This is a genomic window from Bradyrhizobium lablabi, assembly GCF_018129385.1.
Lineage (GTDB): Bacteria > Pseudomonadota > Alphaproteobacteria > Rhizobiales > Xanthobacteraceae > Bradyrhizobium > Bradyrhizobium lablabi_C.
The window spans coordinates 1-57,671 of record NZ_JAFCLN010000002.1 but is presented as its reverse complement, the minus strand read 5'-3'; the positions used below and the strand labels follow the sequence as shown (position 1 = coordinate 57,671).

Sequence of the window (57,671 nt, the reverse complement as noted above, 5' to 3'; positions counted from 1 at the left end):
AAGGATCTCTACGACCTGCCGAAGGAAGAGCTGAAGTCGATCCCGACCGTCTGCGGTTCGCTCCGCGAGGCACTGGAAAACCTCGACAAGGACCGTGCGTTCCTCAAGAACGGCGGCGTGTTCGACGACGACTTCATCGACAGCTATATCGAGCTGAAGATGACCGAAGTCGCCCGCTTCGAGATGACCCCGCACCCGATCGAATTCGACATGTACTATTCGCAGTAACGCGGGCGGCGGACGTTTCCGCCCCGCGCTACGGCTTCGCTAACGAAAGGCGCCCTCGATCGGGGCGCCTTTTGCTTTTGCAGGCAAGGATCACACGCCGAAAATCTTCGTGTACCTCTTCTTGATCTCTTCGCTCTGCGCCTGCACGGCGGCGGGATCGGCCTTGAGCAGTTTCAGGTCGGCGAGCGGAATGTGCGCTCCCTTCTCTTTCACCTGCGCGTGGAAAGAGCGATGGGCGAAGACATCCACCAGCATCTGCTGGGTCTCGGCGCTGAAGAAGAAATGCTGGAACAGCTTTGCCGCATTCGGATTGGGCGCGCCACGGAAGATGCCTGAAGGCACGATGATCAGCGGCGCGCCTTCGGTCGGATAGACGACCTCGACCGGTTTCCCCTGGTCCTTCAGCAGCACCAGATTGTAGTCGTTGCCGTCGGCCATCACCGCCCGCTCGCCGAGCAGGATCTTCTTCGGCGGATCGGCCGCGGACTGCACCTGCATGACCTTCTGCTGCGCGAGCTTTTCAAAATACGACCAGCCGAGATCACGGGACAGCACGAAGGTCGCGGTGAGGATCGCCCCGCTATAGCCGGGATGGCCCTTCACGATCTTGCCCTGCCACTTCGGATCAAGCAGATCGGCGTAGCTCTTTGGCGCATCCTCGCGCTTGACGAGACCGGTGTTGTAGCCGATCGCCTCGACCCAGGCGCAGGCCGTCGCATGCGTGCCGTCAGGATCGACCTGGTCGGACGGAAAATGTTTCGCGACCTCCTCTGGAACATAGGCCTCCAGCCAGCCGCTCTTCTTCCAGTCGAGGTAATGTGCGGGATCGGTGGAGTTGGCGATATCCACCGCCTTGATGCCGCTGCCCTGCTCCTGCGCGATGCGCTGGAAGATCCGCTCGGCCCCGGAGCGCTCGACCCGCACGGCAATGCCGGGATATTTAGCCTCGAAATTTCGCGCCAGGCGCTCGGCGACATTCAGCTCGAGGGCGCTGTAAAAGGAGAGCTTGCCTTCCTTCGTCGCGGCTTCGACCAGGGCGGGCGTGACGGCCGAAGCCGGCGGTGCGGCGGCCCGCAACGGTTCGGCGAAGAAGGCCGCCGCGGCTGACGCCGCAGAGGCCTTCAAGAGGTCACGCCGCGAATATCGACTGACTTGCATGGCTCGCTCCTGTTTCCCGCGAGGGACGATAGCAGAAGTCCACGCTGCGGGCAGGACCTCCGCCAGAAGCTAGCTCTGCGCCGGTCTGGGAGGATTCTCGGCCAGAAAGCGCTCGACGTCCTGCTGCGCCGAGTAAGGCAGCGGAATCGGATCGCCCATGTGGTCGACCGGCCGGTCGAGCGCGAGCCGGACCATGCGCGCGAGCTCTGCCTTGCGATAGGGTTTGGCCAGCATCAACACGTCATCGTCAAGACTTCCGGTGGAGCCGAACGCGCCGAACGTGTTGCCAGAGGTGTAGAGCACACGCAGCGGCCGCCGCAGCGCGGCGACCTTGGCGGCCAACTGGCGTCCGTTCAGCGCGCCGGGCATGGTGATGTCGGTGAACAGAAGATCGAACCGCGTTCCGGCATTGACCAGCTCGAGGGCTTGCGCCGCATTGGCGGCGGCGATCACCTTGTAGCCGAGGCTCTCAAGGCGCTGCGTGACATGGCCCCGCACCACGTCTTCGTCCTCCACACACAAGATTGTTTCCGGACCGCCGCGCACGGCCGCCTCGTGCATTGCCGTCGCAGCGTCCGGCACTTGCGCAGGCGCGGCATCCGCCTTCGGAAGATAGATGCGAAAACCGGCGCCCTTGCCTTCCTCGCTGTCGACGACGATGCTGCCGCCGGACTGCTTGACGAATCCGAATACCATGCTGAGACCGAGCCCGGAGCCCGCGCCGAACTGCTTGGTCGAGAAGAACGGTTCAAAAATCCTGTCGCGGATTGCAGCCGGGATTCCGCTGCCGATATCGGTGACCTCGATCACGACGTAGTCGCCCGGTGCAAGTCCGCTCGTCGATGTGCAGGGATCGGCCTGGCTAAAATTGCCGGTCGTGAAGACCAGCGTGCCGCCATCGGGCATCGCATCGCGCGCGTTGATCGCCAGATTGACCAGCGCCGAGCTCAATTGGCTGCGATCAACGAATGCTGGCCAGGCCGTTTCGGCCAACCGGGTCTCGATCACGATTTGCCGCCCGAGCGTCGGCGTGAGCAGCCGGACCGTCTCGGCGACCAGCACGTTGATGTTGGTTTCGACCGGAGACAGCGGCTGCTTTCTGGCGAACGCCAGCAGGTTGGCTGTGAGCTGCGATGCCCGGTCGGCCGCATCGTCGATCATCCCCGCGATGGCGGCGAGATTCGGATCGTCCTTGACGCCCTCGGCAAGGATTTCGATCGTGCCCGTAATCACCGTCAGCATGTTGTTGAAGTCGTGAGCAATGCCCCCGGTCAACTGTCCGACGGACTCCATCTTCTGGGCGTGGAAGAGTTGCGCTTCCGCCGCACGCTTGGCAGTGATGTCCCTGATGAATGCATTGATGATGTAGCCATCAGCGCGCCGAAGCGCCGTCAGCGATATCTCGGCGAAGAATTCATGGCCGTCCTTGTGCCGGAGCGCGGTTTCGTACCGGCCGCCGGAGGTCTCGCCGGAGGCCTCGCGAAGGAACTGATCCACCCATTGCTGATGCGTGACGCGCTGCGCTTCCGGAAAGACGAGTTGCGCCACGCTCACGCCAACCGCTTCCGCCCGCGTCCAGCCCATCAGGGCTTCGGCGTGCGGACTCCAGTTCAGAACGACACACCGTTCGTCGGTCTGCACGAATGCATCGAGCGCGCTTTCGATGATGGACTGCGCCATTTGCTTGTCGTCGATGAGCGCCTGAAAGGTCCGCGCCTGCTCGGCCTGATCGCGAACACCAGGCGCGTTCGCGGCGGCAACAGTGCGGCCGTCGATATATTTGGCGGCGACGAAGGTGAAAGCGATCGCAAGAAGCGCAGCGGTGGCGCCGCCGGCGAGCGCCGCGCTGCCAATCGTGCTTCCGATCGCCTGGGGCGTCGCAGCAAAATAGAACGCAAAGCCCGTCACGATGCAGCAGGTCAGCACGACCACCAAGACCATCGCCAGCGCTAAGCGGGTTGATCGCGTCATCGACTTCACGGGTCTGGATATCTGACTAGCAGCCGCCCGATCGGATCGGCTTTATTCCCGTACCGCCGTGCTTAGCCGACTTCCGGCTGACAATCCCCCGAATTCCGCCCCGTAGTATCCCGGAGCAACACGGGCCCCCGGCCCGACGTTTAGCTTGCGCGCTTCTCGACCAGCGCCTGGCCAAATGCCTCGAACAGCGCGCGGTTGATGGGATTGCGCTGCGGATCGTATTCCGCATGCCATTGCACGCCGAGCGCAAAGCCGGGCGCGTCCGCGATGCGGATCGCCTCGATGGTGCCGTCTTCAGCAATACCCTCGATCAGCACACGTTTGCCCGGCTCCAAAATGCCCTGCCCGTGCAACGAATTCACGCGAATGGTCTCGCAGCCCAGTATTTTTGCAAACATGCCACCCGGCGTGAGCCGGACCTCGTGACGGTCGGCAAAGATCACCCTCGGGTCGGGATGGATGTCGCCGTTCTCCAACCGCGGCATACGGTGGTTCATCCGCCCCGGCAATTCGCGGATCTCCGGGTGCAGCGACCCGCCGAACGCAACGTTCATCTCCTGGAGGCCGCGGCAGATGCCGAACAGCGGCACGCCGCGCGCAACGCACGCTTCCGACACGGCCAGCGCAACGTCGTCGCGATGGATGTCGTAGGGCTCGTGCTTTTCGCAGGGGTCGACGTTGAACCGCATGGGGTGCACGTTGGCACGCGCCCCGGTCAGCACCACGCCATCGACGACATCCAAGAGGGCACCGACATCCGTGATTTCCGGAATGGACGGAAACATCAGCGGAATGGCGCCTGAAACCTCGGCGACGGCTCGCAGATTGCGCTCGCCAACACCCTGAATGTGAAATCGATTCTCGATGTGATGCGAATTGCCGATGATACCGACGACCGGCCGTCTCATGTGATCAATGTCTCGAAGAATGTTTTTCTCGTTGAGCCTCGATTCCGGAGACGATCATGCCCTCGGTTCCGTGCCGGATCAATATGTTACAGACGGGCGCGACCCTGCCCTGCTATTTCCGCGTAAAGGCCTCGCGGGCCTCCTGAGGCCCTTCTCCCGGCAATCCAGCCGCCCTCAGGGCCGCCAGCGCCCCGTCCGGCCGCTCGAGCCACGAAAGCCTGGCCGCGATCCCCCGCGTCACCGGCTCACCGAGCGGGCCGCCGAAATCGATCGGCCAGAAGCCATTGGGCACCACTTCGGCCGTGATGCCGCGCAGGCGATAGCCCTTCCCGAGCGCGGCCTCCGGAGCGTCCGGCGGCACGGTGCGCGCGGTTGCCGGGTCGGCCGGATCGGCGAACGTGACCAGTGCCGGAATCAGCGCACCCTTCACCGGCACGATCCCGGTCTGCTTGCTCATGTCGTTGAAATTCACCCGTCGGCCGGCGGCGGCGCCATAGGCGCGCAATGCCACGTAATTCGTCGCGTCGAGATCGATCTTGCCGTCCTCGACATGCGCCAGCAGCGCGACGAGATTCTTGCCGGCCCCGAGATCAACGGACACGGCGTCGCCCGAGGTGCTGGTGCGGCCCTTGCGGCTGTAGCCCCGATCCGGCGTAACGGCCAGGATTCCCGAGCCGGATTTGACGCCTTCCGGCGTCTCGACCTCCACGGTCATGCGGTATTTGTGGCCGGGACGGTTGATCCTGATCTGGTCGCCGACTACCAGCGCCGCCAGCAGCGCCAGCGGCCCGATCCATTTGAAATTCATCAGCCTCGCCTTCTCGTGCCGACCCGCTTGGCATACCCTGCCGGCTAGCGTCAAACCGGCGCGTTTCTGACCGCTTGATCCCGGCCGCGTTTTGTCGAATGAGTGCTTCCGGAAAACGCGGGGTTGAGGGGGATCAACGTGACAGATTCGACCGGCGATCGTCTTCAGGCGCGCAACGACTTGGCATGGTCGATATCGGTCGGCGGATGCGGCATCGTGCTGTTCGTCGCGCTGTTGGCATTGGCCTGGTATTTTGCGGCGACCCTGTTCCTGATTTTCGCAGGCATGCTGCTAGGCGTGGCGCTCAATGCCATGACCGGGCTGCTCGGACGCGTGGTGCCGCTGCCGCAATCGGTGCGGCTCGCCATCGTCTGCCTCGCGCTTGTCGCCATCTTGTCAGGCATCCTGTTCCTCGGCGGCACCACCATTGCCCAGCAGGCGACGATCCTGAGCAACACGATCAAATCTCAGCTCACGACCGTCAAAACCTTCCTCGACAGCCATGGCGTCGACACCAGCTTCTTCGATCTCAACTCCTTCAGTGCAACGCAATCCGGCTCGGAGACATCGACAACACCGTCAGCTTCGCTACCGCACAATCTGCCGAGCGCCAGTGCGATCGCCTCCAGCGGCGGCGCGATCCTCGGCCAGACCTTCAAGGTGCTGCTCGGCACCGTGAGCGTGGTCGGCAATTTCTTCATCGTGCTGTTTCTGGGACTGGCCTTTGCGGTGCAGCCCGGCGTCTATCGCGAGGGCCTGTTGTTCATGGCCCCTGCGAAGCATCGTGCGCGGACCACCATCATCATCGACCGCATCGGCTACACGCTCGAGCGCTGGCTGATCGCGCAGATCATCACCATGGCGGCGGTTTTCTTCGTTACCTGGATCGGCCTTGCCATCATCGGCATTCCCAGCTCGTTCATCCTCGGCATTCAGGCGGGCCTGCTCGCCTTCATCCCGACCGTCGGCGCGATCCTCGGCGGCCTGATCGTGGTGCTGGCGAGCCTCGCCTCAGGCTGGATCGCCGGCCTGAGCGCCTTCATCCTCTTCCTCGGCGTGCACGCGTTGGAAAGCTACATCCTCACGCCGCTCATCCAGCGCCAGGCGCTCGACATTCCGCCTGCGACGCTATTTGCATTCCAGATCCTGCTCGGTGTGGTCTTCGGCATCTGGGGCCTGGCGCTGGCGCTACCGTTGATGGCGATCGCAAAGGTGATCATCACCCACTTCAAGACGGAAAGCAGTTTGCATCCCGCTGCGGCCTGATCGGTCAGGTCGCCACCACCGTCTCGGTATGCTCGACTTCGGGCGGTGCCGCGAAATATTCGCCCACCAGAGCGCGCCAAGCCGTGAAATCCTCAGAACCGCGGAAGTCCACGGTGTGATTTTCCAGCGTTTCCCATTGCGCCATCAACCGGTAGCGTGACGGCTTTTCGATCGATTTGTGCAACTCGAAACCCTTGCCGCCCTTGGCACGCAGAAACAGCGGCTTGGCCTTGGCGACTGCTGCCTCAAAATCCTTCTCGGTGCCGGGCTTGACGTCGATCTGGGCGATTTCGGTGATCATATCGGGATGCGCCTCTGTTTGGGGGACGCCAAATCTCTAGCAGAGCGCCTTGCAAAAGAAAAAGGCGCCCGGTGGCGCCCTCCATTCCCGATTTTTCACGTTCGTGTCAGTTCAGCAGCAGCACCGTGGCCGCCACCGCCAGCGCGCAGCCGACAAATATCACCGTCGGCCAGCCTCCCCGTCGGGCGTAACGGCCCTGCGCACGGCGCTCGGAGATCAGCGCCATCTCGTATTCATCCGAGGAGGAAAACAGGCAGGCAAACCCGCCGCGCGCCGATATCGCGTCGGCTTCCAGTGCCGTCAGGGCAGCTTGCGGGCTTCGTCGGCGCAATGAGTCCATACCGCAGATGATATGGAGCGAATGGTAAACGAGAGGTTTACCCTAAACGCTGACCGGCTTCTGGCGTTCGGAGGCCGAGAGCCCCGCGCTCTTGCGCCGCCAGTGTTCCAGCGACAGCGGCATCTCCTCCGCCGCCTCCACGCGATTACGGCCATTGCGTTTGGCCTGGTAAAGCACGGTGTCGGCCGCGGCCAACAGCACCTCCAGTTCGGTGCCGGCCGGTCCCCCGGCGACGCCGATACTGACTGTCGTGTCCACCTTGCAATCGTCGACGACGATGTCGGACGCTTCAAAGGCTTCGCGGATGCGTTCGGCCACCAGCACGCCCTCTTCCAGCGAACAGGACAGAAGGGCCGCGAACTCCTCGCCGCCGATTCGGCCCGAGAGGTCGGAAAAGCGCAAATTGCTGGCGATAACGGTCGCGAACAATTTCAGGATCTCGTCGCCCGCGGGATGGCCCCAGCGGTCGTTGATCCCCTTGAAATGATCAATGTCGAAGATCATCACGCTGACCGGCCGCCCGGCCTTGGCCTCGCGCTCGATCACGCGCGCGCAGGCTTCGGAAAAGCCGCGGCGATTGAACAGGCCGGTCAGCGGATCGGTCGAAGCCGCGTTCCTGTGCATGGCCACCGTGCGGTCCGACACCAGCATGAAGATCACGAACACGGTGCCGATCGCATAAAGCACGAGTTCGACCGCGAACACGGTCACCCAGATGCTATGGGCAAAATTCTCGTCGTGGGCGCGCAGGAGATCGCCCAGCAGGATCGGCAGCATCAGCACGCAGCCGTGCATGACCGGGACCGCGACAGTCGGCCAGCGCCTTTGCATCGAGCGGCGGCGTTCGTTCCACAATTCGCCGGCCGTCAGCGCGGCATAGACGGCAACGATGGTCGCGCCGATGGTCAGCCGCAGGGCGGCCTCGCTCGGCAGCAGCGTCGTCATGGTGGCAAGCCAGAAGATCGCCCCCAGCACCACGCCGGGCCAATTGGCCTTGCGGCCGTGAAACACGCGCGAGGCGTTCCAGACCATGCCGCAGGAGAGGAAGGCGATGGTGGTCAGCGCCAGCGACATCGGGCCGCCGAGCCTGGTTCCGGCGATCGTCCACAGCGCGACCGAACCCGATCCGATCAGATATGCGCTGCCCCACCATTTCAGCGCCGAGATGTTTTCCTGCCTGCCGAAGAACACCAGCATCGCGCCAAGCATGGCCGTGATCATGGCCGCGACGACGTAAAGCGTGGAGGTATCGAATGACATGGACGCTACCGAAGCATTGTGATGCGTAACGCCGCCCAAAAATGCGGCGTTCGTCTCACAGGCTAGAAGGTTCCCGTTGGCAATCCGTTGTCGATCACAGCCAAGTTTTCACGAAAAACTGCGTCAATTGATCTGCAAACCCGCAACAAAAAAGCGCCGGCAAATGCCGGCGCTTTTCAAGGCGGAAATTCCCGCGGATTTTAGCGAAGCGGTTAGCGCTTCGAGAACTGGAACGAACGGCGGGCCTTGGCGCGGCCGTACTTCTTGCGCTCGACGGTGCGGGAGTCGCGGGTCAGGAACCCGCCTTTCTTGAGCACGCCGCGCAGCTCCGGCTCGAAATTGGTCAGCGCCTTGGAAAGGCCATGACGCACGGCACCCGCTTGGCCCGACAGGCCGCCGCCGGTGACGGTGCAAATCACGTCATACTGGCCGGCGCGGGCGGCCGCGACCAGCGGCTGCTGGATCATCATGCGCAGCACCGGACGGGCGAAGTAGACTTCGACGTCGCGGGTGTTGACGGAGATCTTGCCGCTGCCCGGCTTGACCCAGACGCGGGCAACCGCGTCCTTGCGCTTGCCGGTGGCGTAGGCGCGGCCCTGCTTGTCGACCTTCTTGGTGTATTTCGGCGCGTCGGGAGCGGCCGGCTTGAGCTGCGAGAGCTGGTCGAGGGACTGCATGGTGTCGGACATCTTATGCGGCCCTCATGTTCTTGCGGTTCATCGAAGCGATATCGACCTTCTCGGGGTTCTGCGCCTCATGCGGATGCTCGGCGCCGGGATAGACGCGCAGATTGCCCATCTGCACGCGGCCGAGCGGACCGCGCGGGATCATGCGCTCGATGGCCTTTTCCACCACGCGCTCGGGGAAACGTCCCTCGAGGATCTGCTTCGCCGAGCGCTCCTTGATGCCGCCGATGAAGCCGGTGTGCTTGTAGTACACCTTCTGATCGCGCTTGCGGCCAGTGAGCACGACATGCGCGGCGTTGACGATGATGACGTTGTCACCGCAATCGACATGCGGTGTGTAGGTCGGAAGGTGCTTGCCCCGCAGGCGCATGGCAACGAGGGTGGCGAGGCGGCCGACGACCAGACCCTTGGCGTCGATCACGACCCACTTCTTCTGCACCTCGGCAGGCTTTGCCGAAAAGGTTTTCATGTGAGCGATCCGTGAAAATGGAAATCGGCGCAAAAGGCGCGCCGAACTGGGTGGCTTTCTAGAGAACGCAGGCGCAGGCGTCAACGACCATCGCAAGAAATAAATCAAATAAAAACAATAGCTTATAAATATGGTGTGATATTACCTCACAAAACCTTATTTAGTTGGAATGGAATAAGTCGCCGTTACGTGCGCGATCGGGTCGGGAGAATCCCCTGACAACAGCGTCACCTCGCCCACTGCGAGCCGCTTGCCGAGCTTGAGGAGCTTTGCTTCCGCCAGCACATCCTGGCCCGGCGCGCCCTTGCGCAGGAAATTGATGTTGAGATTGGTGGTCACAGCAAGGCCCACCGGGCCGATCGCCGACAGCACCACCACATACATCGCGCAGTCGGCGAGCGCCATCAGCGTCGGCCCCGACACGGTGCCGCCAGGGCGCAGCATGCGTTCGCTGAAAGGCTCGCGCACCAGACAGGTCTTGCCGTCAGCCCGCTCGATCTTGACGGTGCTGCCGGCGCCAAAGACCTGCGGGAATTCCCGCCGCAGGAACTGCTCGAGCTCCGGCACGCTCATTTTCGCAACTGCCATGTGCTTCCTGCCCTCGATTCAGCGTGTCTGTTACATTAAGTTCACGGCTGCTCAAGCCGGAAGAATCCTCGATGCCCCAGACCGCCCGCGCCGCGCAGCCGCAAACGTCCATTCTCCTCCGCGAGAATGTCGGCAGCATTGCCATGCTGACGCTCAACCGCCCGGCGGCGCGCAACAGCCTGTCGGAGGGAATGATCGCCGAGCTCCACGCCGCATTGGATGAAATCCGCGACGACAAGAGCGTGCGCGGCGTCGTCATCGCGGCCAATGGACCGGCCTTCTCCGCCGGCCATGACATGAAGGAATTGACCGCGCGCCGCAGCGATGCCGATCGCGGCCGCGCCTATTTTGCGGAAATCATGAATGCCTGTAGCGCGATGATGCAGGCGATCGTGCGCCTGCCGAAGCCCGTGGTGGCCTCCGTGCAGGGCATCGCCACCGCCGCCGGCTGCCAGCTCGTCGCAAGCTGCGATCTCGCGGTCGCTTCGGAAGCTGCGAGCTTTGCCACGCCCGGCGTCGATATCGGGCTGTTCTGCTCGACGCCAATGGTGGCGCTGTCGCGCAATGTGCCGCGCAAGCAAGCGATGGAGATGCTGCTCACGGGCGAGCCGATCTCGGCGGAAACCGCGCACGGCATCGGCCTCGTCAACCGCGTGGTCCCCGCAGGTACCGAGCGCGAGGCCGCGATTGCGCTCGCGCAAAAGGTTGCGCTGAAGTCGGCCTATACGGTCAAGCTCGGCAAGGAGGCGTTCTATCGCCAGGCCGAAATGAGCCTAGCCGACGCCTACCGCTACGCGGCCGAAGTGATGACCGAGAACATGATGGCGCGCGACGCCGAGGAAGGCATCGGCGCCTTCATCGAAAAGCGCGAGCCGAAATGGCAGGATAAGTGATCCTCATCCTGAGGAGCCGCGCCAGCGGCGTCTCGAAGGATGCAGGCCCGTCTGTGGCCTCATGGTTCGAGACGCGCGAAGACGCGCTCCTCACCATGAGGGTCGAGAAAGATCAGAGATGAACCACGACAGTTACGACGACAACTACATCCGCGGCATCCTCAACGGCGTGAAATCGATCGCGATGGTGGGCGCCTCGCCCGTCAATGTGCGGCCGAGCTATTTTGCCTTCAAGTATCTGGCGCAGCGCGGCTACGACATGATCCCGGTCAATCCCGGCCATGTCGGCAAGGAGCTGCTCGGCAAGCCGTTCGTGGCCTCGCTCTCCGACATCGGCCGCCCCGTCGACATGATCGACATCTTTCGCAATTCCAGCCACATCATGCCGGTGGTCGAGGAAGCCTTGAGACTGCCGCAGCCGCCGAAGGTGATCTGGATGCAGCTCGGCGCGCGCGACGATGCCGCAGCTGAAAAGGCCGAGGCCGCCGGCATCAAGGTCGTGATGAACCGCTGCCCGAAAATCGAGTACGGCCGGCTGTCGTCGGAAATTTCCTGGATGGGCGTCAACTCGCGCACCCTCAGCTCCAAGCGCGCACCGATTCCGGTGCAGGGCCAGCGCCTGTCGCTCAATCGCATGAGCGTCGGCGGCGGCAACACGGCTGCGTCTGACCGTGCCGCGAAGAACAAGAGCGAGCTGAGCTGACGCGATTGTGAAACATTTTATCGTGCCGCGCGGCAAAGCGAAGCATGGCCGTTTCGAAGCCGCGCGGAATTTCCGAGCCGCCTTGACGGCAGCCGCCTCCCCCATCAGCATGCCGCGCGATTTGCATCCAGCCCCAACAACAGGACGGACAGAATGACCGAACGTCTCCCGGGATTTTCGACCCTCGCGGTGCATGCGGGCGCGCAGCCCGATCCCACCACCGGCGCGCGGGCGACGCCGATCTACCAGACCACGTCATTCGTGTTCAACGACGCCGACCATGCCGCGTCCCTGTTCGGCCTGCAGGCGTTCGGCAACATCTATACGCGCATCGGCAACCCGACCAACGCGGTGCTGGAAGAGCGCGTCGCCGCGCTCGAAGGCGGCACTGCGGCGCTGGCGGTCGCCTCCGGACACGCCGCGCAGGTGGTCGTGCTACAGCAGCTCATGATGCCCGGCGACGAAGTGCTGGCGGCGCGAAAGCTTTATGGCGGCTCGATCAACCAGTTCACCCACGCCTTCAAGAGTTTTGGCTGGAACGTGGCCTGGGCCGACCCCGACGATGTCTCAAGCTTTGAGCGCGCGGTGACGCCGCACACCAAGGCGATCTTCATCGAATCCATCGCCAACCCCGCGGGCAGCATCACCGACATCGAGGCCATCGCCGCGGTGGCGCGCAAGGCCGGCGTGCCGCTGATCGTCGACAACACGCTGGCGACGCCCTATCTGATCCGCCCGATCGACCACGGCGCCGACATCGTCGTGCATTCGCTGACGAAGTTTCTGGGCGGGCACGGCAACTCGCTCGGCGGCATCATCGTCGATGCCGGCACCTTCGACTGGTCGAAGGATAACAAATATCCGATGCTGAGCGAGCCGCGTCCGGAATATCACGGCATCCGGATCCAGGAGACGTTTGGCAACTTCGCCTTCGCGATCGCCTGCCGCGTGCTGGGCCTGCGCGACCTCGGGCCGGCGCTGTCGCCGTTCAACGCCTTCATGATCCTGACGGGCATCGAGACGCTGCCGCTGCGCATGCAAAGGCATTGCGAGAATGCGAAGGCGGTTGCGGAATTCCTCGCCGGCCATCCCGCCGTTGCCGCCGTGAATTACTCCGGCCTGCCGGGCGACAAGTACAATCAGCTCGCACGCAAATATGCTCCGAAGGGCGCAGGCGCGGTGTTCACCTTCAGCCTGAAGGGCGGCTATGACGCCGGCGTCAATCTGGTGTCGAACCTGAAGCTGTTCTCGCATCTGGCCAATGTCGGCGACACCCGTTCGCTGGTAATCCATCCGGCCTCGACCACCCACAGCCAGCTCGACGATGCCGCCAAGGTCAAATCCGGCGCCGCGCCCGACGTGGTGCGGCTGTCGATCGGCATCGAGGACAAGGAAGATCTGATCGCGGATCTCGAGCAGGCGCTGAGTGCGTGACCTCATGGTGAGGAGCGCGCCCTTTGCGCGCGTCTCGAACCATGAAAGCCCCGGGTGCGGCCATCCTTCGAGACGGCCGCTTTCGCGGCCTCCTCAGGATGAGGACTTATGAATTTCCGTTAACACTCCCGCGGCCGAAAGCTGGCATTCTGCTCTTTAGCTAGATTCGGAGCCGAAGATGCTGCGCTGGACCGTGCCGCTGATTGCCGCTGGTGCCGTTGTCGTCACGCCAGTGCTTGCCGCCGACGGCCCGCCTCCGCCCAAGCGCAAGACCTATAACGCGGCCCGCCAGTTGCCGCCGGGTCTGCCGCGCGCGAATTACAAATATCGCACCACGGTGGCGCCGGCCTATAAGTACCCGGTCGTGATCGAGGCCGATCCGGATGCGCTGATCTCGCCGGCCTATGGTCCGGGCAGCTATGTCGAAAACCTGCCGGGCACGCCGCTGCTGCCGGGCTCCACCACGATCCCCGGCTATTATGGCCGCGCCTTCTCCTATGATTATCAGGGCCCCTATTACGGCGGCCCGTATGTCGACTATTGGTGGCGCCTGCCCTATGCCTGCGGCGTCTACGGCTACTGCTAGCCGGGCTGCCCGATCGGAATAGCCGAATCTTTCGCCCGCGGCTGCGCCTGTCGCATGGCAAAACGCTCGGCCTGTAGCACCGCCAGCGTCAGCACCACGATCGCGACGGCTTGATGCGCCAGCGCCAGATCGATCGGCACCTGGTTGAGCAGCGTGAGGATGCCGAGCGTTGCCTGCACAATGATGGCAGCCACCATCCACCACGCACCGCCAATCACGGCCGACGCGGCCCGCGCCCTCGTCGCGTCAATCGCATGCCACAGCGCCAGCGCCAGCAGCGCATAAGCGGTCATGCGGTGCTCGAACTGCACCGTCAGCGTATTGTCGAACAGGTTGCGCCACCACGGCTCCTCGAAGAACAGCCGCGCGGTTGACGGAATGAAGGCGCCGTCGATCTCGGGCCAGGTGTTGTACACCCGCCCTGCACGCAAGCCCGCGACCAGCGCGCCGAAATAGATTTGCAGGAACGTCAGCGCCAGCAGCGCCACGCTCGTGATCTTCAGCCGCAACGGCGCAATGATTGGCGGGCGCTCGCTCATCCGCCGCAGCGTCCAGACGATCGCGGAGAAAATGATCAGCGCCAGCAACAGGTGCACGGCGAGGCGATATTGCGACACCTCGGTTCGCTGCGACAGGCCCGAGGCCACCATCCACCAGCCGATTGCGCCCTGCAATGCGCCAAGGCCGAAGATCAACCACAGCCGCCGCTTCAGTTCCGCATTGAACGCGCCGCGCCACAGGAACCAGAGGAACGGCAACAGATACGCCATGCCGATGAAGCGGCCGAGCAGGCGGTGGCTCCACTCCCACCAGAAGATGGTCTTGAATTCGCCAAGGCTCATGCCCGCATTGAGCTCGCGATATTGCGGGATTTTCTTGTAGCCCTCAAAAGCCTCGTGCCACTGCGCATCGGTCAATGGCGGGAGCGTGCCGGTGACCGGCTTCCACTCCACGATCGACAGCCCGGATTCCGTCAGCCGCGTGGCGCCGCCGACCAGCACCATCAGCGCGATCAGCGCGGCGACCGCCAGCAGCCACCACCGCACGGCGCGGCTGGCCGACATGGACTGTGCTGAAATACCGGTCATCAAAGGGGCATGTGCTTGATTGAATTGGCGCGCCCCTTATAGTCCGCCCCCTCCCGCGCGCAAGGCGCGTTCCCCTCACGAAATCAGCATTTTCCGTCATGACCATCCGCACCCGGAAATTCCTTGGAACCATCGCCCTGCTGGTGCTGGTCATCGTGTGGTCGCTGACCGGCATGGCGGTGGCGCAGATGCCGTGGCTGGCGGGTTCCGGCATCGCGCAAGCGATCTTCTACGTCGTGGCCGGCCTCGGCTGGGTGCTGCCGGCGATGCCGATCGTTAGCTGGATGTCAAAGCCTGACGCGTAAGCTGGCTGCTCCGCGTCGGCGCCACCGGCGCAAAGGTGAAGCCGGAGAGGATCACCCGCATCATCCGCAGCGAGCGCTGGCGCCCGTCCCAGTCGATACGGGGCAGCGCGTGCAGATTGGTGCGGCCGAGCGGCTCGATCACGCCCGACAGCCCCGAGACTGCGCTGGCAAATCCCGCCTCGTCTGCCATCACCACGTGCTGCCGCCGCCAGGCCTCGCGATCGCCGAACGGGTAGGCAAAATGCCGGACCTCACGGTGGAACGCGGCTTCCGTCACCGCCTTGCCCATCGCGATCTCGCGCTGCGCGTCGGCATCGCGCAGGCTCGACAGCGCGGGGTAGTTCACCGTCGCGCTGCCGATCGTGCAGTTCGGATCGGATGCCAGCTTGCCCAGATCGTCCCAGTCCATCGATGCCTCGTGCGAGAGCGCCTCCATGTCGACAGAATAGCGCTTGCAGAGATCCTTGATCGCAAAGGCCTGATCGGCGGGCGGCAGCGAACGCAGCCATTCGGAGAGCAGTTCAAACAGCTCGTACTTGGCCTGCGTTTGATAGATCATGAAGTGCCGCTCCTGCCGGTCCATCACCAGGCTGATGCGGCTTTCGCGTCCGATCATCTGTTCGAGCGCTAGCCACCAGGCCTGCCCGAGCCCATCCGGAAACGCGGTCGGCAGATAGACGGTATAGGGGACGCCGTACTTCTCGAGGATCGGATGAGCGTTGGTGATGAAGTCCTTGTAACCGCCATCAAACGTGATCGCTGCAAATCGCTCGCGCGAAGGTGGCGACACAGCCCGTTGGCACACTTCGTCCATCGAAACGATGTCGTATTTCCAGCGCTTCAGCGCGCGGATGGTCCGATCGAGAAATCTCGGTGTGATTTCCTGCGCCTGATGCGGCTGGAAGCCGCCCAGCCGCCGCGGCCGCACGCGATGGAACCGCAGCACGACACCCGCCCCGCCGGTTTGGCGCTGCTTCAGCCTCGCATAGAAGCTGAAGTAGGCGAGTTCCATCTGCGCCCGCTTCACGAACCGGTTCTCTGACGCCAAGATCCCACCCCAAAACACGCCCCGCGGCGGCGGCATTGTTATTACTCTTTGTTGACGTTTCCCTGCGAAGGTCGCGCCAACGCCAAAAATGTAAACAATTTCCTAGCAGGTGTCGCGATGACCATGGCTGCCGCGATCGAGAGCCGGACGGCGCAGGCAAACACGTGGTCCAAGCCGAACCGCATCGCCACCGTCGACATCCTGGCCGATCTCGGCCAGGCGCAAGCGATCTGGCGCCAACTGGAAGAGCAGCAGCAATCCCACACCCCGTATCAGCGCTTTGACTTCCTTGCCGCCTGGCAGCGCGAGGTCGGCCAGCGCGAAGGCCTTTCGCCCCTTATCGTCGTCGCTACCGATGCCGAACGCCGTCCGCTGCTGCTGCTTCCGCTCGCGCTCGGCCGCAAGCACGGCGTCAGGGTCGCAAGTTTCATGGGCGGCAAGCATTCGACCTTCAACATGGCGCTGTGGGACGGCGAGTTTGCGGAAAGCGCCGGTCTCTCCGACATGGAGGCCTTGATCGCTGATATCGCCGCGCGCGGCGAGGCCGACGTGCTGGCGCTGTACCAGCAGCCGACCCGCTGGCGCGACCAGCCCAACCCGATGGCGCTGCTACCGCATCAGCCTTCCGCCAATGACTGCCCGTTGCTTGCCATGGAACCGGGCGCGGCTCCCGCAGCCCTGATCTCCAACTCGTTCCGGCGGCGGCTGAAGGGCAAGGAACGCAAGCTGCAATCCCTGCCCGGCTTCCGCTCTTACGTCGCCGGAACCGAAGCCGACGTCGCGCGGCTGCTCGACTGGTTCTTCCGCATCAAGCCGCAGCGTATGGCGGAACAGAAGCTGCCCAACGTGTTCGCCGATCCCGGCGTGGAGGATTTCGTCCGCACGGCCTGCACAACGCCGATCAAGGCCGGCGGCCGTGCCATCGATATCCATGCGCTGGAGTGCGACGAAGAGGTGATCGCGATTTTTGCGGGCGTCGCCGACGGCCACCGCTTTTCGATGATGTTCAACACCTACACCATGTCGGCGAACGCAAAATACAGCCCCGGCCTGATCCTGATGCGTGACATCATCGACCACTACGCCGGCAAGGGTTATCGTGCGCTCGATCTCGGCATCGGCTCCGACGATTACAAGCGGCTGTTCTGCAAGGGCAACGAGCCGATCTTTGACAGCTTCTTGCCGCTCAGCGCCCGCGGCAAGATGGCGGCGACCGCGATGTCCGCACTCAACCGCGCCAAGCGGATGGTGAAGCAGAACCCGGCGCTGTTCGAGATGGCGCACAAGCTGCGCAGCGCGCTGCGGTAAAATTATCTCTCGCATGTGACCTGCGTGAAGACCTGACATGCCCATCAGGGCATGGCGGATGCGGTGCATTGGGTTAGAAGTATCTGCCCCGGAGGAACCGCCGTGCCCCATCCCGCCATTGCCAAGGATAATGTTGCCGTCATCACCGGAGGCGCGTCCGGCATCGGACTTGCCGCTGCGATGCGCTTTGCCGCTGATGGCATGAAGGTTTGCATTGCCGATATCGGCGCCGACCGCCTCAAAGAAGCTGAAACAAAACTGTCATCCGCCTCGCCCGCCGGCGGCGCGAATGTCATGACATCTGCGGTCGATGTCAGCCGCGCGGACGAACTGGTGGCCCTGGAAAGCGCTGTGCAAAAGCGGTTCGGCGGCACCGATATCCTCATGAACAATGCCGGCATTTCGCCCGGCGCAAAAATGTTCGGTCCGCTGGAGAACTGGCAGCGCCTGCTCGCGGTCAATCTCTGGGGCGTGATCCACGGCTCGCAGGTTTTTGCCCCGCACATGATCGAGCGCGGCAGACCGGGCCTCATCATCAACACCGGCTCCAAGCAGGGCATCACGACCCCGCCGGGCGAGCCCGCCTATAATGTCAGCAAGGCCGGCGTGAAGGCATTCACCGAGGCGCTACAGTACGAGCTGCGCAACACCGAGGGCTGCCGGATCAGCGCGCACCTGCTGATCCCCGGCCATGTCTTCACCGGCCTGACCGCGCGCGGCCGTACCGAAAAGCCGCCCGGCGCCTGGACGGCTGAGCAGACCGTCGACTTCATGATCGAACGGCTGGAAGCCGGCGACTTCTACATCCTGTGCCCGGACAACGACGTGCCGCGCAGCCTGGATGAGCGGCGGATCCTGTGGGCGGCCGGCGACATCGTCGAGAACCGCCCTGCGCTCTCACGCTGGCATCCGGATTATGCGGATGCGTTTGCGGCGTTTACTAAGGGCGCCAGTTGATATGGTGCCGGTGACGGCGCGGGCGCGCTTGCGTTTTCAGATTCGATTTTCAAACAGCCACACCTTGACCACCTCGACGAAACCGCGTTCCGAAGAGTGGTATTAGCTCTCCTGTTTGTTGTCGGGCGCGGTGTTGATTTATGACGAGAGCTAGGAGTTCTCGCGAACCATCTGCGGCTGAACTGCCGTTCTCAGTGGCGGCACACCCTTGGTGCTTGCAACCACTGGCGTCTCGTCCGATAGGCCCTCGATCACCTCGCTGCGACCGTTATCGGTGAGACCCGTCTTGATGGCGAGGCGTGTGATCCGGTTGTCAGTGATGGTGTACACGAAATTGCCGTCACGATCCGAACCTACAGCCGTGGCGGGCACGGTAAGCGCATCGGGGTGCCGGTTCATCTCCAGTGAGACCTCCGCATAGGTGCCCGGATAAAGCCGTTCCGCGGGGTTGGGCAAATCGATCTCTGTACGCATGTTGCGGGTCTCGGGATCGAGACGCAGAGAGAAACGGGTTACCTTGCCGATGAACGGCTTACCGCCGAAGCCAGCCGGCTTGACGATGGCCGGATCGCCGACGTGAACGTGAGGTACCTCATTCTCCGGAACGTCGCAGAACACGCGGATCGTGTCGATCCGCTGCACCGTGAAGAGTGACCCTGCGGACGGCGTCGTCCGCGTGGCCGTTGCGGCCTGGACCAAATCGCCCCGGTTCACCTGACGCCGCGCCACTACGCCATCGAAGGGCGCCACGATCTGCGTATACGTGAGCAGCGCCTTGATCCTCTCCACGGACGCGGCGGCGACGTCGATTTCGTTGGCCGCGAGGGCGCGGTTTGCTTCTGCAACGCCGAGATCCGCCTTGGCGATATCAGCGTTGGCATGCACCTGATCGAGCGTCTGACTACTGATGAAATTCCGTCCCTCGCCTAGCTGATCCCGGTCCTTTGCCAGGGCGGTCTGAAGGAACAGGTTCGCCTTGGCGTGGTCAACTTGGCTGCGCGCGCTCTCTAGTGAACTTTTTCTGGATGCGAGCTGGGCCTCGGCTTCGGCAAGCTGCTGCTTGAGTTCGGGGACGTCGATCACCGCAAGCACCTGACCCGCCTTCACGTGATCGCCGATATCGACGCGAACATCCGACAGGTATCCGGAGACATTGGCGAAGAGATCCGTTTGCTCAAAGGCTTCGAGGCTGGCGTTGGTTTGGAGACGGTGAGCCACCGTAACGCGGCGCGGACGCACAACCTCGACCCGCGAGGAGGTATCCGCCGTTGTTGATTTCACTGGCGATGGCGATGCCGCCAGTTGCTGCTCGGCAACGATACCCGCCGCACCGACGCCGACCACGACTACCAAGACCTTTATGCCGGTTCGACTCGTAAAACTCATTGTGTTCGCCTTTTTGAATCCGTCTCGCCGTTTTTGCTCATTCCGCCGCCTGAGCATGCCCAGCGCGTCCGTCGCCACGATCCGACACCGAGGCGAGCCGCGGCTCCGGCTCGAAATAGCGGCTGTGCGGGTCGTCGGGATCGAGCGACGCGGAGATCCGGGCATGCCGCGACTGGAGTATGGCCAGGATCGCCGGCAGGATGATGAGCGTGGCGCATGTTGCGCCGAGGAGACCGCCGATCACCGCCCGCCCGAGCGGTGCGCTTTGCTCTCCGCCTTCGCCAAGGCCTAGCGCCATCGGCATCATCCCGGCCAGCATCGCAAAACTGGTCATCAGGATCGGACGCAGACGGCTCCGTGCGCCTTCTATTGCTGCCTCCCATGGTTGGCGGCCCGCGACCCGGCTGCGCTCGGCGAAAGTCACGAGCAGGATGGCGTTTGCCACGGCCACGCCGATCGCCATGATCGCGCCCATGAAGGACTGAATGTTGAGCGTGGTCCGGGTGAGCCAAAGCATGAGTACGACCCCGGCGACGACGGCCGGAATCGTCAACCCCACCGCCAGGGAAAGCCGGAACGATTGGAAATTGGCGGTCAGCAGCAGAAGAATGACAAACACCGCCATCAAGAGTCCCAGACGCAGGCCTCCGAACATTTCCACCATTGGCTGGACTTGCCCGCGCATGATCACGTTCACCCGATCGGGTGGCTTTCCCGTATCGTTGATCGCCTGCTGCACACGGGCTGCCGTGCGTCCGAGATCCTCGCCCGAGATGTTTGCACTCAGCGTCAGCATGCGCTGCATGTTGTAGCGGTCATATTCGCCGAGCGCCGTGTCGTCGGTGACGCCGGCCACGTTGCGCAGGTCGATCTGTCCGCCCGACCGGCGAGCGATGGGGAGGTTTTTCACCTCCTCCGGTGAATTCATCCGGTGCTCGGGGATCTCGACTTGCACCTGATAACCAATGCCGCTCTTGGGATCAGGCCAGTAATTCGCGGAAGTGTAGCGACTGGATGACGTGCCGGCGACGACCGATTTAGCCACATCATCCGCCGTCACCCCCAGTACGCCCGCTCGCTCGCGATCTACGTTGACCTTCAGGGTCGGGTAATCGAGTTCCTGCTCGAATCCCAGGTCTCGCAGCGTCGGCACCTCTGCCAATTTGGCTCGGAGCTTGTCGGCGTATTGGCGGCTATCGGCAAGGTTCGGCCCACTCACCGCCACTTCGATGGGGGTCGGCGCGCCGAAGCTCATCACGCGGCTGACGATGTCGCTTGGCTCGAATGAGAAGCGTATACCCGGCAGTTCCCGGGACAATTTCTGACGCAGCCGCTCCTTCAAATCCTCGATGCGCATTCCGGCATTGTGCTTGAGCTGCACCTGTAACACCGCTTCCTCGGAGCCGGAACTCCAGAGGTAAATGGTATTGATGGGATAATTAGGCGGCTGCGTGCCGACAAAACCGAGGCTGATGTCCACATTATCAGGCCCGACCTCGCGCTTGATCACGTCGAGTGTCTGCAGCGCGATCCGCTCGGTGCGCTCGATGCGCGTTCCCGCCGGAGCCCGGAGATGCAATTGGAGCTGGCCGGTATCCACGATCGGAAAAATCTCGGTGCCGAGCGAACTGCCGACCACGAGAATGATTGCGCCGCTGATCATGAGATAGGAAAGCACGACGATGCGTCGCCGTCTCATGATGACGCGCAGGAACCGATCGTACCTGGCACGCAGCTGATCGAAAAACGTTTCTTGCGGCTTTTGGTGTGCGTCGAGATTGCGCAATAGCCAGACCGACAATATCGGCACAAAGGTACTGGAAAGCAGATACGACCCCACCATCGCGAATCCGACTGCCAAGGCCAGAGGTACGAACAGGTTGTGCGCAGCGCCGGTCATGAAGAAGGCGGGAATGAACACCGCCAGGACGCAGAGCATCGCCACGAATCGAGGCAGCGTCGTCTCGGCCGTGGCCTCGCTGGCGGCACGAGGAAGGCTGCGGCCGTCGGCAAGGCGAGTATGGATGTTCTCGATGGTGACTGTCGCCTCGTCGACCAGGATGCCGACAGCCAACGCCAACCCGCCCAAGGTCATGATGTTGATGGTCTGGCCCGATACCCAGAGCGCCGTCACCGAGGCGAGAATCGCAAGCGGAATGTTCAAGACCACAACGAGCGAACTGCGCCAATCCCGCAGAAACAGCAGCACCATGAGGCCGGTGAACACCGCGCCGAGAGCGCCTTCGATAAACAGGCCCTGAATGGCGCGCGTCACGTAGGGGGACTGGTCGAACTGGTAACTGACCTCAACATCATCGGGCAGCACGGACTGGAAGCGTGGCAGGTTGGCTTTGACGGCCTGGACGACCGCGAGCGTGGAAGCGTCCGCTCGTTTGGTGACTGGGATGTAGACCGTGCGGCGTCCATTCACCAGCGCGTAGCCGGTCTGGATGTCGGCGCCGTCTTCGACCGATCCGACGTCGCGTATGAAGATCGTCTGCGTTCCGTGCGAGCGGATGGGAATGTTGTTCAGGCCCTTGATATCCCCGACGACGGAGTTGACCGGCACCATTGGCATGAGGTCGCCGATGCGGACATTACCCGAAGGGCTGACCGTGTTGCCTCTACCTAAAGCCTGCACCACCTCGTCGGGAGACATATTGTAGGAGCGCAGCTTGTCAGGATTCAAGCTAACGAGGATGGTGCGCTGGCTCGAGCCAAAGGGCGGCGGCGCCGACACGCCTGGCAAGGTCGCGAACAAGGGGCGCACCTTGAACAGCGCGGCGTCCTGAAGCTCCGCGACGGTTTTCGTCTTGCTGGAGAAGACGAGGTCGCCGACCGGAACGCTGCCACCGTCGAATCGCATCACGAAAGGCGGCACGGTTCCGGCTGGCATGAAGGAGCGGGCGCGGTCGACGTAACCGACCGTCTCGGCCGTGGCCTGCGCCATGTTGGTGCCGGGATGGAATTGGAGCTTGATCAGCCCTACACCCTGGATCGATTTGCTTTCGACATGCTCGATGCCGGTGATGTAGAGGAAGTGGTATTCATAATAGTTGACGATGAACCCTTCCATCTGAGCCGGATCCATGCCGCCGTACGGCTGAGCCACGTACAGGACCGGCACACCGAGGTCCGGGAAGATATCCCGCGACATGCGATCGACCGCCAGAAGTCCTACCAATGCAACGGCTACGACCATCGCCAAAAGCGAGATCGGGCGTCGCAATGCAAACGACACCAGGTTCATCAGGCCGCCCTAGCCGGTTTCACCGCGCCAAGCGCGTCCGAGCGGAACCAGCGGAAGCTGGCGGGACATTTCGGAGAGGTGTGGTTCACATGTCCGTCCAAATGCTCAGCTTCCGAGGTCCAACGATCTCGGGCATGAGCAGAACTTGGACGGCGAACCGTCTTGGAATGCCGGGGGTCTGCGGGCCCCGACGCCAGATGACGACCCAGCATTGCAATCAACTGCGGTCGTCTCAAGTAAATTAAGTTTCACGTTTGCCAAACCCGATCCGCACGAATTTGTGAAGCGCGCGCTCGAAAACTCATTTGAGTGAACCTGGCAAGGAAGCCCGCTTGCAATGGCCGATCGCATGTGTTGCGCCGGCCGAAATTGCCGGTGAGTTCATCACCGGAGCGCGTGTTCATAAATCGAGTTGTGGCTGAAGCATCGCAGCCGAGACGGCGGCAATGCCGCCAAATTTGCCCGACGTGACAACGAACGTCATCCACCTGACCGGATCGCTCAACCCCGATCACCAGACCGTCCGTGAAGTCATGAAGTAAGCGAATAGCCTAGCGACCGGGCGATCGCACGACCGCGACCCGTCAGGGTATTTTCCGCAACGAAATCGTTGTTCCGGTACGGAAGTACGCAAACAAACGCCCGGCGGAACGGATGGGATTATCAGGAGCAAATCCAGATAATCGCTACCGCCAGCGGCAAGCCTATGCCAAGAGCGGCGGCAATCGTGGATGTGAATGCGAAGAGCAAATCTTCTTCGGCCTGCACTTTGTCGAGTTCTGGCATGGCTTACTCCACCAATTGGAGAGCCAGGAGCCGTCACCGGGACGGGTGATAAACGAGCTCGTTGGCCCACGCACACTGTGTTCAGCAGCCCCGCCCAACGGGTGCCTGAAGATGGTTAACAAAGCATTAACGGCGATCCCGATGCTCATCGGGTTTTTACCGCCGCGCAGAACTGTTCCGTGACCGCTGCTGTTTCCTCGGCGGCGTTCCAGCCGTTCGTCTCGGCGTTTTCCTTAGCCAACTTTTGCTCGTTCTGAAGCATCTTTTTGATGAGCGCGTACGGCTTCCAGTCGGCCCTGGACAGCTTGACGGGGGGCGCACCGCAGACGTTGTGGGCAATCGCTTTCTGCACGCTGGTGCTGACGTCGCTCATGTGGGCCTCGACCACGGCGGTGAAGCGCGCCTTGGCGTATTGGCTGTTGGCTGCGATGAAGTCCTTGCAGAAGGTGACCCGTTGCCCCCCGTCGCGGGCCTTGATGTAGGCCGTCTGCGCTTCGTAATGGACGCGGTACGCGAGTTTGTTGGCGTTCGCGTCGGATTTCACCGCTTCGAGCACGGCGCGGTGGTCACCCAAAGTGGCGTCATTGACCCTGATGTCACATGCCTTGGCAAGGGAGACGACCGGGATATAGGCCCGCACCTTGGCTTCCAAGGCATCGTTGGCGTGCGCAACTGGTGCGAACAGGCTGGCGCCGACAGCGAAAGCAGCGAGACAGCGTATCATTGTGGCATGCTCCAGATCACCGAACAGCGGGCGGCGGCGGAGTCGGGATCGCGGCTGGCCGCGCACACGAGCGCGCGACCCAGCCGCGAAGCGTCCAGCCCGGAAAAACGGGTTGAGCAACTTACTGTGCGAATTCCTTGGGCGACTGTCGAGCGGCGGCATTGATCTGGATCACGCCGTCCGGTCGCCGCTATCTATTCCGCGCCGCAACCTGCCGTCGGGGATTACCCCGGCCCGAACGCACCGGTCAGGAATCAGCGGTGGTCCGCACCATTCAGGCGGCGACCACGCGCGGTCCGACCTCGACCGTATCAGACGGCTGGCAGGCCTTGCTCAGCATCGTTACTTCTGCGAAGCCGACGGCTTCGAGCTGTTCGCACATCTGCGTGCGAGCGCCCGCTTCCATCCCGGCATCGGGCACCACCACCGCGCGGGCATGCGCGGTGAGCAGTTCAGCCGGCAAGTCGGAGGCAGTGCCGGCGTCCAGCAGAACATGGTCATAGACCCGCAGCAGCGCATCGATGGCGAGCGTCACCCGCGGCGATTGCAGCAGCGCACGGTCAAAGCCGGGACGCCCCGCGGTCACGAGTTGAACGCGTGACAATCTGTCCTTGGTGATGATTTGCGTAAACGACGCCTCGCCCTGCATCAGCTCGGCAAGGCCCGGCGCGTTCGGATCGACCGACGCCGCCGATATCATCTGCGACGTGGCGGCAAGATCGACCACGACCACCTTGGCCTCGCGCGCCATCAGGCGGGCCAGCGTCAATGCTGTCAGCGTAATGCCCTCGCCCGGCGCGGTACCGAGGATGGTGACCTTGTGCGCGGCACTGCCGGCGCTGCGCAGTTGTTCGGCCAGTTGCTCGACCTCGCTGAGCGAGGCGGCAGCTTCAGCATCGGGAACGATGGCTGCTTCGGCGAAATCGGATTTTGCCTCATCTTCAGCTTCGGCTTCGACCTCGGGCTGCAAGGACGTGGTCTCGATGAGCGGCTCGCGCTCAATGACAGCTTCACGCTCCATGACAGGTTCACGCTCGGCTGCGTGCATCACTGGCGCCGCTGTGACAGGAGCAACAGCCCGTGGCACCGTCATGCGCAACAATTCGCCGGTCGCAACCAGGCCGGATGTGAGCAGTAGCGTGGCCAATGTCGCGATCAGGACGATCGGCAGCTTCTTCGGATAGGCCGGGACGTTGGAGACGCTAGCGCGGGAAATGATGCGGCCGTCGGCGGGACCGGTGTCGATATTTTCGCGCGTGGTCGCTTCACGATATTTCGCCAGATAGGATTCCAGGAGATCGCGCAGCGCCTTGGCGTCGCGCTCCAGCGCGCGCAGCTTGACGTCCTGGTCGTTGGTCGAGGTGGCCTGCTTCTTCAATTGATCCAGGCTCGCGCTCAGGCTCTCCACCCGGCCGCCGGCGATGCGGGCGTCATTGTCGAGCGAGCGCGAGACCTTGCTGGCCTCGTCGCGCAACTGCCGGTCAAGATCGGCAAGCTGCGCCTTCAGCTCCTTGATGCGGGGATGGCCGTCGAGCAGCGTCGAGGATTGCTCGGCGAGCTGCGCCCGCAGCGTCGCACGCTGCTCCGACAGGCGCCGGATCAATTCCGAATTGAGCACGTCCGAGGCTTCGAGCGGCTTGCCGGTCTGGAGCATTTCGCGGATCAGCTTCGCCTTGGTCTCGGCATCCGACTTCAGCGCCCGGGCGTTGTTCAACTGGGTGTTGATCTCGCCCATCTGCTGGTTCGACAGCGTGGTGTTGTTGGTGCCGACGAACAGGCTCGATCTGGAACGGAACTCCTCGACCCGCGTGTCGGCTTCGGCCACCTTCTTGCGCAGCAGATCGATTTCGCCCGACAGCCACTGCCCGGCAGATTTCGCCTGCTCCTGCCGCGCGGTGCGCTGTAGCACGAGATAGCCTTCGGCGATCGAATTGGCGACGCGCGCGGCAAGTTCGGGGTCGCGCGACTGGAATTCGACGACGATTACCCGCGACTTGTCGACGGCGTAAGCGGTGAAGCGCTCATAGTAGGCATCGAGCACGCGCTCTTCCGGCGTCAGCGAGAACGGGTCGCGGCCGATGCCGAACAGCGCCAGCATCGATTTCAGCGGCGAAAGCCCCCCGAGCACAGGATCGAATTCCGGCAGCTCGGCCAGCCTGTTCTTCTTGATGATCTCGCGCGCCAAGTCGCGCGACTGTACGAGCTGCACCTGGCTGGTCACCGCCTCCGGATCGAGCGACGTGCGCTCTTCATTGCGCTCGCCGCTCGGGCGCAAGAACACGTTCTCACGTCCATCGATGAGGATGCGGGCTTCGGATTTGTAGCGCGGCGTGATGAGATTGACGGCGGTGATGGAGAGCACGAGCGCCAGCGCCGTCGGGACGATAATCCAGCCGCGCTTGCGCACCAGCGCATACCCCAGCGCGCGCAGATCGAGGTCGCCGTTCTCGGTGACGGCAGGCGCAGGCTCGTGAGCAACATCGGGCTGGTAGGTGACAGCGGGCACCGGCTTCTTCGGGATCGCCCGCTGTACCGCCGACTTGACCTTGCCTGCACGCCAGAACGCCAAACGCATCGCACACTCCCGCGGGACGCAACGACTCTACTTCAACGGGCGCGATTACACTCCATTAAGGTTGCCGCTGGGTTAATCCGCGCTATTTGCAGGGCTGAACAGCGCCCGCCGCCTTCGCGCGGTCATGTTTTGTTAACCATGAAAGTCCTTAATCGCGCTCAATAGTTTGTGGGATTCTCTCCAATGCAGGGCGCTCGCCCCGTCGCTGTCTGTCTAATGGCTGCGCTCGCGCTGTCGGGCTGCATGCGGCGGACCTCGCCGGTTGCAGTGGCGCCGCAAGCCAGCCTCGACACGATCGCCTACGGCCAGACCTACGTGCCGCCAGCCATGCCGGTCGCCTATGCCGCACCGGCGCCTGTCCGTTACGACTCGTCCTATCACCTCGACGCCGGCGACAGGCTGCGCATCGTGGTGTACGGCCAGGAGGGTCTGACCAACACCTATGCGATCGACGCCGCGGGTTCTATCACCATGCCCCTGATCGGATCGGTGCCGGCGCGCGGCCGCACGCCCGCAGGGCTAGCCGCCGAAATCGCCGGCCGCTTGCGCAACGGTTTCATTCGCGAGCCTTCGGTGGCGGTCGAGATCGAGGCCTACCGTCCCTTCTTCATCCTCGGCGAGGTGGCGGCGCCCGGACAATACCCCTATGTACCGAACATGACGGTGGAGAGCGCAGTTGCCATCGCCGGCGGATTTACGCCACGCGCCAAACGGGACCGCGTGACGGTCACGCATACGGATGCGTCCGGCACCGGCCGTTTCGTCGTTCCGCCGGGCACCCCGATCGGGCCCGGCGATACCGTGCTCGTCGGCGAACGCTGGTTCTGATCATGCCCATGGTGGAAGGGCAGCCTCTACGCATTCTGCACGCGACGCGCGCGCCTGTTGGCGGCATTATCAGGCATATTCTTGATCTCGCGAACGGCCAGGCGGATCGCGGCCACCATGTTGGTATCATCGCCGACAGCTTGACCGGCGGCGAGCGCGCTGATCAGGCATTGGCTGAGATCGCACCGCGCATGAAGCTCGGCGTCCATCGCGTTGCAATCAGGCGCGAACCGAATCCACTCGATTTCGTGACATGGGCGCAGTTCACGCGTTTGGCGAGACGCCTCAAGCCCGATGTACTGCACGGCCACGGCGCCAAAGCTGGCGCATTTCTTCGCATGCGCGGCGCCTCGAAGGACGCCATCCGCGTTTACACCCCGCATGGCGGCTCGCTGCACTATCCGCTCTCGACAGTCAAAGGCCAGCTCTACAGCCGCCTCGAGCGGGCGCTGATGAACAACACGGAACTGTTCCTGTTCGAAAGTGCATTTGCACGTGACACCTATCAACGCATGATCGGCACGCCGACGGCACTCGTGCGAACTGTGTTCAACGGCGTCACCGCCGGCGAATTCGATCCGGTCACGAAAGCCGATGACGCCACCGACGTCGCCTATGTCGGCGAGTTCCGCCATATCAAGGGTGCCGACCTCCTGATCGATGCGGTGGCGCGGCTGCGCGCCGACGGCAGGCCGGTAACGCTGACGCTCGGCGGCGACGGCGAGGAGATGGAGCATCTGAAAGCGCAAGTGGCCCGCCTCGGCCTCGGCGAGGCCGTCCGCTTCCTCGGCCACGTCAAGGCGCGCTACGGATTCTCCAAAGGCCAACTGCTGGTTGTCCCCTCGCGCGGCGATTCCATGCCCTATGTCGTGATCGAGGCGGCGGCGGCAGGCATTCCGATGATCGCCGCGAATGTTGGCGGCATTCCGGAAATCTTCGGCCCCGACCATTCCGACGCGCTGTTCGCACCCGGCATTGCCGGCGCGATGGCCGATGCCATCGAAGGCGCGCTGGAGGATGCCGAGGCGACGGCGGCGCGCGCAAGGTCGCTGCGCGAGCGCATCTTCCTGCATTTTTCGCAGAAGGCGATGGTCGAGGGTGTTCTCGCCGGCTATCGCGACGCATTTGCCAATCGTTAACCAATCTTTACCACTGTAACCGTTTCTTCCGATTTGTCCTCTAAGTCCGTCCGGTGGGGAATTCCGCCGCGGCACGCGCATGCTTACGTGCCGCCAAGAACGGATGTGGACTAACGTGGAACCGATCAATACTCGCTCGATGCTGGATGCCGCGGCAACAGCCGCGATGACTGCGCCCGCCGGGCGCCCGCCGATCGAACGCCGACGCAGGCTGTCGCCTGCCGCCCTCTCCGTCACCAACCAGAAGGTCGGCCGCGCCTATTCGCCGATCGTGATCGCCGGCGCGGTGCGCCTCGCCGATTTCGTGCTGATCAGCAGCATCGGCATCTGCCTCTATCTCGGCTATGCCGCAAAGATCAGCGGCTTCTACTGGGAATATATCGCCGCCATTCTCGGCATGACGGTAGCCGCGATCATCTGCTTCCAGGCCGCCGACATCTATGAAGTGCAGGTGTTCCGCGGCCAGGTCAGGCAGATGACACGGATGATCTCATCCTGGGCCTTCGTGTTCCTGCTGTTCATCGGCGCATCCTTCCTTGCAAAGCTTGGCAACGAGATATCGCGTCTGTGGCTGTCGGCCTTCTTCTTTGCAGGCCTTGCCGCCCTCATCGCCGAACGCGTGTTCGTGCGCGCGCTGGTGCGGAACTGGGCGCGTCAGGGCCGGCTCGACCGCCGCACCATCATCGTCGGCTCCGACAAGAACGGCGAAGAGCTGGTCGAGGCGCTCAAGAACCAGGACGATTCCGACATCCGCGTGCTCGGCGTGTTCGACGACCGCAACGATGCCCGCGCGCTCGATACCTGCGCCGGCAGCCCGAAACTCGGCAAGGTCGACGACATCGTCGAGTTCGCCCGCCGCACCCGCGTCGACCTCGTGCTGTTCGCGCTGCCGATCTCGGCCGAGACGCGCATCCTCGAAATGCTGAAGAAGCTGTGGGTGCTGCCCGTCGACATCCGGCTATCAGCGCATACCAACAAGCTGCGTTTCCGTCCCCGCTCCTATTCCTATCTCGGCGAGGTCCCGACGCTCGACGTGTTCGAGGCGCCGATCACCGACTGGGATCTGGTGATGAAATGGCTGTTCGACCGCGTGGTCGGCGGCATCTGCCTGCTGCTGGCGCTGCCGGTGATGGCGATCGTCGCGCTCGCCATCAAGCTCGACAGTCCCGGCCCGGTGCTGTTCCGCCAGAAGCGCTTTGGCTTCAACAACGAGCGCATCGACGTCTTCAAATTCCGCTCGCTGTACCATCACCAGGCCGATCCGACCGCCTCAAAGGTCGTGACCAAGAACGATCCGCGCGTCACCCGCGTCGGCCGCTTTATTCGCAAGACCTCGCTCGACGAGTTGCCGCAGCTCTTCAACGTGGTCTTCAAGGGCAATCTCTCGCTGGTGGGCCCGCGCCCGCATGCGGTGCAGGGCAAGCTCCAGAGCCGGCTGTTCGACGAAGCGGTCGACGGCTACTTCGCGCGCCATCGTGTGAAACCGGGCATCACCGGCTGGGCGCAGATCAACGGCTGGCGCGGCGAAATCGACAATGAGGAAAAGATCCAGAAACGCGTCGAGTTCGATCTCTATTACATCGAGAACTGGTCGGTGCTGTTCGATCTCTACATCCTGCTGAAGACGCCGCTGGCATTGATGACCAAGAGCGAGAATGCGTACTAATTCGTCATTGCGAGGAGCGTAGCGACGAAGCAATCCACTGCCGCACGAGCAGTATGGATTGCTTCGCTTTGCTCGCAATGACGGGAAGAAGCAGTTGTGTTTTGTAGCGTTGCGTGTAGTTACGTGAGTATCCGATGGCCCATGCGGCATCCGCCGGCAGTTCATTAGCGCCCGTTGCCGCGCCCGGCGTGCTTGCGCTACAGCGCGCGCTGGTGTGGCTGGTCGGCGCAACCAGCGCCATCGTCTTCGTCGAGCCGAGCCCCTACGAAATCGCGACCCTGCTCGGCACGCTGTTCTTCTTCGCCACCGGCCTGCGGCTGCGGCTGGTGTTCCTGCCGCTGCTGTTGCTGCTGTTCCTGCTGAACCTCGGCTATACGATCAGCGCCATTGCGGTGCTGGATCGCCCCGGCGTCACCAACTGGATCGCGACCTCCTGGTACATGGCGATCACCGTGATCTTCATTGCCATGGTGATCTCAGAGGATACCGAGGCCCGGCTCGACATGCTCCGCCGCGGCCTGATCGTCGGCGCCATGGTGGCGGCGCTCGCCGGCATCGCCGGTTATTTCAACCTGGTGCCCGGCGGCCGTGACCTGCTGACGCTGTACGATCGCGCCCGCGGCACGTTCAAGGACCCGAACGTGCTCAGCGCGTTCCTGATCCTGCCGGCCTTGTTCGTGCTGCAAAGCGTGGTCTCGGACCGGTTCGGGAAAGCCCTGCGCAGCACGATCGCGCTTGGCATCCTATCGCTCGCCATCCTGCTGGCATTTTCCCGTGCGGCCTGGGGCGGGCTGATCGTCACCGCCGCCGTCATGCTGGCGCTGATGGTTTTGACCAGTCCCTCGCAGACACAGCGCTCGCGCATCATCGTGATGGCGCTCGTCGCCGCGATCATCGCAGCCGCGCTGGTCGCGGTGCTGCTGTCATTCGATTCCATCTCGCAGATGTTCAAGCAGCGCGCCAGCTTCGACCAAAGCTACGATGAAGGCCGGTTCGGCCGGTTCGGCCGCCACATCCTCGGCGCGGTGATGGCGCTTGATCTGCCGTTCGGCATCGGACCGTTGCAGTTCACCCGGTATTTTCCGGAAGACACCCACAACTCCTTTCTCAATGCCTTCATGTCGGGCGGATGGCTGTCCGGGGTCTGCTACCCGGCGCTGGTGTTCGTCACCTCGATCGTGGGCTTTCGCTACATCTTTGTCCGCGTGCCTTGGCAGCGGACCTATCTGGCGATCTTTTGCGCCTTCCTCGGTACCGTCGGCGAGGGCTTTATCATCGACACCGACCACTGGCGGCATTTCTGGCTGATGCTGGGCGCGATGTGGGGCATGTTCGCAGCCAACCAGCGATGGATGGCGAACGAGACGGCTAGCCCCGTGCCGGCTTCCGCGGCCTACCCTGAGGCTTCTCCGGCGAGGTCTTGAGATCCTCGAGCACGCCGAGCATGGTGTTGTAGCCCTGCGTCATGAAGCGCAGCAGCAGCTTTAGTTCGGCATCGGTATAGCCCTCCCAATCCTTCGTCACGGCTTTCTGGAGCGGCTCGTAGAACCGCCCGATCCTGCCGAGAGCTTCCGGCACGATCGCGATAAAGACCTTGCGGCGGTCGCTCTCGTCGCGCTCGCGGCGCACCAGCCCCGCCTTCTCCATCCGGTCGACCACCCCGGTGATCGCCCCAGTCGTCAGCCCCGTCAATTCGGCGAGCCGTCCCGCCGTTACACGGCCTTCGATGTTGAGAAAATCGAGGCATTCGAGATCGGAACTCGACACGCCGACCCGGTTCGCGACGGTTTGCCCGAACAGCACGCCCAGCGCGGACGATTTGCGCACCGCGTATTCCAGTTCCTGCATCAGCGCAGCCCGCGCCTTTGGCCTTGACAGAGCCGGCTTCATATCTTAGTCCGTATATATCTTATCCACTAAGATAATTAGTGGCTGTACCTTTTCGTACCCCGCCCGGACCCAGGGAGCAAGCGATGTCACGCCATTTCCGCAAGGCCCTCGTCATCGGCGGCGGTATCGCCGGCCCCGCAACCGCGATCTTCCTGAGACAAGCGGGCATCGACGCAGAGGTGTTCGAGGCCTGGCCCTGGTCGACCGGCATCGGCGGCGGGCTCCAGATCGCACCGAACGGCATGCATGTGCTGGCTGAAATCGGGATATCGGATGAATTGATCCGCCGCGGCTCGATCGCGGAATCCTTCGATTTCTATTCGCAGTCGGGCGCCCGCCTCGGCTCGGTCAACCGCAACATGCAGGAACGGTTCGGCCAGCCGGCAGTCAACATGTGCCGGGCCACGCTGAACACGGTGCTGATCGACAAGGCCTGGTGCGAGAATGTCAGCCTTCATTTCGAAAAGCGCCTGGTCGCCATCGAGGATCGCGCCGACCGGCCAGTCGTTGCGCATTTTTCCGACGGCACCATGGCCGAAGGCGATTTCATCATCGGCGCCGACGGCGTGCATTCGACCGTGCGGACGCATGTGCTTCCCGACGGGCCGCGACCGTTCGACACCGGCCTGATCGGCTTTGGCGGTTTTGTGCCGCGCGCCGTGCTGGCGGATCGGCCGATTGGCCGCTGCGTCGAGACCACCTTCGGCCGGAGCGGCTTCTTCGGCTACGGCTTTTGCAGCTCCGACCCTGCCGACGGCGTGATGTGGTGGTCGACACAGCCCTCGCACGGCATCGACGCCGCGACTTACCGCGCCATGAGCCAGCAAGAGATCAAGCAACACCTGAGGCTATTCCACGCCGGCTGGCACGATCCGATCCCGCAAATCCTCGACGCGGCGGAAAACATCGTCGTGTCAGACACGCTCGATGTCGCAACGCTGCCGGTCTGGTCGCGCGGCCGCGCACTCCTGATCGGCGATGCCGCTCATGCCACCAGCCCGCATGCGGGGCAAGGCGCCTCGCTGGCGCTGGAAGATGCGCTGCGGCTCGGTCGGCTGATGCAGGACGGTCACGAACTCGGCCAGACTTTTCAGCGCTTCGAGACCGAGCGGCGCCCGCGCGCGGAAAAGATCGTCGCCCTCGCCCGCCGCAACGGCAACAGCAAGCGCGAGTTCTCGCCGACCGGCGCCTGGCTCCGCGATCACATGCTCAAGCTGCTGCTGCCGGTGACCGCCAAGGGCATGAACTGGATGTACGCCTACGATCCGCGGCGCGCGGCGTAAGCCCGCGCTCCCTCCCCCGCAAGCGATGCGAGGTGAACAGCCTACTGCTCCACCGAGAACTTCATTCCGGCGTTCTCTTCCAGCCGCTTGATCAGCTTGTGCTGCATCGCCGCGCCCGGCGTCCAGATGCCCGGCGCGACGTCGGCCGCATCGCGCAGCAGGCAGATCGCACATTCGGCGATCATTTTTCCCGTCGAGCCATAAGGGTCGCGGTCACCCCTCACGGATGCGCGGACCTGACGACCATCCGGCGCGATGGCGACATAAAGCAGATCGTAACGGCCGCTCTCGCGCTCCTCTTTCGACGGGCCTTCGCCAGGCTTCGGCCCGCCGGAGGCGCCCAGCCTTGCGGCATTGACGGCGGCCACGACCTTCTTGGCGTTGGCTTCGCCCTGCTCACCAGGGCCCGTCAAAACCATCTCGTCGTAGACGAAGTCTTTGCCATAGGCAAAATTCATCAGCATGTTGGAGCGGTGCACGTTGCGGGTGTTGATGGTCGCCATCACAAACGGCGCAGCCCAGGAGCCGAGGTCCTCTTCCATGACGGGCTTGTTGCCGCGCGGCTGTTTCGGACCGTCGAATCCCGGCGTCAATACAAAGGGATCCTGCACCATCGAGACCAGGCTGAGATCCTTTGCAACCGCCGCAAACGTCGCCCTCGCGCTCGCAGCCGTGCCGCCTGAGAGGGTACCGCTCATGTCGCGCACGCGGCCCTTGACGCGAGGCGCGGGCGCGCCGAATGCGCGCTTTGCGTCCTCTTGCACGAAGAATGCGCCAAGTTCAAACGGCAGCGAATCGAAGCCGCAGGAAAACACGATGCGCGCACCGCTTGCCTTCGCTTTCGCTTCGTGCGCATCGATCATTTGCCGCATCCAGATCGGCTCGCCGCAATAGTCGAAATAATCGGTGCCGGTAGCAGCGCAGAGCGCGACCAGGTCGCTTCCAAAGAGCTGGTACGGGCCGACCCCCGCAATCACCGACCTCGTCTGCTCGACCATTGCTTTCAGCGACGCGACGTCGCCGGCATCGGCCACGATCAGCGGCGTATCGGCCGGCGCGCCGACGGCGTCGCGCACCGAGGCCAGCTTGTCCTTGCTGCGCCCGGCCAGCGCCCATTTCAGGTTTCCGTCGCCCTTGTAGTGCTCGGCAAGATATTCAGCGACGAGCTGGCCGGTGAAACCGGTCGCGCCATAGACAACGATGTCGAACTTCGACGAAGCCATACTTTATTCCTTGATGATCCGATTGCTAGTTTTCCGTCATTGCGAGCGGAGCGAAGCAATCCAGCTTGGCCACAACAAGAAAGCTGGATTGCTTCGTCGCTTCGCTCCTCGCAATGACGGCATAACCCTTCTATTTCTTGGCGTAGGACACGCCCATGCCGGCGCGCACGTCGTTCTGGATGCCATAGGGCGCGATCGGATAGCGCAGGCCGTTCCTGGCGAGCTGCTTCATCCCGACGATCGCCTTGGCAAGGTGCGACGGCTGGAGCGCCATTAGCATCTCCTCATCGGGCACGCCACCATAGCGGCGCTCGGCAAAACATGGCAGCGACAGGCTGGGCTCGCCGGTTTTAAGCGCCCGTCCCCAGGAATCGGCGCATGCGGTTTCGCCGACCACGCCCCATTCGAATTTCTTGTAGCCAGTGTACTGAAGACCGTTGATCAAGATGATCATCTGGCCGGGCGTGGCGTAGACGAGGCAGATATCCGGCGGGTTCAGCCGTCCGCTCGACAGCGGGCTCACCGCGAGCGCCTTGTACTGACCGAAGGGCACTACATCGAGCGCTTCCTGACGCTTGCGCGCGTCCTCCGCCGTGCCATGCCAGACGCCGACATAGGATTCGCCCGCCAGCCATTTTTCATCCTGTGGCGCGAGGCCAATCACGGCGCGGCACTGGCTGCCTACGAGATCGTCGGCGGTGATGCCGACGGTCCAGCCAAGCCGAGACGCCATGCTGACGATCTGGTCGGTGGTGTGGGTTGCCGTCGGCCGCCGGATTTTCGGGATCGCCGCCATCTCCTCAACGGTCGCGAACAACTTCATTCCGATCACGGTGGTCTTCAGCCGCAACAGATTATTCAGATCGGCCACCATGGCGGCCAGATCGAACTGTTCCGGCGGCGATTGCTGCTGCATGGCGATTTTCTCCCGGATGGTCGGCTTGTCGCTTTTGACGATTCTAGCCTGATTGTTTCGGCGATGCGACCGGCCCTTTTGGGGCTGTTTAGTTATCGGGTCCCGGAAACAATACGTCGGTGGCGCCGCTGATGCGATAGGCGATCAGCCCGAACCATTCGCGCACACCAATATCGATCAATTGCAACCCGTCATTGGCGACGACGTAATATTTGAAGAGATCCTCTCGCGTGCCAACCCTCCAGTCCACCGGATAGGCCTGTACGGGAAATCCAGCCTTGCGAAACAGCCCGATCGAGCGCGGCATGTGGTACGCCGATGTCACGAGCAGCCAACGCTCGCCGGGCTTCGGCATCGCAAGCTGCCTGGAGAATTCGGCGTTCTCCCTGGTGTTGCGGGACTGGCGCTCCATGACGAGCCGCGTTTTTGGAATGCCTAGGCCCTGGAACAACGCGGTCGCGTAATCGGCCTCCTTGGCGTCGTTGGAAATGAGGTTCGGGCTGCCGCCGGAATAGATCAGGCGGGCATTGGGATAGCGATGCGCCAGAGTCACAGCCCCGATGATCCGGTCGGCCGCACCTGATATCACCGGCACGCCATGCGCAGCCGAGAGATCGGCATCCAGCGCACCGCCGAGGACGATGATGCCGTCGGGATCTCCGCGCGTGCTATCCCATTTCGGAAACCGTTGCTCCAACGGATAGAGCACGAAGTTGGCCAGCGGCGAGTAGGCGCAGATTGCGAGACCCACGAGCGCAAGGACCAGCAATTTGCGCCCCAGCCCGGCATATCGCGTTATCAGGAGGATCGCCCCCAGCAGGCCGAGGCAAATCAGGAAATTGCTCGGCAACACCAGGTATCCGACGGTCTTGGAAAGCGCGAAAAGCAAGAATACACCTGCAAAAGTCTGGTACAGCGTCATACGCTGCCCGTCCCTCAATAAAAAGACCGTTCATGCCTCATCATCACCTGCATTCCAGCCCGGAAACCTGCCACTGGGGTTTTTTCGAGGCCAAGCTGAAACCCGTCCTGACCGTCAAGAGCGGCGATGAAGTCACCGTCGACACCGTCAGCGGCGGGCCGGACGTGGTGCCGGATCGCAGCAAATTTTTCGTTCCGCCCGAGCTTGCCGACATTCATGCGAAGAGCGAACGCATGGTGCCCGGCCATATCCTCACCGGGCCGATTGCGGTCGAAGGCGCCGAGCCCGGCGACGTGCTCGAGGTCGACATCCTCGATGTAAAGCTTCGCCAGGACTGGGGTTACAATCTGATCAAGCCGCTCTCCGGCACCCTGCCCGACGATTTCCACGAGACGCGCATTCTCAACATCCCGCTCGACCGCGAGCGGATGGTCGGCCGCCTGCCCTGGGGCCTGGACCTGCCGCTAAAACCGTTCTTCGGCGTGATGGGGACCTCGCCGCCGCCGGCCTGGGGCCGCATCACATCGCTGATTCCGCGCGCGATGGGCGGCAATCTCGACAACAAGGAACTCGGCGCCGGCGCCAAGCTTTATCTGCCGGTGTTCGTGCCGGGCGCGCTGTTTTCCTGCGGCGACGGCCATGGCGTGCAGGGTGACGGCGAGGTCTGCGTCACCGCCATCGAGACGGCGCTCCAGGGCCGCTTCCGCCTGACGCTGCGCAAGGATCTGCGGCTGAATTATCCCCGCGCGGAAACGCCTGACCACTACATGACCATGGCGATGGATCCGGATCTCGACCAATGCGTGGTCCGTGCCCTGCGCGACATGATCGTGCTGCTTGGCGAAAAGCGCAATCTGTCGCGCGAGGATGCCTACACGCTCTGTAGCCTCGCCGCCGACCTGCGCGTGACGCAGACAGTAAATGGCTGCAAGGGCATTCATTGCATGATCGCAAAGAGCGTCGTGCACGGATAGCGAGTCACTTCGCGACGTACCGGAGATGCGAACCTCCATCTCCGATTGGGTTCGCATCGCTCTCGGCGCAAGCAGCTTCCGCATTCAAGTTTGCGCGAGCAACGTTTGAATTGGCTTTGGTGCGCTGAGGCCGCATCCTTAGCTCATGCGCGCCGTGATTCGCTTTTTCGCGAAGTCTGCGGCCGCCTCCGTCAGCCACAACGCGGACGCTTCTGACACATTCGACGCCAACGCGTCGGCTGTGCCGAAGTCGTGCCGGCCAATGACGGAGAGCTGAAGCTGATGAGTGGGGGACTTCGTTGCAGCATTGGTTGACTAGCCCTGTGGTCTGGTCCTTGATCATCCTGATCTTGTCCAGCCTCGGAATCCTTCGAGAACTGCTCTGATGGCCGAGTGACGCGCAATCCGCGTGCAACGTCTGTCAATCCCGCGGCTTGATCTGGAGTTCCAACAGCGCCAGGCGCTCGAGGGCAGTCGGGTCCCGCTCACCCTCCTTCGCCGTCCGCAGGATCGACTCGACGATGATGTCGACATGCGCCGAGCTGACCGGCTCAGGAAGGCTTGCCACGGCCGAACGCATCGCCTGCTCCATAGCGGCAATGGTTTCCGGTGCAAACGCTGCGTTGGCGAAGTCCCGCATCGTCCTGCTCGCTGACCTGCCCAGATAACGATCCAGGTCGCGGTCGGTTCGCGGCCGCGCCTTGCGACTTTTTCCCGATCCCTGGAACGATCGCGCGCGAGCGAAGTTGCCCGCCTGAACAAATGCAGAGACATGGTGCCGACGGGGTGCGATCGATGTTTCATCCGCTGCAACTGGCCAGTGCGATAGTGGTTCTCCTGTTCGCAACCGGCCTCTTGATGGCAACCCAGTTTCTGCGGCAGCAGCAACTGAGCAGTCACCAGCCCCAGGCGGCTCTGCGTATCGCGGCGATGCCGCTATGAGAGATCACGTCATGTGGCGATCGAACGCAAAGCTGATCTGTGCAGTGACGATCCTGCTCTCGATGGCGTCGCTTCCCGCGCGAGCCGATGACACAACCGTCAAGCCGACGGCGAATAGGGAAGATAGCGCTGCGCCGAAGATCCGGGTCATATTGCCTGCTCCCTGGGAGCCGGCGCCTGCGCAGGCTGGCGCTACCGTGACTTCGCCGAACCAACGCAGTGCTTCCCGCTAGCGTGTCGACTGGCGGCTGCGCTCACATCGCCGATTGCAGCTTCAGCTTCGCTTGAAACAGCACGCTGGTCTTGCCGACCAGCGCCGTTCCGCTCACATCGGCGGCGTCGCCCGAATAGTTGCCGGTGAATCCGCACGTGACCTCGCGGCCGCCAAACAGCAACACCGCGCCCGTGGATTTGGCGTGCTGATAGGTCGTCAGCTCGCCACGCCACTTGCCCGCGCCCGCGCTGTAGGAGCCGGTGTAATAGAAATATGAATCACCGCCCGCGATCATGCCGTCGCGCAGTACGATGATGCCGGTGGCGTGGCCATGCCCGCCATCCGTCATCTCGATTCGAATGGAATAGAGACCGTTCGTTACCGTCATCGCGCCTGTCCACCAGCCGCATCATCGTCATTGACGGTGAAGCGAAGCAATCCCGATTTCATGGGGCTGGCCGGATGTTTCGCCGCAGGTCTGACGGCCAACCCACCGTGACTTTACGGTGTTTGGGGAGTGCCACGCGCCTGAGTCCGGCGGCGCACCGCTTTTTTCGTCACGATTCCAACGAGCTAGGCAGTTCGGAAGAGTCTGTTGACACACGGCAACAGTACTTAATAGAGTCTAAATAGATACTTTTCAGTACACCGATTAAAAGTTAGCGTTCTCCATGGCTACAGAAAAAGCCGAAACCGACCGCGTTCCGGTCACGTTGGCGCTCTCGACCATCGGTTATCTCGAGAAACTGGTGAAACAGGGCACCCACGGCACAAGCGTTCCCGGCGTTGCAAGAACCCTGATCGAGGAAGGCATCCGGCTCGCCATCAAGGACGGGCTGCTGTCGATCCGCGACAACGGGAGAGCATGACCAGGGGGCAGGAAGGAACTCGGCGGCTCACCAAGAATTGGGACCGTCTCATGTTTGCAAATCTACCGACCTGGACCGACGAACGCATTGAACTCCTGAAGACCCATTTTCAAGCAGGTCTCTCCTGCCGTCAGATTGCCGTTGATATCGGGGTCAGCCGCAATGCCGTGATCGGCAAACTCTCCCGGCTCGGCCTGACCCGCGGCAGGACCATCTCCGCCGAGTCTCGCGCGAAAAAGCCCGCGAAGGAGCGCGGCACCGCGCGATCGGTGCCGCGATTGCAGTATCAGCTCCTGAAGGCGCTGTATGAAGATCCGCTATCCCTCGATGGGCCCGTTGTCAGCGAGCGCCGCTGCTCGCTGTTTGAACTCAGCAAGGAGCGGTGCCGCTGGCCGATCAGCACGCCAGGCGCAGAGGATTTCTGCTTCTGCGGTAACCTTCCGCTCGACGGCCAGCCTTATTGCCTTGGTCACACCCGCCTCGCCTACCGGCCAAGCGCGCGACCGCGGGCGGCGAGAGTATAGTTCAGCCGAGCCGCCAGCCCGCCTCCTGGACGAAGCTCTGATAAAACTCCGGCTCATAGGCGCGTTCCGGCATCTGCCGGACGCGCTCATCAAGCCTGTGGGCGTCATCGCCGACCAGAATGCGCCAGCGGTCGGCCTTGACGCCGTCCAGTATGACTTTCGCTGCCGCTGCGGCGGTGGTCGGGGCCTGCTCCAGGAACGTCCGCGCACGGTCGAGCGCGATCTGCTGGATATCGTCGTCGGACATCGGCCCGGTATCGATGCCCATGCCTTTCAGCCGCTGCCGCGTCGCCAGAATCTCGTTGGAGCTCAATTGACCCGACTCGCTGCCGCTCTGGATTTTGCGGGAGTTGGAGACGATCGAGGTGCCGATATGCCCGGGCATCACGACAGAGCATTTGATGTGCGGCGCGTTCAGACGTAGATCGTTGATCAGCGCCTCGGTAAATCCCTTCACCGCGAATTTCGCCGCCGAATAGGCGGTGTGTGCGACGCCCATGCCGACGGACGCCCAAAACCCGTTGACGCTGGAGGTGTTGACGATGTGCGCCTCGTCCGCCTTCATCAACAGCGGCAGGAAGGTGCGGACTCCGAGATAGACCCCGCCCCAGCAGATGTTGAAGGTGCGTTCCCACTGCTCGCGGGTATTGGTGAACAGGCTGCCGCCGCCGCCGATGCCGGCGTTGTTGAACAGGAGATGGATCTTGTCGGTGGCCTGCTGCTCGATCAGCTCGTCGCGAAAGCGCTTGAGCTGATCCTCGATCGAGACGTCGGCGATGTGGGTGGTGATGCGCAGCCCCTGCGGCAGTCTTTCGACCTCGCACAGCCGCTTGGTCTCGGCCATTGCCTCGGCCGAGACGTCGCACATCGCGACATTGCAGCCTTCGGCAACGAGTTGGCGCGCCAGTTCACGGCCCATGCCCGTACCGCCGCCGGTGATGACGGCAATCTTCCCTGCAAAATCCTTCATTGGATTGTTTGACCTTTCTTGTCCGCGCTTCTTATTCCGCCGCCTCGACGCGTTGGCCGCCCAATGCGCCAAGTCCTTCCAGCGCGGTGCGGATCGCCACCTGCTGCGCGCTCGATGCTTCCGGCATCGGCTGTCGCGACCAGGTTTTCGGCAGCCCCTGGAGCGTTTGCGAATAGCGCGTGCAGGCCGGCAGGTTGTCGGCGATGATCGCGTTCCACAGCGTCAGCAGCTTCTTGTGCAGTTCGAGCGCGCGTGCATGGTCGCCGGCCTTGACGGCATCCCACAGCTCTACCGACGCATGGGGCGCGGCGGACAGGATCGCCGCGATCGATCCGTGCGCGCCGAGCGCGTAGGACGGATACATCAGCGCATCGACGGCGCTGTAAATCAGTTTGTCGGGCGCCATCATCATGAGGTCGGCGAACAGTTTCAGATCGCCCGCGCTCTGCTTGACGCCGACCACCAGCGGCACCTCGTTCATGATGCGGGTGAGCAGCGCCGGCGAGAGATACGACCACGGCACCACGTTGTAGATGATGATCGGCATGCCGGTCTCGTCAGCCATGCGGCGGAAATGATCGACCATCGCCTGCTCGTCCGGCTTGAACAGATAGTGCACCGGCGTGACCTGTAGCGCGGCGACATCCATGTCGCGCACCAGCTTGCCGCGACGGATCGCATCGCGGGTGGAGTCGACGATGATGCCGGCGATCACGGGTACGCGGCCTCTTGCCGCCTCCACCGTCGCCGCCATCAGGTCGCGATATTCCTCGTGGTCGAGGGTGTGGCCCTCGCCGGTCGAGCCGCCCGCTGCCATGCCGTGACTGCCGGCGCCGATCAGCCAGTCGACCTGGGGTGCTACGAGCTTGAGATCGATCTCGCCGTCTTTGGTGAACGGCGTCGTCATCGGCGGTATGACGCCGGTCGGTCGCACCTTCATGGCTGTCCCTCGCGTTTCCCGTTGTGTCGGCTCGTTCGGCCGATTGTAGCGACAGTAACGAAGGTCATGTCGGCGATCCAGTTGCAGCTACGCAAACAAGCACGGCTGCACGCGAATCGCTCACAAGCGGGATTTGCCGAAGCGCCCTGTCCGTGATCTGGAGATTATGGGCTGTACGCGCGAAGGCCGTTCGCTCGCTCGGAACCGCTTGCGAAGCTCCGCCGCACACAAGCTGCTGCGGTGTCTTATTACCTATCACGGACGGATAGAGGTATTTCCGTCTGAAAGCGGGAAGGACAAGGGTTAACGGTTCATTTACGTCGAGGAGTCTTCCGGCTTCGGTGTGGCCGAAATGTCATAGGTGAACCAGTTCCAGCTTGGTACGATGGAACTAGATTTGAGCCGTACTGCGGTGTGTTTGGGTTCTTTTTGGGGTGAATTGGGGACAGGGCATATGAAGTCCGCATATATTGCCGTCGCTGGCCTATTTTTGGCCCTTAGCCCTGCGGGCGCAGCTGAATTTTCGATCAATGACGCGCTCAAGCAGGCAGTCCAGACCAATCCTGGTGTTGGAGAAGCATCGGCGAATCGGCGCGCCACTGAGTCGGAACTCAGGCAGACGCAAAGCACGTTGCTTCCTCAGGTACGGCTCGAAGCCCGCTACGGTCCTGAAAAATTCGACCAGAGCGCTGCGGTAGCCAGTTCGACCGCCCAGCCGATTCCCGTCCAAGGCAATGGCGCGTGGCGCAACGGTACGCAGGCGTCCGTCGTCGTGCGGCAAATCCTGTTCGATGGCTTTGCTTCCATCCACGATATCTGGCGGCAGTCGGCTCGCGTCAATGCGGCGGCATTCCGCGTCAGGGAGCGCACCGAACTCATCGCCCTCGATGCGGCCGAAGCTTATGTCGACGTGACGCGGTATATGCGGCTGATCACCCTTGCCGAGCAGAACGTCGCCACGCACGAGAAGATCTTTTCAAACGTGAATTCCCGCTTTGCAGGCGGACGAGCCGGCGAAGGCGATCTGGAGCAGGCGCGTGAACGCGTGGAAAACGCGCGTGCAACGCTGGCCGAATTCCGGCGGAGCCTGGATGAATCCCGTGCAAAGTACCGCAAGGTCGTCGGGCTCGAGCCGTACAATATGCGCTTTCCCGGTCCGCTTGCCGGTTTGCCCGGCAGCAGGGACGAAGCGCTGGCGGCCGCCATTCGCTTCAATCCTACTATTCTGGCGGCCCAGGCTGATCGCGATGCGGCCAAGCATGCGTTCCGGGTAACAGATGGCGCGTTTGTGCCGACATTTTCGCTGGAAGGCCGCGCGACCCATGCCGACAACACCTATCCCTACCTGGGCGTCACGCATGACGACTACAGCGGCAAGGTGGTGATGTCGTGGGATATCTTCCGCGGCGGCCAGGACGTCTGGCGCCGGTCGGAAATGGCCGAACGCTACACGGAAAGCACGGCGCGCCATGCACGGCTGCAGCGCGACGCGCTCGAATCGATCGACAAGGCCTGGGCAGCGCGCACCATCACAGTAACGCGCATCGCGGCGCTGACCCGTCAGTTGGAAGCAGACCGCAAGACGATCTCGGCTTTCAACAAGGAATACGAACTGGGTCAGCGGTCCCTCATCGACCTTCTCAACGCACAAAATCAATATTTCAACGCGGCCGTGTCGCTTACGTCATCGCGCGGCGTTATCGTATTCGCCGACTATCAGTTGCTCGCTGCGATGGGCACCCTGCTCGAGTATCTGAAGGCTCCTCCTCCGGTCGATTCCGCACCGCTTGATACGATGGGCGGTCTTGTGCCGTACAAGCTTCCGACCTTGCGTATCAACCTGCCTCAGAGCGGATCGGAGCCGCTCCGTACGGAAATTCCTGCCACGGGTGGTCCGGCCGCCGGCGTAGCTGCCTATGCCGCCGCCGAGCCGCAGGATGGTTTCAGGGATCGCTGGCCACGCTGGGCATTCGCAGCGAGGATGCTGGGAGCCATGGAATGGTTTGCTGAAAAGGGTGGCCAGCGCCCCGACACGACGCTGGCGCATGTCGATCCGACGGCCACGCAAACCATGTCGTTTGCGTCAGCGGACAAGGACAAGCCGTACTGGTTGCAGACTGTTTTCCCGGTGCGCCGGCAATAATCCTCTCGACCGGATGTTGCAGGGAATTAATGATCCCTGCGGCAGTAGTTTCCCGGGTTAACTGTCCGACGAAAGTTACCGTCGAAGTGAATGATTCGGCTGGCGGATTACTATATCTTCCGATCAGTAGCCCCCGCCCCATATTGCCACGGGGGCTTGTTCGCTTTCGATTAGAGGCTTTCCGCTTTGTTATTCCGGACCCCAAAGTCAGGCTCGGCCCCGCCAAAGGATCAGCCGGATTCGAGGAAGGCCGCGCCGGCCCAGACGGGCGGAGCCCAGCATGATCCCCTCGCCGCCTCGCTGACCTATCTGGCCGCATATCATGGACGCGCGGTAAGCCGGGAAGCGTTGCTCGGCGGCCTCCCCATCACCGACGGAAGGCTCTCGGTGGCCCTCTACGACCGGGCCGCCAAGCGGGCCGGGCTGGAAACCGAGGCCGTCAACCGCCCGATCCAGGATATTCCGGCCATCGTGCTTCCGGCCGTCCTGATCATGAAGAACGGGACGACGCTCGTTCTCATGGCAATCGATACGGCGCAAAAGGCCGTAAAGGTGGTCAATCCCTCGATTGCTCCTTACAGCGCCGAAATGCGGCCGCTCCAGACCGTTGCGGCCGGCTACACGGGCTACGCCTTCCTGGTGAGGGCCGCCACAGAATCGAACGCACGCGCCGTCGATGCCGGCGACCTGCCGCGCGACCACTGGTTCTGGTCGGTGGTCAAGCAGCACTGGCGCAGCTACGGGCACATCGCCCTCGCCGCGCTCCTCATCAACATGCTCGCTTTGGCGATGCCGCTTTTCACGATGAGCGTATACGATCGCGTCGTGCCGAACGGCGCCATTCCCTCACTCGTCGCGCTCGCGATCGGCATGGCGCTTGCCATCGTATTCGACTTCGTCTTCCGCACGGTCCGCAGCCGCATGATCGACGTCACCGGCAAGACGGTGGACGTGGTGCTGGCCGCGAACATTTTCGAGCATGTGATGGCGGTGAAGATGGTGCAGCGGCCGACGTCCGTCGGCATTGTCGCCAACCAGATCCGCGATTTCGATTCCGCTCGCGAATTCTTCACCTCGGGCAGCATCGTTTCGCTGACCGACCTTCTGTTTGCGATGATCTTCATCGCCGTGCTGTTCATCATCGCAGGGCCGATCGCCTGGATTCCGCTGCTGATGCTGCCGATGATGATCGTGCTCGGCCTCGTGCTACAGCGCCCACTCGATCGCGCGATGAAGCAGTTGCAAGCCGAGTCCTCGGCGCGTCACGGCGCCCTCGTAGAGGCCTTGAGCGGCCTCGAGACGGTTCGTGCCACTGGCGCCGAGGCTCGCATGCAGACGATCTGGGAGCGCTCCGTTGCGGCTACCGCGCGCTCCGGCGAGGCCGTGCATCTGTGGTCATCGCTGGCGCTGACGGCCGCAAGCGCCGCCCAGCAGCTGACCAGCCTGCTTCTGCTGCTTGTCGGCGTATTTCTCATCCTCGACGGCAAATTGACCGTCGGCGCCCTCGTGGCAGCCAATATGCTGGCCGGCCGCGTTCTGTCGCCGATCGCCGGCATTGCGGCGATGATCACGCGAGGAACGCAAACGCTCACCGCCCTCAAGGGTATCGACCGCATCATGTCGCTGGATCGCGAGCGTTCGCCGCGGCGCGCCTATGTGACGCGGCGGATCAGCGAGGGACGCATCGATTTCGAAAATGTCAGCTTCACCTATCCGCAAGGCGCCAACAAGGCGCTCGATAAGGTCTCGTTCCACATCGAGGGCGGCGAACGGATCGGCATTATCGGACGCGTCGGCTCCGGCAAGACAACGGTCGGCCGCCTGCTGCTCGGATTTTACGAGGCCCAGGAAGGCCGCATCCTGGTCGATGGCGTGGATTCCCGCCAATACGATCCCTCCGACCTGCGCACCGGCATCGGCTTCGCTCTCCAGGACACCGACCTGTTCTTCGGCAAGCTGCGCGACAACATCGCGCTCGGCAAGCCTGAGGCCACCGACGAGGAGGTGCTCGCCGCCGCGCGCCTGTCGGGCGTCGAGAGCTTCATCGCCGGTCATCCGATGGGCTACGACATGCCGATCTCCGAGGGCGGCCGCAGCCTGTCGGGCGGCCAGAAGCAGGCGATAGGACTAGCGCGCGTCCTGATCCGCAAGCCGAAGGTGCTGTTCCTGGACGAGCCAACCGCGCATTTCGATGTTCGCAGCGAAGCCGAATTCCTCGAGAGGCTGAAAGCGCTGCGCGAGCAGGCAATGACGATCATCATCTCGACGCATCGTCCTTCCCTGCTCAACATGGTCGACCGCCTGCTGCTGTTCGACAACGGGCGCCTCGTCGCGGATGGCCCGCGTGACAAGGTGCTGGCGCTGTTGCAGGGAAAACCGGCCGCAACCGAAAACCCGGCCCAGCCCCATCGCGCGCCAACGCCGAACATCGTGGCAAAGTCCAATGTCAAGTGATTTTGCCTTTGCGAATGACATTCGCGCCGCGGCCAAGCTTCGCACGCCGCGCACCTCGCGCATGCTGCTGGCCGCCTCGCTCGCCCTTCTCGTCTGCTTCCTGACCTGGGCGCATTTCGCCGTCCTTGAAGAGGTCAAGCGCGGCAACGGCAAGGTCGTGCCGTCGCGGCAGATGCAGGTCGTGCAGACGCTCGAAGGCGGAATCGTCGGCGAGATCCTGATCCAGGAAGGCGCCATCGTGCAGCAGGGCCAGTCCCTCATGCGCATCGACGACACCAAGTTCGCCGCCGAGTTCGGTGAAATCAGGGAGCGCCGCGCCGCCATGGCGGCGCGCGTGGCGCGGCTCGATGCCGAGGCGCGCGGGCGCAACGAAGTCACCTTCCCCGATCAGCTCGATAGCGTCGTTCCCTCCGCCGTCGCCGCGGAAACCAGCGTGTTCAAGATGCGCGCGCAGAAAGTGGCGCAGGATGTCGACGTGCTGAACCAGCAGGTGACCCGGCTCACCGGCACGCTCAAACTGCTCGATCGCGAGCTCACGCTGACGCGCAAGCTGTACGAGCAGAAGGTCGTGCCCGAAATCGAAATGCTGCGGCTCGACCGGCAGGCCACCGAAATGCGCGGCCAGCTCGCGGAAGCGCAATCGAAGATCACCAACACCGTTGCCTCGTTCCGGTCCCAGGCCGACGAGGATCTGGCCAAGTCCAAGGCCGATCTCGCCGTGCTCGACGAGAACATCAAGTCGGCGCAGGACCGCGTCAGGCGCACCGACCTGAAATCGCCGGTGCATGGCATCGTCAACAAGCTGAACGTCACGACGGTCGGCGCTGTGGTGCAGCCGGGCGCCAATGTGATGGACATCGTCCCGCTCGACGACACCTTGCTGGTCGAGGGGCGCATTCGTCCCCAGGACATCGCATTCATCCGCCCCGGCCAGGACGCGGTGGTCAAGATCTCCGCTTACGATTCCTCCGTCTACGGCTCGCTGAAGGGCAAGGTCGAGCGCATCAGCGCCGACACCATCATCGACGAGAAGGAAAGGCAGCCCGACAAGCAGGAGACTTTCTATCGCGTGATGGTGCGCACCGAGAAAAACCACCTCGGCACCGAAGCAAAGCCCCTGCCGATCATTCCGGGCATGGTGACCACGGTCGAGGTCCTGACCGGCGAGAAGTCGGTGCTGGACTATCTGGTCAAGCCCGCCCGCACCCTGCGCGACGAGGCGCTGCGCGAGCGCTGAGCCCCATCCCTAACAAGACGTAAATTCCGTCAGGTTAATTGTTGCGGCTGCCCCAACGCCGGGTTTGCCGCGTTTCGCGACCGTCCACTCCGCTTAACTGCTCTTAAGCAGCCTGCGCCGCAAAGTCCCGCCCGATAACAGACCGGGAAGCGGATCGGCGCACAAGACGCTGGCTGACGTCCCGGAAACAGGGGACGTCATTCATGGCACCGCATCGGTCGTTGCGGCGTGCAAGCTCGTTCGTGGTCGCGGCGGGACTTGCCATTTCGATTTGTGCTTTTCCGGTATCCCGTTCATTGGCCGATGAGGCGGCTGGCGCGGCCGTTTCCGTCGACCTCGCTCCCGGCGCGGATGGATCGTCGATCCGGGCCGCGGCGACCGTCTTCACCATCAACGGCGTGCTTGCCAAGCTCGACCGTCAGCGCGGCCGCGGCCCGGAGGCCGTTCGCCTCGCCGCGCTGACGCCTGCCGGTACTGCCACGGATGCCCCTCCAGCGCAGCCCCAGGGCCTTCCGGCGGCCGGCAGCGACCCGTTCGGCCTCTTCACCTTCCGTGCTCCCGACGGCCTGCTCTGGCGCAAATGGCGCGCCGTCGAGGGCGCCATGGCGCGCGAAAAGACGGTCTTTGAGCAGTGCCGGGCGGATGCCCAGGCCTGCCCTCCCCATGCGGCGCAATTCCTTCGGCTGGTCGAAGCCGTAAAGTCCAGGTCGGGCCGCGCGCGGCTTGACGAAGCCAATCGCGGCATCAATCAGGCCGTCCGCTATGTCAGCGACCTGTCCCAGCACGGCGAGCCGGATCGCTGGAGCACCCCGCTTGCGACCTTCGCCACGGCAAAGGGCGACTGCGAGGACTACGCCATCGCCAAATATGTCGCGCTGATCGAGGCCGGGGTGTCGCGGAACGACCTGCAACTCGTGCTGGTCCGCGACCGGCTTGTCCGCCAGGACCACGCCGTGCTGGCTGCACGGCACGAGGGCCGCTGGCTGATCCTCGACAACCGCTGGTCCGAACTGACCGAGGACGGTGAGGCCAAGCGTTTCACCCCGCTGTTCGCCATCAACCATGACGGCGTCCATCTGTTCGCCGCACCTTATGCCAAACGCATTGCGCCGGACGATCAGCGCGAGGCCGCACCGGCTGCCCCGGCGGCGACTCCGACGGTTGCCTGGACCGGCTCCGAACCGGCCGAGGCGAGCCTGTCGGCGATCGACTCTCTGCCCCTCCTGCTCTGACGGCCGCTAGCTGACTTCCCCTGGCGAGGCCGGCCGCGTGCCGGTCCTCCGCGACCGCGAGCCACCCGGCCAGATCCTTATCCGTCGCGTTCTCGCGATGGCCGGGCGATGATATGAACGCGTAGGACCCGTCAGCGGAGCGCCAATTTGATCAAGATCTGCATTTCCACCCCCGCCTTCGGCGAGGTGTTCTACACGCCCTACGTTCAGAGCATTTTCCGCCTGCTCCATGCCTTCCAGCAGCGGAATTGGGCGTCGAGCTTCGCCAGCGTCGCCTATGCCGACATCGCCGAAAGCCGCAATTTCCTGCTGACGCGCTGGTTCGACAAGAGCGATGCGACGCACCTGCTTTTCATCGACGCCGACATGGGATTTCCGGCCGAGCTCGTGCTCGACATGGTCGACTTCGGCCAGCCCGTGGTTGGCGTGGTCTATCCGAAGCGCCAGATCGACATCGAGAAGATCGCGGCGGCCGTAGCGGCGGGCGATCCCGTCAAGCGCGCCATTGCCAAGGGACATGACTACATCGTCCGCAAGAAGCGCGGCCTCAGCATCGCAACGCCAAGCAAGGGTTTCATGCAGGCCGACGGATGCGGCGCCGGCGTATTCCTGATTGCCCGCAGCGCGATCGAGACCATGCTGAAAAAGATGCCTGAGATCGTCGACGACAAGGCCAGGGCAAACTCCCCGCTGGCCTCCAGGCTCGACCGGCTGATCCGCGCCTTCGAGCCGGTGCGCGTCAATGGCGCGCTGCTGTCGGAGGATTTCTCGTTCTGCCACCGCTGGAACCTGTGCGGCGGCCAGGTGTGGGTGAACACCAATCACCCGATCGAGCATATCGGCCTGCACCGCTTCCGCGGCAGCTATTCCGACCTCGTGCCCGGCATTGCGGCGACGCCGGCGCAAATCCGGGTGAAGGAAGCCGTGACCGAGCCGCGCATCGTGCAGCGGGTGACAGCCAACGCCGCGACCAAGTCCAAATAGACGGATCAGGGCTTCTGACGCCCCGGCCGCTCGCATTGTCGCCGCCAAGCAAAAACCCGCCGGATTGCTCCGGCGGGTTTTTCTGTTGAGCCCGTTTCGTCAGGCCGCGTGCTGCGCAGCCATCGCAGCTTGCTCCAGGGCGATCTGGATCGCGGGCGGCACCGGTGCACAGGCACCTACTGCCGCGAACTCGCCGCCGCCCGCAGGCGCCGTGCTGCCCTGATGGTCGGCAGGCTGGCCCAGCGCAGACAGGTCGATATGGTTCTCGCTGTGCTGGAAGTCGGCGAGGATGCTGGCCGCCGCTTCCTGCGGGATGCCGCCGGCCGCCGGATCGTGGTGGTCGGCGGACGTGTGGTCGGTGGCCGGCGTCGACGAGTTGCCGGCCGCCGTGGTCGGCTTGGTACCCTCGATCGTGTCGAAGTTGACCTCGACGAACGAGCCCTTCGAGCCATTCGTGTAGGTAAAGCTGCCGTGCGCATCGACCGCCTGGCCATTGATGGTGTCCGTGCTCGCGGTCGCGGCAAGATCGATGCTCTTGATGCCGAGATCGCTGAGCTTGGAGAGCTCGCCCTGGTCGCTGACGCCGTTGTGGTTGGCGTCCTGCCAGACCACCAGCTTATCGAACGCCTGGTCGTCGCTGCTGATGATGCCATCGTGGTTGCTGTCGAGGCTCGCCAGCGCCGCAATGCCGTCCGCGAAGTGACCGCCAGCGAAGGTCGTCGTGAACAGCTCGTTGCCGTTCTCGATCTTGCCGGAGCCGTCGACATCGAGCGCAAGGATGCCGTCCTGGCCGTGGGCGGTCCAGGCCACCTGGTCCTTGGCGCCGTCGCCGTTGATATCGAACGAAACGCCTTGATCGACACCCGCGAGCTGGACGCCCTGCTGACCCAGATCGAGCACGATCGGATCGGTCGCGCTGCTGTAGACGACGAAGTCCGATGCGGTCATCGCGGCAACTTGAGCTGCCGTGACATCCTCAAGAACCGCCACCAACGAGCGGGAACCCGTACCAGCCGAATTCCAGTTGGTATCGAACCAAACCTCGGCTCGACTGTTGGTCGAATTGTAGACCACGACGTACAAATTCTCAGCATCTACGCTAGGATCACCATTGAGAATCTGCGTCTGAGTCTGACCGCCGGCAGCATTGATGACAACAACCTGATTATCATCGGTACTGTTGATGTTGGCGATGCTGGAGCGGACGGTGAAGTTGCCATCACCGGCTGTTAGCGAGGCGCCTGCGGAGGTTCCTGTGACCCCGAAGTTTACCGCACCGGTGGCCGCACCTTCGAAGAAACCGATCTTGTCAGATCCTGCCACAAAATCGGTGAACGTATCGGTACCGCCATCGGTTCGCAGCCGGAACTGATCAGCCCCCGACCCGCCCGTCAGATTGTCGTTTCCGACGTTCCCTGTGAGGGTATCGGCGCCGGCGCCACCATTGATCGTATCCGCGCCCGACCCGCCGACCAGCTTGTCGCCGAAACCACTGCCGGTAAGCGTGAAAGCCTCGCTCTGCGAGCTGACGGAGATCGTCACCCCGGCAGCCGCGGTTGCGGCGGCGGCAATGGCCTCCACGTTGACAAGTCTTCCGTCGGTCAAGCCATTGAGGCCCGACGATGTCGTGGTGATGTTGATCGTATCGGTGTTGCCCAACAGATCGATCGTGGCGCCGCCGTTGATCATCGCAGTCAATTGATCGCCCGTAAGCGTCAACGTGTCTGCGCCGGCGCCGCCGGTCACGTTCATGTCTTCGACGTTCGTCGTGCTCGCCGCGTTGCCGGCCGAAATATCGACCGCACCCGAAATCATGACGTTGAGAACGTCGCTACCGCCGCTGTCGGAGGCGAGGTTGATGGTGCTGAAGCCCGCCCATTGTGCGGCCGACATCGTGACGCTGTCAGCGCTGCTGCTTCCGGTCAGCGTTTCGACGCCCGTTACGGTGCCGGTTGTAAAGTTGACCGTCGTGGCACTTCCCAAGACGATCGTATCGCCGGTGGTATGCGTGCCGCCGTTGATAACCTCGCCCGCGGCGAAGTCGCCGTTGGCCAGGTTGATGGTGTCGTTGCCGGTGCCGCCGAAAATGTAATCCACCGCCGTTCCACCGGTCAGGGTGTCGTTACCACCGAACCCGTAGATGACGTTCGAACTGGCGTTGTTCGCATCGAACGACTGACCCGTGCTGGTGCCAAGGTAGACGTTGATGACATTGGCGTTGCCACCGGCGGCGCCGTCGTTGACCTGAAGTGTGCCGGAAAGCTGTGACGCCTGCTCCGTCGGTACGATCAGGGTATTGCCGCCGATCGCGAGGTTCGTCGGGCTACCAAACGCGGCCGCAAGTCCGGCGGTCGTACTGGTCAAGCTGAACGAAGAGTTGTCCGGATCGGCGATCGTGAACGATATCGCACCCGTCGACGGGTCGACGGTGACACCGGACACCACCGGCACGTCGTTAGTCGGGTTGACGTTGACCGTCGAGGCAATCGACAGGCTACCGGTGTCGTCGCCGCCGCCGCTGTCCTTGATCTCCGTCAGCGTGAACACGCGGTTGCCGTCGGTCGGATCGTTGATGTTGGTGTTCTGGTAGCTGATGCCGTTGACGAGCGTATTGATCGCGCTCGTCGACACGCCGGCCGCCTTCGTCAGGACCACGGTGGCCGTGTCACCGACGATGGTCACGGTGTAGCCCATTGCGTTCGTCGAGGTCGTACCCGACGAATTGGCTCCGAGCGTAATGGACGTGTTGTCGACGACGATCCTCTCGCTCGCGCCGTCCAGCAGCCCGCTTACGGTGAACTTCAGGCTGGTAATGTTCTGACCGGATTCAATGGTGCTCGTGCTGGTGCCCGAGAATACCGTGACCGCCGCGGCCTGCACGCTTCCCGCCGCTTCCGCAAATGTCGGATTGCTGGCCGTGGCGGTCAGTGTCGGGGCTTCATTCACGTTGGTCAGATTGATCGTGAACGTCTCGGTGCGCGAGAGCTGCGGGATGCCGTTGTCGGTCGACGAGATGTCGAGCGTGTAGCTTTGCGCTGTCTCGAAGTCGAGCGCTCCGCTGACCCGGATCTCGTTGCCGACGATGGTGAATTTGCCAAGGCCGGTTCCGCCGGTGATCGCGTAGGTGTGGGTTTGCCACGCTTCCGGATCCGTGGTCGACAGCAGCCCGACAACCGTGCCGAGAGCACTGTTTTCGGCGGTACTGTTGCCGGCCAGCGCGATGTCGGTCGGTGCATCGTTGATGAGATCGGCGAGCGACAGCGTAACCGGCGATCCAGTTTCGAAGGTGAAGTTCTCGAAATTGGTGAACTCATCGGTGACGCTGCCATGCGTGATCGCTACGCCGCCAGCAATCGCCGCATAGGTCGCCTGGTTGTACGCAAAGCCCAGCTTCACCGTATCGACATCGGCGCCGCCATCGGCCACCACCCGGCGAGTGTCGGCGCGATCGGTGAGGTCGAGCGTATCGTTGCCCGCCTCGCCATTGAACTTGATGGTCGAGTTAAGGATCGAGGTGCCGGCGAAGTCGCCGGAAACGGTGAGCGTATCAGCGCCGCCGCCGCCGTTGATGGTGACGGATTCGATCTCCTTCATCTCCACCATGATGGTGCCGGAGCCGTCGGAGACGAGCGCTTCCGCCGTTCCGGTGTAATCCGGACCAATGCGCGTATTGTAGGACGCGACGGTCTCGAGGAAGAAGTTCTGCGTATTGCCATCGCCGTTGACGATCAGCGTGTCGCCACCGCCCACCGGCTCGCTGCCGCCGTCCACGAAGTCACGGCCATCGCCCACATTGTAGGTGATGGTGTCGTTGCCTTCCTGGGCATAGATGACATCGTCGCCGGCGCCGCCATTGATCGTGTCGTTGCCTCCGGTGCGGCCGCTTTCCTGCGCCAGTTCGGCCTGGTGCGCCTGGATGTAGTTGAGCGTGTCGGCGCGGGTCCAGTTCTGGTACGCCGGCAGCGTGCTCAGATGCGCTTCGAGCTGCTGGAACACGAGCCAGCCGGCGCCGTTCGGCGTCGTGGTCGAGTTGGTCAGGCCATGGCTGTCGGCAAGCGTGTCGGTGAACAACACGTCGCCGAAGATGACGTCGTTGCCGGCGTTGCCGCTGATGATGTCGCTGCCGGCCACGGTCGGAACGGTCGAGTTGGAAACGAGGTTGCCCATGACCGCGGTCAGTTGCTCGGCCGAGGTGATGTTGTTCGCGCTTCCGCCTGCTCCCTCCACCTGGTTGAGAACGTTAAGGGCCGTGCCATTCACGCTGATACCGACGGCTTCAATCGTGAAGGCCTGGTCAACGCCGCCCGGGCCATCGCCCGCGGTTTCGATCCGTGTGATTTCGCTGACGCTATCGCCATCGCCGGTTCCGGTGATGTGCTGAATCGATTCACCGGCGGTGACGTCAATCACCGTTGATGTACCGTTGCCGCTGTATGCCTGGTTCGGCTCGCCGTCCGAAACGAACAGGAGCCGGTTCACCGTTGCGTTTGCGATCGGATCATTCGCACTGGTGCCATTGATCCAGTCGATTGCACGCTGAAGGCCTGCCTCATAGTTCGTCCCGTCGCCGGACGAGATACCATTGATGAAGTTGTGGGCCGCGGTGACCTGAGCCGCGTTCGATGCGCCACCCGACACAAGCGTGAAGGTTGAGCCTGCCGATGCATTGTCGTCGAAGGCAACAATGTGAATGGTGACCGCGTTGGCGCCCGAGCCGGAAAGCGAATCGATCAGGCTGTTGACGGCGTTCTTCATCGCCTGGAGGCGCGTGATCGAGCCGCCGCCGAACGATATGTTGTTGTCCATGCTGCCCGAACGGTCGAGCACCAGGACGATGTTGGCGTTGTCGCCGGCCGCGATCGCGGTGCCACCGGGATCGCCGACCAGGATGTCGTTACCGGTGAGACCGTTGACAGGGCCACTGGTGGCGAGCGGGCTCAAGCCCGGAACGGTATGCAGCGGATCCGGAGAAGCGCCATCGTCGCTCTCGTTCGAGCCGACGACCAGCATCGTGTAGTCGACCGGCACGGTCGTCGTGCCCGCCGTGTTGAGCTGCTCGTACTCAGTTCCGCCCGAGAACACGCCGGTGATCGAGTTCGTGATGGACGGCTGGCTGGTGATATCTCCGTCCGCATAGGTCGAGGTGACCGAACCGGTTGACGCTCCCGCCAGAACCGTAACGTGGTCGCCATTGGCCAGCGTGAAGACCAGGTCGGTGGTCGGCGTGAACGGGGTCAGCCCGCTCGTCAGCGTCACCGTGTAGGTGATCGAGCCGCCCGTTTCCGAGATGCTGCTGTCCGATGTCGAGAGCGTCGCCGTCACGGGATCGATGGTGTCGGTGATCGAGGTCACCGCGGGAGCCGGATTGACCACCAGGTTCTCGAAGTTGCCGCCGGTCGCCGTGCTGATCGTCGCGCTCACCGTCGTCGGGTCGAGATAGACGTCCTCGTTCGGCGTCACCGCGTGCACGACGGAACCGGAGCTGGCGCCGCCCGCAATCGTGATGACGTCGCCGTTCGACAGCATCACCGTCACCGGGTGGCCGGCCTGCGCCGGGTTGGTCAGCGTCGCCGTGTAGGTGATGCTGGTGCCCGCCTCCGTAATGCTCGGCGTCGCCGACAGGCTGACCGTGGTCGGATCGAGCGTGTCGGTGATCGAGGTCACCGCCGGAGCCGGATTGACCACCAGGTTCTCGAAGTTGCCACCGGTCGCGCCGGTGATCGTCGCGCTCACCGTCGTCGGGTCGAGATAGACGTCCTCATTCGGCGTCACCGCGTGCGCGACGGTGCCGCTGCTGGCCCCGCTCGCAATCGTAATGGTCTCGCCGTTCGACAGCGTCACCGTCACCGGGGCTTGCGCCGGGTTGGTCAGCGTCGCCGTGTAGGTGATGCTGGTGCCCGCCTCCGTGATGCTCGGCGTTGCCGTCAGGCTCACCGTGGTCGGATCGAGCGTGTCGGTGACCGTCACCGTCGCGGTGTCGGTATGGACCAGCTGCTCGTAATTGCCACCGGTCGCGCTTGTCATCGACACGGTAAAGGTCTCGCCGTCCTGATAGACGTCGTCGCCCTGTACCGGGAACGTCACCGAGCCCGTGGTCTGGCCGACCAGGATCGTGATCTGCTGCGTGTTCGACAGCGTGATCACCAGGTCCGTCAGCTGCGGCGCGCTCGACACCGTCGCCGTCAGCGTGACGTCGCCGCCTTCCGACACGGTCGGGTCGTTCAGCGTGATCGTGCTCGGATCGATGGTGTCGCTCACCGTCACCGTCGCGGTGTCGGTGTGGACCAGTTGCTCGTAGTTGCCGCCGGTCGCGCCCGTCATCGACACGGTGAAGGTCTCGCCGTCCTGATAGACGTCGTCGCCCTGCACCGGGAACGTCACCGAGCCCGTGGTCTGGCCGACTGGGATCGTGATCTGCTGTGAGTTCGACAGCGTGATCACCAGGTCCGTCAGCTGCGGTGCGCTCGACACCGTCGCCGTCAGCGTGACGTTGCCGCCTTCCAGCACCGGCGGGTCGTTCAGCGTGATCGTGGTCGGGTCGAGCGTGTCGGTGATCGAGGTCACCGCCGGGGCCGGATTGACCACCAGGTTCTCGAAGTTGCCGCCGGTCGCCGTGCTGATCGCCGCACTCACCGTCGTCGGGTCGAGGTAGACGTCCTCGTTCGGCGTCACCGCATGCACGATCGAGCCGCTGCTGGCCCCGCCCGCAATCGTGATGATGTCGCCGTTCGTCAGCGTCACCGTCACCGGGTGACCGGCCTGCGCCGGGCTGGTCAGCGTCGCCGTGTAGATGATGCTGGTGCCCGCCTCCGTGATGCTCGGCGTTGCCGACAGGCTGACCGTAGTCGGGTCGATCGTGTCGGTGATCGAGGTCACCGCGGGAGCCGGATTGACCACCAGGTTCTCGAAGTTGCCGCCGGTCGCCGTGCTGATCGTCGCACTCACCGTCGTCGGGTCGAGGTAGACGTCCTCGTTCGGCGTCACCGCGTGCACGACGGTGCCGGTGCTGGCGCCGCCCGCAATCGTGATGACGTCGCCGTTCGACAGCGTCACCGTCACCGGGTGACCGGCCTGCGCCGGGTTGGTCAGCGTCGCCGTGTAGATGATGCTGGTGCCGGCTTCCGTGATGCTCGGCGTCGCCGACAGGCTGACCGTGGTCGGATCGAACGTGTCGGTGATCGAGGTCACCGCCGGAGCCGGATTGACCTGCAGGTTCTCGAAGTTGCCACCGGTCGCGCCGGTGATCGTCGCGCTCACCGTCGTCGGGTCGAGATAGACGTCCTCAT

At 63.2% G+C, this 57,671-nt stretch carries 49 protein-coding genes (1 of these 49 running past the window's edge); 22 read left to right on the top strand and 27 right to left on the bottom strand.

From position 1 onward, the window contains the following. Positions 1-228: the 3' end of a type I glutamate--ammonia ligase gene (gene glnA, locus JQ628_RS03765; protein WP_212219525.1), read on the top strand. The gene continues 1,182 nt to the left of window position 1, outside the view; 228 of the gene's 1,410 nt are visible here — the last part of the coding sequence; its start codon lies off the left edge, out of view; its stop codon occupies positions 226-228. Between the two features lie 90 nt (positions 229-318). Here the strand turns inward: glnA and JQ628_RS03760 are convergent, their stop codons facing one another. The 4 genes from JQ628_RS03760 to JQ628_RS03745 all read right to left on the bottom strand — a co-directional run bounded on the left by JQ628_RS03760 (position 319) and on the right by JQ628_RS03745 (position 5,082). Further along, a complete protein-coding gene (locus JQ628_RS03760) occupies positions 319-1,386 on the bottom strand; it encodes an extracellular solute-binding protein (RefSeq protein ID WP_212219522.1) in 1,068 nt (355 codons plus the stop codon). 69 nt (positions 1,387-1,455) lie between these two features. Next, complete coding sequence (locus JQ628_RS03755; RefSeq protein ID WP_212219519.1) at positions 1,456-3,357, bottom strand: PAS domain-containing sensor histidine kinase; 1,902 nt, start codon at positions 3,355-3,357, stop codon at positions 1,456-1,458. Positions 3,358-3,506: 149 nt separating this feature from the next. After that, positions 3,507-4,274: a gamma-glutamyl-gamma-aminobutyrate hydrolase family protein gene (locus JQ628_RS03750; RefSeq protein WP_212219515.1), complete on the bottom strand. Its 768-nt coding sequence runs from the start codon at positions 4,272-4,274 to the stop codon at positions 3,507-3,509. 112 nt (positions 4,275-4,386) lie between these two features. Beyond that, on the bottom strand, positions 4,387-5,082 hold the full coding sequence (locus JQ628_RS03745; RefSeq protein WP_212219513.1) for a hypothetical protein: 696 nt from the start codon (positions 5,080-5,082) through the stop codon (positions 4,387-4,389). A 138-nt stretch (positions 5,083-5,220) separates the two neighbouring features. Here JQ628_RS03745 and JQ628_RS03740 point away from each other — a divergent pair, with 138 nt between their 5' ends. Beyond that, positions 5,221-6,348 carry an AI-2E family transporter gene (locus JQ628_RS03740; RefSeq protein WP_349628015.1) on the top strand — a complete coding sequence of 376 codons (1,128 nt, stop codon included), beginning with the start codon at positions 5,221-5,223 and terminating at the stop codon, positions 6,346-6,348. A 4-nt stretch (positions 6,349-6,352) separates the two neighbouring features. On the opposite strand, the gene JQ628_RS03735 is transcribed toward JQ628_RS03740, so the two are convergent. From JQ628_RS03735 to JQ628_RS03710, 6 genes are all read right to left on the bottom strand, one after another. Beyond that, entirely contained in the window at positions 6,353-6,649 is a 297-nt protein-coding gene (locus tag JQ628_RS03735; protein ID WP_212219510.1) for an antibiotic biosynthesis monooxygenase family protein, read from the bottom strand. Positions 6,650-6,755: 106 nt separating this feature from the next. After that, positions 6,756-6,989 (bottom strand): hypothetical protein, encoded by a 234-nt coding sequence (locus JQ628_RS03730; RefSeq protein ID WP_212219507.1) that lies wholly within the window; start codon positions 6,987-6,989, stop codon positions 6,756-6,758. A 42-nt stretch (positions 6,990-7,031) separates the two neighbouring features. Further along, the gene (locus JQ628_RS03725) at positions 7,032-8,249 is read right to left on the bottom strand and encodes a GGDEF domain-containing protein (RefSeq protein ID WP_212219504.1); all 1,218 of its coding nucleotides are present in this window, start codon (positions 8,247-8,249) and stop codon (positions 7,032-7,034) included. 212 nt (positions 8,250-8,461) lie between these two features. Then, positions 8,462-8,938: a 30S ribosomal protein S9 gene (gene rpsI, locus JQ628_RS03720; protein WP_212219501.1), complete on the bottom strand. Its 477-nt coding sequence runs from the start codon at positions 8,936-8,938 to the stop codon at positions 8,462-8,464. Position 8,939: 1 nt separating this feature from the next. Next, on the bottom strand, positions 8,940-9,404 hold the full coding sequence (gene rplM, locus JQ628_RS03715) for a 50S ribosomal protein L13 (RefSeq protein WP_212219498.1): 465 nt from the start codon (positions 9,402-9,404) through the stop codon (positions 8,940-8,942). A 156-nt stretch (positions 9,405-9,560) separates the two neighbouring features. Next, positions 9,561-9,992, bottom strand: coding sequence for a PaaI family thioesterase (locus tag JQ628_RS03710; RefSeq protein ID WP_212219495.1), 432 nt, complete (start codon positions 9,990-9,992; stop codon positions 9,561-9,563). Between the two features lie 71 nt (positions 9,993-10,063). Between JQ628_RS03710 and JQ628_RS03705 the strand changes: the two genes are divergently transcribed. The 4 genes from JQ628_RS03705 to JQ628_RS03690 all read left to right on the top strand — a co-directional run bounded on the left by JQ628_RS03705 (position 10,064) and on the right by JQ628_RS03690 (position 13,608). Then, positions 10,064-10,885, top strand: coding sequence for an enoyl-CoA hydratase (locus tag JQ628_RS03705; RefSeq protein ID WP_212219492.1), 822 nt, complete (start codon positions 10,064-10,066; stop codon positions 10,883-10,885). A 118-nt stretch (positions 10,886-11,003) separates the two neighbouring features. Beyond that, entirely contained in the window at positions 11,004-11,588 is a 585-nt protein-coding gene (locus tag JQ628_RS03700) for a CoA-binding protein (RefSeq protein ID WP_212219489.1), read from the top strand. A gap of 153 nt (positions 11,589-11,741) precedes the next feature. Then, positions 11,742-13,022: an O-acetylhomoserine aminocarboxypropyltransferase gene (locus JQ628_RS03695; RefSeq protein WP_212219486.1), complete on the top strand. Its 1,281-nt coding sequence runs from the start codon at positions 11,742-11,744 to the stop codon at positions 13,020-13,022. Positions 13,023-13,200: 178 nt separating this feature from the next. Further along, the gene (locus JQ628_RS03690) at positions 13,201-13,608 is read left to right on the top strand and encodes a hypothetical protein (protein WP_212219483.1); all 408 of its coding nucleotides are present in this window, start codon (positions 13,201-13,203) and stop codon (positions 13,606-13,608) included. On the opposite strand, the gene JQ628_RS03685 is transcribed toward JQ628_RS03690, so the two are convergent. Further along, the gene (locus JQ628_RS03685) at positions 13,605-14,696 is read right to left on the bottom strand and encodes a COX15/CtaA family protein (protein WP_212219480.1); all 1,092 of its coding nucleotides are present in this window, start codon (positions 14,694-14,696) and stop codon (positions 13,605-13,607) included. The two genes, JQ628_RS03690 and JQ628_RS03685, sit on opposite strands and share 4 nt — an antisense overlap. A 98-nt stretch (positions 14,697-14,794) precedes the next feature. Between JQ628_RS03685 and JQ628_RS03680 the strand changes: the two genes are divergently transcribed. Continuing rightward, complete coding sequence (locus tag JQ628_RS03680; protein ID WP_212219476.1) at positions 14,795-15,001, top strand: DUF2842 domain-containing protein; 207 nt, start codon at positions 14,795-14,797, stop codon at positions 14,999-15,001. Here JQ628_RS03680 and JQ628_RS03675 read toward each other — a convergent pair. Further along, positions 14,973-16,049 (bottom strand): polysaccharide deacetylase family protein, encoded by a 1,077-nt coding sequence (locus JQ628_RS03675; RefSeq protein WP_212219473.1) that lies wholly within the window; start codon positions 16,047-16,049, stop codon positions 14,973-14,975. The two genes, JQ628_RS03680 and JQ628_RS03675, sit on opposite strands and share 29 nt — an antisense overlap. Positions 16,050-16,166: 117 nt before the next feature. Between JQ628_RS03675 and JQ628_RS03670 the strand changes: the two genes are divergently transcribed. Further along, positions 16,167-17,357 carry a GNAT family N-acetyltransferase gene (locus tag JQ628_RS03670; protein WP_212219470.1) on the top strand — a complete coding sequence of 397 codons (1,191 nt, stop codon included), beginning with the start codon at positions 16,167-16,169 and terminating at the stop codon, positions 17,355-17,357. A 102-nt stretch (positions 17,358-17,459) separates the two neighbouring features. Further along, the gene (locus JQ628_RS03665) at positions 17,460-18,314 is read left to right on the top strand and encodes an SDR family NAD(P)-dependent oxidoreductase (RefSeq protein ID WP_212219467.1); all 855 of its coding nucleotides are present in this window, start codon (positions 17,460-17,462) and stop codon (positions 18,312-18,314) included. 150 nt (positions 18,315-18,464) lie between these two features. Here the strand turns inward: JQ628_RS03665 and JQ628_RS03660 are convergent, their stop codons facing one another. From JQ628_RS03660 to JQ628_RS03645, 5 genes are all read right to left on the bottom strand, one after another. Continuing rightward, on the bottom strand, positions 18,465-19,700 hold the full coding sequence (locus JQ628_RS03660; RefSeq protein ID WP_212219464.1) for an efflux RND transporter periplasmic adaptor subunit: 1,236 nt from the start codon (positions 19,698-19,700) through the stop codon (positions 18,465-18,467). A 37-nt stretch (positions 19,701-19,737) separates the two neighbouring features. Next, positions 19,738-22,950, bottom strand: a complete 3,213-nt coding sequence (locus JQ628_RS03655; protein WP_212219461.1) for an efflux RND transporter permease subunit — start codon at positions 22,948-22,950, stop codon at positions 19,738-19,740. 663 nt (positions 22,951-23,613) lie between these two features. Next, positions 23,614-23,736: a hypothetical protein gene (locus JQ628_RS34670; protein ID WP_283815761.1), complete on the bottom strand. Its 123-nt coding sequence runs from the start codon at positions 23,734-23,736 to the stop codon at positions 23,614-23,616. A 145-nt stretch (positions 23,737-23,881) separates the two neighbouring features. Continuing rightward, positions 23,882-24,460, bottom strand: a complete 579-nt coding sequence (locus tag JQ628_RS03650; RefSeq protein ID WP_212219458.1) for a hypothetical protein — start codon at positions 24,458-24,460, stop codon at positions 23,882-23,884. Positions 24,461-24,734: 274 nt separating this feature from the next. Beyond that, the gene (locus JQ628_RS03645; protein ID WP_212219455.1) at positions 24,735-27,035 is read right to left on the bottom strand and encodes a GumC family protein; all 2,301 of its coding nucleotides are present in this window, start codon (positions 27,033-27,035) and stop codon (positions 24,735-24,737) included. 183 nt (positions 27,036-27,218) lie between these two features. On the opposite strand from JQ628_RS03645, the gene JQ628_RS03640 reads away from it, so the two are divergent. The 4 genes from JQ628_RS03640 to JQ628_RS03625 all read left to right on the top strand — a co-directional run bounded on the left by JQ628_RS03640 (position 27,219) and on the right by JQ628_RS03625 (position 32,092). Further along, positions 27,219-27,863, top strand: coding sequence for a polysaccharide biosynthesis/export family protein (locus JQ628_RS03640; protein ID WP_249127474.1), 645 nt, complete (start codon positions 27,219-27,221; stop codon positions 27,861-27,863). Between the two features lie 2 nt (positions 27,864-27,865). Then, positions 27,866-29,002, top strand: coding sequence for a glycosyltransferase family 4 protein (locus JQ628_RS03635; RefSeq protein ID WP_212219452.1), 1,137 nt, complete (start codon positions 27,866-27,868; stop codon positions 29,000-29,002). A gap of 139 nt (positions 29,003-29,141) precedes the next feature. After that, on the top strand, positions 29,142-30,668 hold the full coding sequence (locus JQ628_RS03630; RefSeq protein ID WP_212221071.1) for an undecaprenyl-phosphate glucose phosphotransferase: 1,527 nt from the start codon (positions 29,142-29,144) through the stop codon (positions 30,666-30,668). Positions 30,669-30,802: 134 nt separating this feature from the next. Further along, the gene (locus tag JQ628_RS03625; protein ID WP_212219449.1) at positions 30,803-32,092 is read left to right on the top strand and encodes an O-antigen ligase family protein; all 1,290 of its coding nucleotides are present in this window, start codon (positions 30,803-30,805) and stop codon (positions 32,090-32,092) included. Here JQ628_RS03625 and JQ628_RS03620 read toward each other — a convergent pair. Further along, positions 32,037-32,558, bottom strand: coding sequence for a MarR family winged helix-turn-helix transcriptional regulator (locus JQ628_RS03620; protein ID WP_212219445.1), 522 nt, complete (start codon positions 32,556-32,558; stop codon positions 32,037-32,039). The genes JQ628_RS03625 and JQ628_RS03620 overlap by 56 nt on opposite strands. A gap of 83 nt (positions 32,559-32,641) precedes the next feature. Between JQ628_RS03620 and JQ628_RS03615 the strand changes: the two genes are divergently transcribed. Next, complete coding sequence (locus tag JQ628_RS03615) at positions 32,642-33,841, top strand: FAD-dependent oxidoreductase (RefSeq protein WP_212219442.1); 1,200 nt, start codon at positions 32,642-32,644, stop codon at positions 33,839-33,841. Between the two features lie 41 nt (positions 33,842-33,882). On the opposite strand, the gene JQ628_RS03610 is transcribed toward JQ628_RS03615, so the two are convergent. The 3 genes from JQ628_RS03610 to JQ628_RS03600 form a co-directional block, all read right to left on the bottom strand. After that, positions 33,883-35,064 (bottom strand): saccharopine dehydrogenase family protein, encoded by a 1,182-nt coding sequence (locus JQ628_RS03610; RefSeq protein ID WP_212219439.1) that lies wholly within the window; start codon positions 35,062-35,064, stop codon positions 33,883-33,885. Between the two features lie 130 nt (positions 35,065-35,194). Next, the gene (locus JQ628_RS03605) at positions 35,195-35,980 is read right to left on the bottom strand and encodes a DUF169 domain-containing protein (protein WP_212219436.1); all 786 of its coding nucleotides are present in this window, start codon (positions 35,978-35,980) and stop codon (positions 35,195-35,197) included. Positions 35,981-36,068: 88 nt separating this feature from the next. Continuing rightward, complete coding sequence (locus JQ628_RS03600) at positions 36,069-36,869, bottom strand: YdcF family protein (RefSeq protein ID WP_212219432.1); 801 nt, start codon at positions 36,867-36,869, stop codon at positions 36,069-36,071. Positions 36,870-36,934: 65 nt separating this feature from the next. Between JQ628_RS03600 and JQ628_RS03595 the strand changes: the two genes are divergently transcribed. Continuing rightward, positions 36,935-37,876, top strand: coding sequence for an acetamidase/formamidase family protein (locus JQ628_RS03595; RefSeq protein ID WP_212219429.1), 942 nt, complete (start codon positions 36,935-36,937; stop codon positions 37,874-37,876). Between the two features lie 421 nt (positions 37,877-38,297). Here JQ628_RS03595 and JQ628_RS03590 read toward each other — a convergent pair whose 3' ends face one another. From JQ628_RS03590 to JQ628_RS03580, 3 genes are all read right to left on the bottom strand, one after another. Continuing rightward, positions 38,298-38,516: a hypothetical protein gene (locus tag JQ628_RS03590; protein ID WP_212219426.1), complete on the bottom strand. Its 219-nt coding sequence runs from the start codon at positions 38,514-38,516 to the stop codon at positions 38,298-38,300. 306 nt (positions 38,517-38,822) lie between these two features. Further along, a complete protein-coding gene (locus tag JQ628_RS03585; protein WP_212219423.1) occupies positions 38,823-38,969 on the bottom strand; it encodes a hypothetical protein in 147 nt (48 codons plus the stop codon). Positions 38,970-39,072: 103 nt separating this feature from the next. Then, positions 39,073-39,420 carry a GrlR family regulatory protein gene (locus JQ628_RS03580; RefSeq protein WP_212219420.1) on the bottom strand — a complete coding sequence of 116 codons (348 nt, stop codon included), beginning with the start codon at positions 39,418-39,420 and terminating at the stop codon, positions 39,073-39,075. Between the two features lie 283 nt (positions 39,421-39,703). Here JQ628_RS03580 and JQ628_RS03575 point away from each other — a divergent pair, with 283 nt between their 5' ends. Both JQ628_RS03575 and JQ628_RS03570 read left to right on the top strand, forming a co-directional pair. Continuing rightward, positions 39,704-39,901 (top strand): hypothetical protein, encoded by a 198-nt coding sequence (locus JQ628_RS03575; RefSeq protein WP_212219417.1) that lies wholly within the window; start codon positions 39,704-39,706, stop codon positions 39,899-39,901. 50 nt (positions 39,902-39,951) lie between these two features. Beyond that, positions 39,952-40,425: a GcrA family cell cycle regulator gene (locus tag JQ628_RS03570; RefSeq protein WP_212219414.1), complete on the top strand. Its 474-nt coding sequence runs from the start codon at positions 39,952-39,954 to the stop codon at positions 40,423-40,425. Between the two features lies 1 nt (position 40,426). On the opposite strand, the gene JQ628_RS03565 is transcribed toward JQ628_RS03570, so the two are convergent. Both JQ628_RS03565 and JQ628_RS03560 read right to left on the bottom strand, forming a co-directional pair. Beyond that, positions 40,427-41,395, bottom strand: a complete 969-nt coding sequence (locus JQ628_RS03565; RefSeq protein WP_212219412.1) for an SDR family oxidoreductase — start codon at positions 41,393-41,395, stop codon at positions 40,427-40,429. A gap of 31 nt (positions 41,396-41,426) precedes the next feature. Continuing rightward, positions 41,427-42,335, bottom strand: a complete 909-nt coding sequence (locus JQ628_RS03560; protein ID WP_212219410.1) for a dihydrodipicolinate synthase family protein — start codon at positions 42,333-42,335, stop codon at positions 41,427-41,429. Positions 42,336-42,789: 454 nt separating this feature from the next. Here JQ628_RS03560 and JQ628_RS03555 point away from each other — a divergent pair, with 454 nt between their 5' ends. From JQ628_RS03555 to JQ628_RS03535, 5 genes are all read left to right on the top strand, one after another. Then, complete coding sequence (locus JQ628_RS03555; protein WP_212221068.1) at positions 42,790-44,478, top strand: TolC family outer membrane protein; 1,689 nt, start codon at positions 42,790-42,792, stop codon at positions 44,476-44,478. 300 nt (positions 44,479-44,778) lie between these two features. Then, positions 44,779-46,932 (top strand): type I secretion system permease/ATPase, encoded by a 2,154-nt coding sequence (locus tag JQ628_RS03550; protein WP_249127513.1) that lies wholly within the window; start codon positions 44,779-44,781, stop codon positions 46,930-46,932. Continuing rightward, positions 46,922-48,169 (top strand): HlyD family type I secretion periplasmic adaptor subunit, encoded by a 1,248-nt coding sequence (locus tag JQ628_RS03545; RefSeq protein WP_212219405.1) that lies wholly within the window; start codon positions 46,922-46,924, stop codon positions 48,167-48,169. Before JQ628_RS03550 ends, JQ628_RS03545 begins: the two co-directional genes overlap by 11 nt. Before the next feature lie 203 nt (positions 48,170-48,372). Next, positions 48,373-49,401, top strand: coding sequence for a transglutaminase-like cysteine peptidase (locus tag JQ628_RS03540; protein WP_212219402.1), 1,029 nt, complete (start codon positions 48,373-48,375; stop codon positions 49,399-49,401). Positions 49,402-49,548: 147 nt separating this feature from the next. Further along, positions 49,549-50,385, top strand: a complete 837-nt coding sequence (locus JQ628_RS03535) for a hypothetical protein (RefSeq protein ID WP_212219399.1) — start codon at positions 49,549-49,551, stop codon at positions 50,383-50,385. 99 nt (positions 50,386-50,484) lie between these two features. On the opposite strand, the gene JQ628_RS03530 is transcribed toward JQ628_RS03535, so the two are convergent. Continuing rightward, a partial coding sequence (locus tag JQ628_RS03530) for an immunoglobulin-like domain-containing protein (protein ID WP_349628014.1) occupies positions 50,485-57,671 on the bottom strand: 7,187 nt, incomplete at its 5' end.

Coding starts and splice junctions, on each gene's coding strand:
- JQ628_RS03760 (WP_212219522.1), bottom strand. CDS start 1,386: ATGCAAGTCAGTCGATATTCGCGGCGTGACCTCTTGAAGGCCTCTGCG.
- JQ628_RS03755 (WP_212219519.1), bottom strand. CDS start 3,357: ATGACGCGATCAACCCGCTTAGCGCTGGCGATGGTCTTGGTGGTCGTG.
- JQ628_RS03750 (WP_212219515.1), bottom strand. CDS start 4,274: ATGAGACGGCCGGTCGTCGGTATCATCGGCAATTCGCATCACATCGAG.
- JQ628_RS03745 (WP_212219513.1), bottom strand. CDS start 5,082: ATGAATTTCAAATGGATCGGGCCGCTGGCGCTGCTGGCGGCGCTGGTA.
- JQ628_RS03735 (WP_212219510.1), bottom strand. CDS start 6,649: ATGATCACCGAAATCGCCCAGATCGACGTCAAGCCCGGCACCGAGAAG.
- JQ628_RS03730 (WP_212219507.1), bottom strand. CDS start 6,989: ATGGACTCATTGCGCCGACGAAGCCCGCAAGCTGCCCTGACGGCACTG.
- JQ628_RS03725 (WP_212219504.1), bottom strand. CDS start 8,249: ATGTCATTCGATACCTCCACGCTTTACGTCGTCGCGGCCATGATCACG.
- rpsI (WP_212219501.1), bottom strand. CDS start 8,938: ATGTCCGACACCATGCAGTCCCTCGACCAGCTCTCGCAGCTCAAGCCG.
- rplM (WP_212219498.1), bottom strand. CDS start 9,404: ATGAAAACCTTTTCGGCAAAGCCTGCCGAGGTGCAGAAGAAGTGGGTC.
- JQ628_RS03710 (WP_212219495.1), bottom strand. CDS start 9,992: ATGGCAGTTGCGAAAATGAGCGTGCCGGAGCTCGAGCAGTTCCTGCGG.
- JQ628_RS03705 (WP_212219492.1), top strand. CDS start 10,064: ATGCCCCAGACCGCCCGCGCCGCGCAGCCGCAAACGTCCATTCTCCTC.
- JQ628_RS03700 (WP_212219489.1), top strand. CDS start 11,004: ATGAACCACGACAGTTACGACGACAACTACATCCGCGGCATCCTCAAC.
- JQ628_RS03695 (WP_212219486.1), top strand. CDS start 11,742: ATGACCGAACGTCTCCCGGGATTTTCGACCCTCGCGGTGCATGCGGGC.
- JQ628_RS03690 (WP_212219483.1), top strand. CDS start 13,201: ATGCTGCGCTGGACCGTGCCGCTGATTGCCGCTGGTGCCGTTGTCGTC.
- JQ628_RS03685 (WP_212219480.1), bottom strand. CDS start 14,696: ATGACCGGTATTTCAGCACAGTCCATGTCGGCCAGCCGCGCCGTGCGG.
- JQ628_RS03680 (WP_212219476.1), top strand. CDS start 14,795: ATGACCATCCGCACCCGGAAATTCCTTGGAACCATCGCCCTGCTGGTG.
- JQ628_RS03670 (WP_212219470.1), top strand. CDS start 16,167: ATGACCATGGCTGCCGCGATCGAGAGCCGGACGGCGCAGGCAAACACG.
- JQ628_RS03660 (WP_212219464.1), bottom strand. CDS start 19,700: ATGAGTTTTACGAGTCGAACCGGCATAAAGGTCTTGGTAGTCGTGGTC.
- JQ628_RS03655 (WP_212219461.1), bottom strand. CDS start 22,950: ATGAACCTGGTGTCGTTTGCATTGCGACGCCCGATCTCGCTTTTGGCG.
- JQ628_RS34670 (WP_283815761.1), bottom strand. CDS start 23,736: ATGCCAGAACTCGACAAAGTGCAGGCCGAAGAAGATTTGCTCTTCGCA.
- JQ628_RS03650 (WP_212219458.1), bottom strand. CDS start 24,460: ATGATACGCTGTCTCGCTGCTTTCGCTGTCGGCGCCAGCCTGTTCGCA.
- JQ628_RS03645 (WP_212219455.1), bottom strand. CDS start 27,035: ATGCGTTTGGCGTTCTGGCGTGCAGGCAAGGTCAAGTCGGCGGTACAG.
- JQ628_RS03640 (WP_249127474.1), top strand. CDS start 27,219: ATGCAGGGCGCTCGCCCCGTCGCTGTCTGTCTAATGGCTGCGCTCGCG.
- JQ628_RS03635 (WP_212219452.1), top strand. CDS start 27,866: ATGCCCATGGTGGAAGGGCAGCCTCTACGCATTCTGCACGCGACGCGC.
- JQ628_RS03630 (WP_212221071.1), top strand. CDS start 29,142: ATGCTGGATGCCGCGGCAACAGCCGCGATGACTGCGCCCGCCGGGCGC.
- JQ628_RS03625 (WP_212219449.1), top strand. CDS start 30,803: ATGGCCCATGCGGCATCCGCCGGCAGTTCATTAGCGCCCGTTGCCGCG.
- JQ628_RS03620 (WP_212219445.1), bottom strand. CDS start 32,558: ATGAAGCCGGCTCTGTCAAGGCCAAAGGCGCGGGCTGCGCTGATGCAG.
- JQ628_RS03615 (WP_212219442.1), top strand. CDS start 32,642: ATGTCACGCCATTTCCGCAAGGCCCTCGTCATCGGCGGCGGTATCGCC.
- JQ628_RS03610 (WP_212219439.1), bottom strand. CDS start 35,064: ATGGCTTCGTCGAAGTTCGACATCGTTGTCTATGGCGCGACCGGTTTC.
- JQ628_RS03605 (WP_212219436.1), bottom strand. CDS start 35,980: ATGCAGCAGCAATCGCCGCCGGAACAGTTCGATCTGGCCGCCATGGTG.
- JQ628_RS03595 (WP_212219429.1), top strand. CDS start 36,935: ATGCCTCATCATCACCTGCATTCCAGCCCGGAAACCTGCCACTGGGGT.
- JQ628_RS03590 (WP_212219426.1), bottom strand. CDS start 38,516: ATGCGGGACTTCGCCAACGCAGCGTTTGCACCGGAAACCATTGCCGCT.
- JQ628_RS03585 (WP_212219423.1), bottom strand. CDS start 38,969: ATGACCCGGATCTTCGGCGCAGCGCTATCTTCCCTATTCGCCGTCGGC.
- JQ628_RS03580 (WP_212219420.1), bottom strand. CDS start 39,420: ATGACGGTAACGAACGGTCTCTATTCCATTCGAATCGAGATGACGGAT.
- JQ628_RS03575 (WP_212219417.1), top strand. CDS start 39,704: ATGGCTACAGAAAAAGCCGAAACCGACCGCGTTCCGGTCACGTTGGCG.
- JQ628_RS03570 (WP_212219414.1), top strand. CDS start 39,952: ATGTTTGCAAATCTACCGACCTGGACCGACGAACGCATTGAACTCCTG.
- JQ628_RS03565 (WP_212219412.1), bottom strand. CDS start 41,395: ATGAAGGATTTTGCAGGGAAGATTGCCGTCATCACCGGCGGCGGTACG.
- JQ628_RS03560 (WP_212219410.1), bottom strand. CDS start 42,335: ATGAAGGTGCGACCGACCGGCGTCATACCGCCGATGACGACGCCGTTC.
- JQ628_RS03555 (WP_212221068.1), top strand. CDS start 42,790: ATGAAGTCCGCATATATTGCCGTCGCTGGCCTATTTTTGGCCCTTAGC.
- JQ628_RS03545 (WP_212219405.1), top strand. CDS start 46,922: ATGTCAAGTGATTTTGCCTTTGCGAATGACATTCGCGCCGCGGCCAAG.
- JQ628_RS03540 (WP_212219402.1), top strand. CDS start 48,373: ATGGCACCGCATCGGTCGTTGCGGCGTGCAAGCTCGTTCGTGGTCGCG.